This is a genomic window from Thermodesulfobacteriota bacterium (genome assembly GCA_040753795.1).
Taxonomy (GTDB): Bacteria; Desulfobacterota; Desulfobacteria; order Desulfobacterales; family Desulfosudaceae; genus JBFMDX01.
In genome coordinates this window covers 60445-118115 of sequence record JBFMDX010000012.1, presented here as the reverse complement: position 1 = coordinate 118115, position 57671 = coordinate 60445, and the positions used below count along the sequence as shown (strand labels likewise).

Annotated in this window: 46 protein-coding genes and 1 tRNA gene (2 of these 47 only partly in view); 21 read left to right on the top strand and 26 right to left on the bottom strand. The window is 54.8% G+C overall.

Going from position 1 to position 57671, the window contains the following annotated elements; genetic code table 11:
• The 3 genes from AB1724_14130 to AB1724_14120 form a co-directional block, all read right to left on the bottom strand.
• Positions 1-101, bottom strand: the 5' end (the start) of a protein-coding gene (locus tag AB1724_14130; GenBank protein ID MEW6078948.1) for a cation diffusion facilitator family transporter. 880 nt of this gene lie to the left of the window's left edge; 101 of the gene's 981 nt are visible here — the first part of the coding sequence; its start codon is at positions 99-101; its stop codon lies beyond the left edge, outside the window.
• A gap of 6 nt (positions 102-107) precedes the next feature.
• Entirely contained in the window at positions 108-575 is a 468-nt protein-coding gene (locus tag AB1724_14125) for a CBS domain-containing protein (protein MEW6078947.1), read from the bottom strand.
• Between the two features lie 123 nt (positions 576-698).
• A complete protein-coding gene (locus AB1724_14120; protein ID MEW6078946.1) occupies positions 699-1493 on the bottom strand; it encodes a sulfite exporter TauE/SafE family protein in 795 nt (264 codons plus the stop codon).
• Positions 1494-1764: 271 nt separating this feature from the next.
• Here AB1724_14120 and AB1724_14115 point away from each other — a divergent pair, with 271 nt between their 5' ends.
• On the top strand, positions 1765-3396 hold the full coding sequence (locus tag AB1724_14115) for an MBL fold metallo-hydrolase (protein ID MEW6078945.1): 1632 nt from the start codon (positions 1765-1767) through the stop codon (positions 3394-3396).
• Here AB1724_14115 and AB1724_14110 read toward each other — a convergent pair.
• Complete coding sequence (locus tag AB1724_14110; GenBank protein MEW6078944.1) at positions 3393-5687, bottom strand: PAS domain S-box protein; 2295 nt, start codon at positions 5685-5687, stop codon at positions 3393-3395. The two genes, AB1724_14115 and AB1724_14110, sit on opposite strands and share 4 nt — an antisense overlap.
• A 247-nt stretch (positions 5688-5934) precedes the next feature.
• Here AB1724_14110 and AB1724_14105 point away from each other — a divergent pair, with 247 nt between their 5' ends.
• The 4 genes from AB1724_14105 (at position 5935) to AB1724_14090 (ending at position 10051) form a co-directional block, all read left to right on the top strand.
• Positions 5935-6621 carry a hypothetical protein gene (locus tag AB1724_14105; protein ID MEW6078943.1) on the top strand — a complete coding sequence of 229 codons (687 nt, stop codon included), beginning with the start codon at positions 5935-5937 and terminating at the stop codon, positions 6619-6621.
• Positions 6622-6667: 46 nt separating this feature from the next.
• Positions 6668-7093, top strand: coding sequence for an NUDIX hydrolase (locus AB1724_14100; protein MEW6078942.1), 426 nt, complete (start codon positions 6668-6670; stop codon positions 7091-7093).
• A 177-nt stretch (positions 7094-7270) separates the two neighbouring features.
• Positions 7271-9352 carry an elongation factor G gene (gene fusA / locus AB1724_14095; GenBank protein MEW6078941.1) on the top strand — a complete coding sequence of 694 codons (2082 nt, stop codon included), beginning with the start codon at positions 7271-7273 and terminating at the stop codon, positions 9350-9352.
• On the top strand, positions 9353-10051 hold the full coding sequence (locus AB1724_14090) for a cytoplasmic protein (GenBank protein ID MEW6078940.1): 699 nt from the start codon (positions 9353-9355) through the stop codon (positions 10049-10051).
• 3 nt (positions 10052-10054) lie between these two features.
• Here the strand turns inward: AB1724_14090 and AB1724_14085 are convergent, their stop codons facing one another.
• Genes AB1724_14085 through AB1724_14075 form a run of 3 tightly spaced genes read right to left on the bottom strand, consistent with a single transcriptional unit; the run spans position 10055 to position 12408 of the window.
• The gene (locus AB1724_14085) at positions 10055-11338 is read right to left on the bottom strand and encodes a DUF190 domain-containing protein (GenBank protein MEW6078939.1); all 1284 of its coding nucleotides are present in this window, start codon (positions 11336-11338) and stop codon (positions 10055-10057) included.
• A gap of 5 nt (positions 11339-11343) precedes the next feature.
• Entirely contained in the window at positions 11344-11733 is a 390-nt protein-coding gene (gene crcB, locus AB1724_14080; GenBank protein ID MEW6078938.1) for a fluoride efflux transporter CrcB, read from the bottom strand.
• 30 nt (positions 11734-11763) lie between these two features.
• Positions 11764-12408 carry a poly-gamma-glutamate hydrolase family protein gene (locus tag AB1724_14075; protein ID MEW6078937.1) on the bottom strand — a complete coding sequence of 215 codons (645 nt, stop codon included), beginning with the start codon at positions 12406-12408 and terminating at the stop codon, positions 11764-11766.
• Positions 12409-12502: 94 nt separating this feature from the next.
• On the opposite strand from AB1724_14075, the gene AB1724_14070 reads away from it, so the two are divergent.
• On the top strand, positions 12503-12874 hold the full coding sequence (locus tag AB1724_14070) for a LysR family transcriptional regulator (protein ID MEW6078936.1): 372 nt from the start codon (positions 12503-12505) through the stop codon (positions 12872-12874).
• Here AB1724_14070 and AB1724_14065 read toward each other — a convergent pair whose 3' ends face one another.
• Positions 12875-15097 (bottom strand): AsmA family protein, encoded by a 2223-nt coding sequence (locus AB1724_14065; GenBank protein MEW6078935.1) that lies wholly within the window; start codon positions 15095-15097, stop codon positions 12875-12877.
• 51 nt (positions 15098-15148) lie between these two features.
• Entirely contained in the window at positions 15149-16840 is a 1692-nt protein-coding gene (locus AB1724_14060) for an FAD-dependent oxidoreductase (protein ID MEW6078934.1), read from the bottom strand.
• A 207-nt stretch (positions 16841-17047) separates the two neighbouring features.
• Between AB1724_14060 and AB1724_14055 the strand changes: the two genes are divergently transcribed.
• Together AB1724_14055 and AB1724_14050 are read left to right on the top strand one after the other, a co-directional pair.
• Entirely contained in the window at positions 17048-18406 is a 1359-nt protein-coding gene (locus AB1724_14055) for an NAD-dependent succinate-semialdehyde dehydrogenase (GenBank protein ID MEW6078933.1), read from the top strand.
• Between the two features lie 77 nt (positions 18407-18483).
• Complete coding sequence (locus tag AB1724_14050) at positions 18484-19479, top strand: class I SAM-dependent methyltransferase (GenBank protein ID MEW6078932.1); 996 nt, start codon at positions 18484-18486, stop codon at positions 19477-19479.
• 5 nt (positions 19480-19484) lie between these two features.
• On the opposite strand, the gene AB1724_14045 is transcribed toward AB1724_14050, so the two are convergent.
• The 4 genes from AB1724_14045 to AB1724_14030 all read right to left on the bottom strand — a co-directional run bounded on the left by AB1724_14045 (position 19485) and on the right by AB1724_14030 (position 25297).
• Positions 19485-21185 (bottom strand): HD domain-containing phosphohydrolase, encoded by a 1701-nt coding sequence (locus AB1724_14045; GenBank protein ID MEW6078931.1) that lies wholly within the window; start codon positions 21183-21185, stop codon positions 19485-19487.
• A gap of 82 nt (positions 21186-21267) precedes the next feature.
• Complete coding sequence (locus tag AB1724_14040; GenBank protein ID MEW6078930.1) at positions 21268-23094, bottom strand: LTA synthase family protein; 1827 nt, start codon at positions 23092-23094, stop codon at positions 21268-21270.
• Positions 23095-23172: 78 nt separating this feature from the next.
• Positions 23173-24579: a hypothetical protein gene (locus AB1724_14035; GenBank protein ID MEW6078929.1), complete on the bottom strand. Its 1407-nt coding sequence runs from the start codon at positions 24577-24579 to the stop codon at positions 23173-23175.
• 4 nt (positions 24580-24583) lie between these two features.
• Positions 24584-25297 (bottom strand): glycosyltransferase family 2 protein, encoded by a 714-nt coding sequence (locus tag AB1724_14030; GenBank protein MEW6078928.1) that lies wholly within the window; start codon positions 25295-25297, stop codon positions 24584-24586.
• Positions 25298-25460: 163 nt separating this feature from the next.
• Between AB1724_14030 and AB1724_14025 the strand changes: the two genes are divergently transcribed.
• Positions 25461-26762, top strand: a complete 1302-nt coding sequence (locus AB1724_14025) for a polysaccharide deacetylase family protein (protein MEW6078927.1) — start codon at positions 25461-25463, stop codon at positions 26760-26762.
• Here the strand turns inward: AB1724_14025 and AB1724_14020 are convergent.
• The 8 genes from AB1724_14020 to AB1724_13985 all read right to left on the bottom strand — a co-directional run bounded on the left by AB1724_14020 (position 26737) and on the right by AB1724_13985 (position 36319).
• Positions 26737-27717, bottom strand: a complete 981-nt coding sequence (locus AB1724_14020; GenBank protein MEW6078926.1) for a hypothetical protein — start codon at positions 27715-27717, stop codon at positions 26737-26739. The genes AB1724_14025 and AB1724_14020 overlap by 26 nt on opposite strands.
• A gap of 65 nt (positions 27718-27782) precedes the next feature.
• Positions 27783-29624 carry a U32 family peptidase gene (locus tag AB1724_14015; GenBank protein ID MEW6078925.1) on the bottom strand — a complete coding sequence of 614 codons (1842 nt, stop codon included), beginning with the start codon at positions 29622-29624 and terminating at the stop codon, positions 27783-27785.
• Positions 29625-29640: 16 nt separating this feature from the next.
• Positions 29641-31779 carry an adenylate/guanylate cyclase domain-containing protein gene (locus AB1724_14010; protein ID MEW6078924.1) on the bottom strand — a complete coding sequence of 713 codons (2139 nt, stop codon included), beginning with the start codon at positions 31777-31779 and terminating at the stop codon, positions 29641-29643.
• A complete protein-coding gene (locus AB1724_14005; GenBank protein ID MEW6078923.1) occupies positions 31780-32691 on the bottom strand; it encodes a M48 family metalloprotease in 912 nt (303 codons plus the stop codon).
• Positions 32688-33188 (bottom strand): SH3 domain-containing protein, encoded by a 501-nt coding sequence (locus AB1724_14000; protein ID MEW6078922.1) that lies wholly within the window; start codon positions 33186-33188, stop codon positions 32688-32690. The genes AB1724_14005 and AB1724_14000 overlap by 4 nt, the downstream gene beginning before the upstream one ends.
• 68 nt (positions 33189-33256) lie before the next feature.
• On the bottom strand, positions 33257-35434 hold the full coding sequence (locus tag AB1724_13995; protein ID MEW6078921.1) for an alpha/beta fold hydrolase: 2178 nt from the start codon (positions 35432-35434) through the stop codon (positions 33257-33259).
• A 307-nt stretch (positions 35435-35741) separates the two neighbouring features.
• Positions 35742-36017, bottom strand: coding sequence for an AAA family ATPase (locus tag AB1724_13990; protein ID MEW6078920.1), 276 nt, complete (start codon positions 36015-36017; stop codon positions 35742-35744).
• A gap of 226 nt (positions 36018-36243) precedes the next feature.
• Positions 36244-36319 (bottom strand) — tRNA-Thr (locus tag AB1724_13985).
• A gap of 55 nt (positions 36320-36374) precedes the next feature.
• On the opposite strand from AB1724_13985, the gene mfd reads away from it, so the two are divergent.
• From mfd to AB1724_13930, 11 genes are all read left to right on the top strand, one after another.
• On the top strand, positions 36375-39896 hold the full coding sequence (mfd, locus tag AB1724_13980; protein MEW6078919.1) for a transcription-repair coupling factor: 3522 nt from the start codon (positions 36375-36377) through the stop codon (positions 39894-39896).
• A 104-nt stretch (positions 39897-40000) separates the two neighbouring features.
• Positions 40001-40681 carry a SurA N-terminal domain-containing protein gene (locus tag AB1724_13975; GenBank protein MEW6078918.1) on the top strand — a complete coding sequence of 227 codons (681 nt, stop codon included), beginning with the start codon at positions 40001-40003 and terminating at the stop codon, positions 40679-40681.
• Between the two features lie 26 nt (positions 40682-40707).
• Positions 40708-41670, top strand: coding sequence for a peptidylprolyl isomerase (locus tag AB1724_13970; GenBank protein MEW6078917.1), 963 nt, complete (start codon positions 40708-40710; stop codon positions 41668-41670).
• A gap of 10 nt (positions 41671-41680) precedes the next feature.
• Positions 41681-42499, top strand: coding sequence for a RodZ domain-containing protein (locus AB1724_13965; GenBank protein ID MEW6078916.1), 819 nt, complete (start codon positions 41681-41683; stop codon positions 42497-42499).
• An 80-nt stretch (positions 42500-42579) separates the two neighbouring features.
• Positions 42580-43392 (top strand): DNA repair protein RecO, encoded by an 813-nt coding sequence (recO, locus tag AB1724_13960; GenBank protein ID MEW6078915.1) that lies wholly within the window; start codon positions 42580-42582, stop codon positions 43390-43392.
• The gene (locus tag AB1724_13955; GenBank protein ID MEW6078914.1) at positions 43364-44434 is read left to right on the top strand and encodes a galactokinase; all 1071 of its coding nucleotides are present in this window, start codon (positions 43364-43366) and stop codon (positions 44432-44434) included. The genes recO and AB1724_13955 overlap by 29 nt, the downstream gene beginning before the upstream one ends.
• Positions 44435-44457: 23 nt before the next feature.
• Positions 44458-45348, top strand: coding sequence for a glycine--tRNA ligase subunit alpha (gene glyQ, locus AB1724_13950; protein MEW6078913.1), 891 nt, complete (start codon positions 44458-44460; stop codon positions 45346-45348).
• Positions 45345-47450: a glycine--tRNA ligase subunit beta gene (gene glyS, locus AB1724_13945; protein ID MEW6078912.1), complete on the top strand. Its 2106-nt coding sequence runs from the start codon at positions 45345-45347 to the stop codon at positions 47448-47450. The genes glyQ and glyS overlap by 4 nt, the downstream gene beginning before the upstream one ends.
• Before the next feature lie 19 nt (positions 47451-47469).
• Positions 47470-47724: a hypothetical protein gene (locus AB1724_13940; protein ID MEW6078911.1), complete on the top strand. Its 255-nt coding sequence runs from the start codon at positions 47470-47472 to the stop codon at positions 47722-47724.
• Positions 47725-47736: 12 nt separating this feature from the next.
• Positions 47737-49845, top strand: a complete 2109-nt coding sequence (gene ligA, locus AB1724_13935; GenBank protein MEW6078910.1) for an NAD-dependent DNA ligase LigA — start codon at positions 47737-47739, stop codon at positions 49843-49845.
• Positions 49842-50123, top strand: a complete 282-nt coding sequence (locus AB1724_13930) for an acylphosphatase (GenBank protein ID MEW6078909.1) — start codon at positions 49842-49844, stop codon at positions 50121-50123. Before ligA ends, AB1724_13930 begins: the two co-directional genes overlap by 4 nt.
• A gap of 100 nt (positions 50124-50223) precedes the next feature.
• Here AB1724_13930 and AB1724_13925 read toward each other — a convergent pair whose 3' ends face one another.
• From AB1724_13925 to AB1724_13910, 4 genes are all read right to left on the bottom strand, one after another.
• Entirely contained in the window at positions 50224-50496 is a 273-nt protein-coding gene (locus AB1724_13925; protein MEW6078908.1) for an HU family DNA-binding protein, read from the bottom strand.
• A gap of 167 nt (positions 50497-50663) precedes the next feature.
• Positions 50664-51773 carry a signal recognition particle-docking protein FtsY gene (gene ftsY, locus AB1724_13920; GenBank protein ID MEW6078907.1) on the bottom strand — a complete coding sequence of 370 codons (1110 nt, stop codon included), beginning with the start codon at positions 51771-51773 and terminating at the stop codon, positions 50664-50666.
• A gap of 30 nt (positions 51774-51803) precedes the next feature.
• Positions 51804-55424 carry a chromosome segregation protein SMC gene (gene smc, locus AB1724_13915; protein MEW6078906.1) on the bottom strand — a complete coding sequence of 1207 codons (3621 nt, stop codon included), beginning with the start codon at positions 55422-55424 and terminating at the stop codon, positions 51804-51806.
• 351 nt (positions 55425-55775) lie between these two features.
• Positions 55776-56033, bottom strand: coding sequence for a hypothetical protein (locus AB1724_13910; GenBank protein ID MEW6078905.1), 258 nt, complete (start codon positions 56031-56033; stop codon positions 55776-55778).
• Between the two features lie 170 nt (positions 56034-56203).
• On the opposite strand from AB1724_13910, the gene AB1724_13905 reads away from it, so the two are divergent.
• The gene (locus tag AB1724_13905) at positions 56204-56929 is read left to right on the top strand and encodes a Bax inhibitor-1/YccA family protein (protein ID MEW6078904.1); all 726 of its coding nucleotides are present in this window, start codon (positions 56204-56206) and stop codon (positions 56927-56929) included.
• A gap of 108 nt (positions 56930-57037) precedes the next feature.
• Here AB1724_13905 and AB1724_13900 read toward each other — a convergent pair whose 3' ends face one another.
• A protein-coding gene (locus AB1724_13900; GenBank protein ID MEW6078903.1) for an MBL fold metallo-hydrolase crosses the window boundary here: on the bottom strand, positions 57038-57671 show its final stretch. It continues 944 nt past the right edge of the window; the window shows 634 of its 1578 coding nt (coding positions 945-1578); the start codon falls outside the window, past its right edge; it ends in the stop codon at positions 57038-57040.

Sequence of the window (57671 nt, the reverse complement as noted above, 5' to 3'; positions counted from 1 at the left end):
GAATGGGTGATATGGTAGGTGTAGAATTTCACCGCCAGCAGTATAACGCTGACCATCAGAGACAATGCGATCGACAGGAGGCGGGTCCGGAACGCCTTCATCACTATTTATCCCTGGGCAAACATCCGGTAATAGATATCCGAGATATAAACGACTCCGATGGGCCGGTCGTTAACCAGAACCGGAAGCCGGCGGTAACGGTTTTTTACCATGCGGTCGAGCACGGCCATCAGGTGCTCGTCGGGAGAGGTGCTGACAATATTATGGCTCATGATCTGATGCACTTTTTTGTTTTTCAAATCATGGATAAGTTTTTCGGTCTGACCTTCCCAGGAAACCTCGTCGCCGTTGATGCCGTAATTCAGATACGTCGGCCGGAGATGGTAGAGGATATCAAACATGGTAATGACGCCGGCCAGCCGCAGAAAATCGTCATGAACCATGAGACTGATGGTCTTATGTCCTGATTTTCTGATTTTTCCGTTCAGAATCATGTTGATGGCATCCTCCATGGGGGCGTTCACATGGATTTTGTCAAAATCCGTCACCATAATGTCTTTCGCGCAGAGTGTCATGGCCGTTTTCCCGTTCAAAAAGTTTTGTAAGTATAAGGGCAGAGACAACATACCAAAGTTAAAGCCGATATCTATAACAGGCCCGGGGCGGGTGTCAATCTTATTCCAGCGATTTTATGGTTTTCAGATCAGGGACCAGAGCATTTTCGTCCCGATAACGTACAGGAAAACCGCGAATATTTTTTTTAGCCGGTCCACCGGCAGGCTGTGGGCCAGTTTCGCGCCAAGGGGAGCGGTCAGGATGCTGGCGGCGGCAATGCCCAGGAGCGCTTCCACGTGGACAAAGCCCAGGGTATGGGACGGCAGCCCCGCGGCTTTCAGGCCGTTGACGACATAACCGATTCCCCCGGCCACGGCGATGGGAAAGCCGATGGCGGCGGAAGTTCCGATGGCGTGATGCACGGGAATGTTACACCAGGCCAGAAACGGCACGGACAGGGAGCCGCCGCCGATGCCCACCAGGCTGGAAAAAGCGCCGATGACACCGCCGGCGGCAATCATGCCCGGCGCCCGGGGCAGGGACCGGCCGGGTTTGGGCTTGAAGCCCAGAACCATCTGCGTGGCCACGTAGTAAAGGAAGAAACCGAAAAACCCCTTTAGGAAGCGGGTGGACAGCAGGGCGGCGATATACGACCCGCCGAAAGTGCCCAGCAGGATGCCCGGGGCGATAGCGATTACCGCCGGCCAGACCACGGCCCCGTGTTTGTGATGAGACCGGAAACTGGATACCGAGGTGAACATGATGCTGGCCAGGGATGTGCCCAGGGCCATGTGAAGGATGTGCGCGGGGGCAAAGCCCTGGGCCGTGAACAAAAAGGACAGCATCGGCACGATGATCAGTCCGCCGCCGACGCCCAGAAGACCGGCCAGCACGCCCACGGCCGCGCCCAGAACGATGTATGAGATGATCCATATCATGAGCATCAACTATCCTTAATTCACCCCGATAACCGTCGGGAACCCTATCCCTTTTTTCCGGATAATTCAACCACAATCCCTGGGCCCCTTGAATCCTCGACCCTTCCAATCCTGTTCCCCGGGCAGGCGGGTATGACAAAGACCATGCTTTTTCATCGGCCCACTCCTAAACGCCTTTCAGCAGAATATTCTTGTTTTCCGGCCCAAACGGATACAGAATGTCCTTTCCAAAAGCATGATATCAAACCGGACTAACGATAAGGAGAAGACGATGGAAAAGGATCAGGTAAACGAAAATCCGACTCCCCAGGGGGTGACCAGAAGAGAAGCATTGAAACTCTCGGGCATGGCCCTGGGCGGGGTCGTCCTCGGCAGCGGCATGATCGGTCAGACAACGGTCAAAGCGCTGGCGGCCGACAGCAATTGTCAGGAGCAATGCCCGCCGGCTCCCGCCTGTACCTGGGGAGACGCGGTCCAGGCCCAGCAGTACAGTTACTTTGACGGTCTGGACGAGTTCTACCCCATCGATCAGTCCACCTCGACGACCATCCCGCGTCTGGGCAGAAACGAAATGCGGATCACTTTCATGGGTTCATGCATTCCGCTGAACCTGCGCCGGGTCCAGCAGATGATGAGCATCTTTGTCGAGGTCGGCTGGGACGACGACAAACAGATGCCCGCCGACCAGTTTGTCTTCGACTGCGGTTCCGGGGTGTGCACCAATTATACCGCCATGAATGTCAACTACGGCCGGATGGACAAGATCTTTCTGACCCACCTGCATGGCGATCACATGAGCGATCTGGTCCACATTTACTGTTTCGGCCCTTCGTCGGACCGCAAGAGTCCCCTTTATGTGTGGAGCCACGGAAATTCAGGCGTGACTGCTCCCGGCGGCAAGCGCTATGATGACGGCGTCAAGTCCTTCTGCAGTCACTTGCGGAAAGCCTGCCGCTGGCATTCGGAGAGCTTCAGTTTTCAAACCACCCGGTATTACGGATATCCCAAGCCCGGTGAAGTTAAAAAGAAATGGGGACTGCCTTGCGATCCCCAGCCGGTGTCCGATGACCGTTACGATGATGCCTATGCCATGATCCCCATTGAGCTGGACTGGACCAAGTACGGAAAAAAAGCCGGTGATAATATCGCCTATCACAACCGGGATACCGGCGTTAAAATCACCCATTTCCCCGTGATCCATGCCCGCCAGGGCTCCATCGGCTACAAGCTCGAATGGCTGACCCCGGACGGTGATATCCTGTCCATGATTTTCACCGGTGACACCAAACCCGAATACCACAGCATCGAGCAGGCCAGGAACGGGGGCAAGGGAGTGGATGTTTTTATCCATGAAATGGGCTTGCCCGCGGAAGTCTGGGCTTTTATGAATCTCGGCCTTGACGCGCCTCCGCCGGACGGTACCCCGGGGTGGGATGCCGCCGTCAATGAAATAAAAATGGTTCAGAACAGCTCCCATTCGCCCCAGGGCGCCTTCGGATATGTTCTCAGCCAGATCACGCCCCGTCCGCGCCTGACCGTGGCCACCCACATGCCGGTGTCCGACGCCACGGTGGCCTGCGCCAAGAAAAGCGTCCAGGAACACTTTCCCAATGAGGTCGTTTATCAGGGCAACAACCCCGGCAACGGAGACGTGCGCATGACCTGGTCCTTTGACCGCATGGTCATCACCGTGTCAAGGGACGCGATCATCGAACAGAAGGCGAATGTTTCCGACTTCTGCAACCCCGCCGCCACCAATCTTCCCTCCGGCGATGCCTATCCGGCCAAGTACCATAACCCGGACGGCAGCGGCGATCCTTTCGCCCAGATCGAGCGGAAAACGGAGATTCCCTCCTGCAACCGGGAAACAGATGCCTGCAACTTCCGTGAGGATGGCTATTAACCCAGGATTTCCTTAACCTTGTTGGTCAGGACAGAAACGGAAAAAGGCTTCTGGAGAAAGTGGAGTCCCGGATCCAGGACGCCGTGGCGGGAAATGATGTCGGCGGTGTAGCCGGACATGAACAGGGTTTTAATCCCCGGCCGGAGAGGCGTGATCCGGTCCGCCAGAGCCCGGCCGTTCATTTCGGGCATGACGACGTCGGTAATCAGCAGGTGCACCGGCTCCTGATATGACAGGGCCGTTTCCAGCGCCTCGCCGGGTGACCTTGCCGCCAGCACCGTGTATCCGTGCATTTTCAGGACCGTTTCGGTAAAAGCCAGAACCGTTTCATTGTCTTCGACCAGCAGGATGGTTCCTGAACTCCGGGTCGGCGTTTCTATGACGGTCTGGTCTTTTGTCAGGGTTTCATTTGATCGGGGAAGATAAACGCGGACGACGGTCCCCTGGCCCGGCCGGCTGTCCACATCGATCAGGCCCTGGTTCTGTTTGATGATGCCGTATACCGTGGCCATTCCAAGCCCCGTTCCCCGGCCCATTTCCTTGGTGGTAAAAAAAGGCTCGAAAAGGTGTTCCAGTATTTCCTGGTCCATACCGTAGCCGCTGTCCCGCATCTCCAGGAGGACATATTCACCGGGTTTCCAGTCCGAATGTCGCTGACAGCAGTGATCGTCAAGCGAAACATTGCCGGTTTCAATGATCAGGTTTCCCTGGCCGGAAATGGCGTCCCGGGCGTTGACCGCCAGGTTGGTCAGGATCTGATCAATCTGGGCGGTATCCATTTTGACCGGCCACAGGTCAGTTCCGGGCTTCCAGGTCAGTTCGATATTTTCGCCGATAAGACGGCGGAGGAGATTCAGTATACCGGTTACGGCTTCGTTGAGGTCCAGCACCCGCGGATTGGCGGTCTGCCTGCGGGCGAACGCCAGGAGCTGCCCGGTCAGGTCGGCCGATCGCTCGGCGGTTTCTTTGATCAAGGTAAGGTTGTCATGCATGCGACCGGATGGATCGGACACGGCCAAGGCCAGTTCGGCGTAGCCGAGAATCGCCTGGAGCATATTGTTGAAATCATGGGCTACGCCCCCGGCCAGCCGCCCCAGGGCCTCCATCTTACGGGCCTGGAGCAGTTGCTCTTCCATTGCCTTTCGCTCGGAAATATCAAGACCGACGCCGATCAGATAATGCTTACCTTCAAACTGAATACGCAGGCCGGTGAAAAAGTATGGAATCTGTTTACCGTCTTTTACGACGAGATGGGCTTCCGCGGAAGACGACCCTTTTTCATACACTTCTTTTATCCGTTCCGCGACCAGATCTTTGTCGGTGCCTTCAAAAAAGTCCAATGGGGAGGCCTGTCCGATCTCTTCCGGGGATTTGCCGGTAACAATTTCCAGGTTCCGGTTCCAGCGCAGGTATCGGCCGTTTTCGTCAAAAAGGTAGAAAATACCCGGCAGGCTGTTGATCATGTGCTCTGAAAGAAGCTGTTCATTAAATAGATTTTCCTGCATTTTTTTACGTTCGGTGATATCGATTTCTATGCCATCCCAGCAGGTATCACCGTTTTCCAGCCGGCGAGGACTGGAAGCAAAATAGGACCAGCGGATGGTTCCGTCCGGATTTTTCATCCGGCATTCCGTGGAAAATGGGATAAAGTCCGCATTCGCCGTTTCCTCTTCGGCGTGTACCCTGGGAAAATCCTCCTCAAGAACACGGCTGTAAATTCTGCCGGCATCGGCCATGGCCTCTTCCGGCGAACATCCATAAAAGCGCCAGACCGCGTCACTCACATAGGTGAAATTCCGGTGACTGTCTTTGCTTCGGACAATCTGGTAGAGCATGCCGTTGGGCAGATGGTTGCCGATGGAGTGGACCAGAGCCTCGCTTTCCCGCAGCGCCTCTTCCGCTGTTTTCCGACGAGTGATATCTTCTACCAGGACAAGCTGATCATCAGGCGGGACATCGGGTTGCCACATGGGCAGAACGGTCAGATTGACCCAGGCCAGTGAACCGTCTTTACGGATATAACGCTTCTCCATGGTAAAGGCGCGGATGCTTCCTTCCCGCAGTTGTCGCAGATGGTCAAGGTTCTTCGGAAGATCGTCCGGGTGGGTGAAGGTGCGCCAATCCAGCTCTTTCATCTCCTCCCGGGTATAGCCGAGGATATCGCAGAAACGCTGGTTGATCCGGACGACTCGAAAGGTATCAATCTTGCTTTGAGCCACTCCGACAACATTCTGTTCGAATAGAGCCTGGACCAGGGCCTCGTTTTCCGTGAAGGATGACTGGGAAGACATATCGTTACTCCTTAACGGCCGGGAATCGATAAAACTTTTAAGGCAAAACCATAGATTCGTTAATTGTAATAGTTTGTTATTATAACTTTTGTTTATAATAGTTTAACGATCATGTCAATGTGATTTCCGGCATTGAACTTCTACCGTAATCATGGTATTCCTCCGGGAAAATCATTCGCGTCTTGAATTCGACCGGAAATTTTTAGTTTCAGGGCTTAGCTGAACAAAAATCTTAGTCGTTGCATCCATGAGCGATTTCAATAAAAAAAAAGCCGCTTATCATCATATCTGTAATGTTTACGATGAGCATATCGCCTCAATAAAGCGTGCCTGCGGTCCGGGTTGCGCCGAATGCTGCACCATCAATGTCACCCTGACTTCCCTGGAAGGATATCTGATCGCCGAAACGCTGGAGCGGTCAGGGCATGGCTACTTGTTCGAAACGCTGGCGGGTTATGCCGCCAGGCGGAGGTTCATACCGCAACAAACCCTGAATCAGGCGGCGGAAAAACTGTTCCGGGGAGATCCCATCGCCGATGAGACCAATGATCCGGACTGGGGGCATTGCCCCTTGCTGATTGACAATCAATGTCCGGTCTATGAAGTGCGTCCTTTTGCCTGCCGCTGCATGGTATCGGAGGAGAGATGCCGGCAGGGGGTATACGCGCTCATGCCGCCGCTCACCGTGTCCGTCAATCAAGTCATGATGCAATATATCGAACATGTGGATCAGGACGGGTTTAGCGGAAACATCATCGATGTTTTGAAATATATGCGGTCCCCGGACCATCGGCGGCAATACCGGGAAGGCGGCCGGCTGGATTACAACGGGTTTGAGTTGATCCGCAACCATCCCGCCAGGCATTTGCTGGCGGAGCCGGAACACAGGGAATCGATCGAGCCCCTTTTGGCAGAGTTGAACAGAGGGGGTTGAGAAGTACAGGGTTTAAGGTAAAAGGGACAAGGTTTAAGATTCTTTTATGACATCGCATCGCAACCCGCTGCTGACGGTTGATATTATCATTCAGTGCCGTTCCGGAATCGTTCTGATCGAAAGGAAAAACCCGCCCCACGGCTGGGCCCTGCCGGGCGGGTTTGTGGATTACGGTGAGCCGGTCGAAGTTGCCGCCGTCAGGGAAGCGGCCGAAGAGACCGGCCTGGTTGTCAATTTGATAGAACAGTTTCACGTTTATTCCGATCCGTCACGGGATCCCCGTCATCACACCGTGTCCGTGGTGTTCATCGCCGATGCCGAGGGCTTTCCTGAAGCCGCCGACGATGCCGCCCGGGCCGGAATATTTACTCATGATAGGCTGCCGCGGCCCCTGGCCTTTGACCACGGCCGCATCCTTTCCGACTACTTCCGGTATGTCCGGGGCGAAAAGAAAACCATCATTTTCCGTTAACCCCCACACCTTAAACCATGAACCTTAAACCTTACACCCTTTACCTTTTTACCTATTTTTTTCTTGCACCCCGGGAATCAGCCTGATATGTATAAAAAATTTTTCGGCAGGGTTCCCGGCATTGACCGGACAACATGAAGCAGGAAATCTTTTAGATTCAACAGGATAGTCGTCACAATGAAACACAGTTCACAGCCATTGAGGAACATCGGCATCAGCGCTCACATTGACTCGGGTAAAACCACGCTTACCGAGCGGATACTTTTCTATACCAAGCGGATTCACGCCATTCACGACGTCAAGGGCAAGGACGGCGTCGGCGCCACCATGGATTTCATGGAACTGGAAAAGGAACGGGGCATTACCATCGCTTCGGCCGCCACCTTCTGTGAATGGAAAAAATGCAGCATCAACATCATCGACACTCCGGGTCACGTTGATTTTACCATCGAAGTGGAGCGGTCGCTCCGCGTTCTGGACAGTGCCGTTCTGGTGCTGTGCGCCGTGGGCGGGGTCCAGTCCCAGTCCATCACCGTGGACCGGCAGATGAAACGGTATAATGTTCCCTGCCTGGCCTTTGTAAACAAGTGCGATCGCAGCGGGGCCGACCCCTATCGCGTGGCCCGGCAACTGAAGGAAAAACTCGGCCATAATGCCGTGCTCATGCAGATTCCCATCGGCCTGGAGGCCGACTTCGAAGGGGTGGTCGACCTGGTGACCATGAAGGCGTTCTATTTTGACGGAGAAAACGGGGAAACCATCCGGGTTTCGGAAGTCCCTGAATCCCTGAAAGAGAAAGCCCGGGAAATGCGTGAAGCGCTGATCGACGCGGCTTCCGCCTTTTCCGATGAACTGACCGATGCCATCCTGGAAGAGAAGGAGGTCAGCGAAGCCATGCTGGTTAAGGCCGTCCGGCAGGGCGCTTTTGCCCGCGGCTTAACACCGGTATTCATGGGATCGGCCTATAAGAACAAAGGGGTTCAACCGCTCCTGGACGCGGTAATCGAGTACATGCCCGCGCCGGAAGACGCTGAAAACACGGCCATTGATCTGGATAAAGACCAGGAGTTGATTACGCTGACGCATGATCCGGACAAACCGGTGATCGCCCTGGCTTTCAAGCTGGAGGACGGCCGGTTCGGTCAGCTGACTTATGTGCGCGTGTATCAGGGAACCCTGTCAAAAGGGGAAATCGTCGTCAACGTCAGAACCGGTAAAAAGGTCCGGATCGGCCGGCTGGTGCGCATGCATGCCGATCAGATGGAGGATATCGAGACAATTTCCGCCGGCGGCATCGGCGCCCTGTTCGGCGTTGATTGCGCCTCCGGCGACACCTTTACGAGCGACGGACTCCGGGTGACGATGACGTCCATATTCGTGCCCGACCCGGTTGTTTCGCTGGCGGTCAAGGCCAACGATAATAAATCGGAAATCGCCATGTCCAAGGCGATCAACCGGTTCACCAAGGAAGACCCGACCTTTAAGACCCACGTGGATAAAGAGACCAACGAAACGATCATCCAGGGCATGGGAGAATTGCACCTGGATGTTTATCTGGAGAGGATGCGGCGGGAGTATGATGCCGCCATCACCGTCGGCAGCCCCCAGGTGGCCTACCGGGAGACCATTACCCGGCGGGTGGAATTTAATTACACGCATAAAAAGCAGACCGGCGGCGCCGGCCAGTATGGACGGATCGCGGGATACATGGAACCGGCTCCGGGAGAGGGTTTTGTTTTTTCGAACAAGATTACCGGCGGAAGCATTCCGACACAATATATTCCGGCCTGTGAAAAAGGCTTTCAAAAGTGCATAGAAAAAGGGCCCTGGCTTGAATTTCCCGTGGTGGATGTAAAAGTGGAAATCAACGACGGCGCCTCCCACGCGGTGGATTCGTCGGAAATGGCATTTGAACAGGCGGCTCGCGGCGCCTTTGTCTCCGCCTACCGCCAGGCCGGACCGGTCATCCATGAGCCCATCATGAAAGTGACCGTTGAAACACCGCCCGAATTCCAGGGAGGAGCCATGAAACTGCTGAATCAACGGCGCGGCATCGTCGTCGGCACCCAGGACGAAGGCGTTTCCTGCTGCATTGAAGCGCAGGTTCCGCTGGCGGAAATGTTCGGCTTTTCCAACGTCCTGCGATCATCCAGCCAGGGGCAGGCCCAGTTTACCATGGAGTTCATGGCCTATCAGCAAGTACCGGCAGCCATTGCCGAAGAAATAGAAAAAAAGAGAACTCAAAAGCAGGAGAAATAGATGCAGCCTGAACTGTCAACCGCACCCGGACCCCTGGCCCCCGTGGCCGGTATCGTCAATGCCGCCGTGTCCCCCGGGAAACTGGGAGCCGTGGTGGCGCGCGCCGGAATGGGGAAAACCTCTTTTCTGGTCCAGACCGCCCTGTATGCCATGATGACCGGGAAAAACGTCTTGCACATCAATCTGTCCGATACCGTCAAGAAAACCGCTCTCTGGTACAATGAGGTGTTTAACCTGATGACGGCGCGCTGCGGCCGGACGGATAAAGGATTTTCTCTGCCGCCGCTGCTGGCCCGCCGGCTGATCATGACCATGAAAATCGCCGGTTTCTCCATTGACGCCGTCCGGGAGCGGCTGATGGATTTTATTGAGCAGGGCGTTTTTTCGCCGCAAATGGTGGTCCTGGATGGCGTGAAGTTTGATGGGTCGGCCAGGGAAACCGTGGCCGCCGTCAAAGAGCTGGGCCGGGAACTCTCCTTCGGCGTCTGGCTGTCCGTCCCGGCCCACCGCGAGGAAGCCCGTGATGAACGACAGCGGCCGGCGGGGTTCGCCGCCGTGGCCGATCTGTTCGATGTCGCCTGGGAACTGTTGCCGGAAGGGGACAGGATCCTGGTCCGGGCCCTGGCTGCCGGAACGTCCGCTCCCGTTGACCCGGGCCTGTATCTGAATCCGTCGACTCAGATGCTGGACGTGGCGTAATAATCAACCCGAAGATTTGAATCCGGTGCGAAGCAGCGAATCCCGGCTGATCATGCCTTTAAACCGACCCTCCGCATCTACCACGGGAAGTCGTTTTAACTGCCGATCGATCATCAGGCTGATGGCCTCTTCGATCAGCATTTCTTCCCCGGTCGTGGTCAGATCGGTCGTCATGACGGTTCCGGCGGTGGTGTTGGCCAGAACCGCTTCGGACGCTCCGCTCACTTCCTGCTGAATATGACGGGCCATCCGGGAAAGCCGCTGCCAGATACCGGTTGGCTCATGACGGAAAAATCGCAGCAGATCCCGGTCCGATATCAACCCCAGCAGCCTGCCGGCCTCATCCACAACGGCTACCCGCTGGATATCGTTGTCGTCGATGATGCGGATCACCTCCTCAAGAGGGGTGTCCGGAGAAACCGCGTGCGTGTCCCGCCTCAGAATATCGGCCACCCGCTTGAGCTGGGTGACGTCGATGTCCTGGGCGCTGAAGGCATTCCAGTCAGGTGCTTCCCGCATGACCGTCCGAAAGACGTCAACCCGCGACAGAACGCCGGAAATCCGCCCCAGCGAGTCGGTCACGGGCAATCGCTTGACGCTCTTGGCCAGCATCAGTTCCACGGCCGCGGACAGAGGCTGATCTTCGGCAATCATCACCGCCGGACTGGTCATGACCTCCGCGGCCCGGCGGGCGGCCATCTGATTCAATACCCCATCCAGCCGGTTCCGGTCCGTTTCAGCCAGCAAACCCAGCCGCAGAGGAAGACCGCCTTTACGGATCAAGTCCCCCTGGCTGATGACGCCGACCGGGCGCCGATCTTCATCGATTACCGGTACGCCCGTGAACACCGATGAAAGCAGCAGCCGGGCCACATCGACCAGCCGGGTATCGGGGGTTACACTTCGGGGATCGGCCGTCATCACATCACGCACCATCAGTTGCCTGGGGAAAAACGCGTTGCGGGCCCGGTGACGGATGACTTTCAGATCATGTAAAGCGATAATGCCGTCATTGATCTTGCTGTTCAAGCCGTCCAGAACCCGATCGCACTGACCGGCCGGGACAACGATGTAAATCCGAATGGGCATGTTGAAGGAGAGGATTTCGATCCGGCTGGTGGCGGTTTCGCCGCTTTCGTAACAACCGGCCACGCCCCGGGTGACAATGCAGCGGGCTCCGATTTTCAGGCCGCGCACGTAATCGATGACCGCCTCGGTCAGCGGTTTGCCCTGGTAGCGGGCCGACTCGCTGGTGAATATTTCAATGGCTTTATAATCGAGCATCATGGCCTCTATTTAAGGTTTCCCACCCACACACCGGCCAGTGTAAGGAAAAACCCGCCGATATTATTGACAAGAATGTTGACCAGGGGGAGTAGGACCAGGCCGGAACGGCCGGCATTAACCGTTTCCAGGGAAAAAGAAGAAAAAGTGGTCAGGGCTCCCAGATAGCCGGTGATCAGCAGCAGGCGCATTTCCGGCGTCACCAGCCGGCCGCGGTCGGCCAGAGCGAAGATCAGGCCGACCAGAAAGCATCCCGTCAGGTTGACGATAAGCGTGCCCCAGGGGAAGTGGGTGCCCCACAGACGGGCGGTCAGCAGGCCCACGCCGTAGCGGCTGATCGCGCCCAGGCTGCCGCCAAGCATTACCAGCATCAGTTTATTGAGTTCAGACGTCACCATCCATTTCCTTACATCCAATCGGTGGTTCTTTCAATCGGTATTTTCCAAAACATCAGGGAAAACGGCTGTTCGGGCAAAGGGCGCAATGGCCTTCCGGACCGCTCCGGTGAATTCGTAAAAAAGCGGGGTCCGGTGGCGTCTGCCGTCAGGGCTGAGGTCCCGGAACATCACGGCACGCAATCCCCGGCTGATTTCCATCTGGATTCCCATGCCGCGGCCGCACAGGTTGCAGACATTCTTATGGTCGGTGGCGCCCAGCCGCAGATCAGCGCGGTCATCCACGGGAAAACCCGCTTCGTGAAGACGCTTGATAATCAGTTGTTTTAACTCATCGTCCAGTCCGCCCATATACACAATCCGTTCCATGTCAGCGCAACCGTGAATGGATATAATGATCTTCGAATGGCAGGCCATCTCCATGGCGATCGGTTCATCAAAATGGGTGCTGGTAATATGCAGGGACAGGTTCCCTCCCGTTTTTATGCCTTCAAAGGAATAAAAGGAATGTTCCGGGCCGGCAATGGCATCGGCGATGCGGGTGGTCCCGGGCTCAATCTCACCTCCATGGATACTGATGACGGCAATGCCCGAATCGCCGATCCGCCAGCGAATGCGATAGTCGGCACCCAGGCGTTCGTGAACTTTAAGATCATCATAGTTTAAGTATTGGTCCATATCAGTCAAGAAATTCCCGCTTTTCATGTTTTAAAACGGTTTGCTGGTACTATTCCCTTGACATAACAGTTGTTTACTTTAACATATATCGGCCATGCAGATAAAACTGAAAATATCCATTCTCAACGACCAGGGTTATCAGGCCATCGGCCCCGGTCCTCTGCGCCTGCTGGAAAAAATCGGAGAGCACAAGTCGATCAACAAGGCGGCAAAGGCCATGAAGCTTTCTTATGTCAAGGCGTTAAAAATGCTTAGTTTTCTTGAAAAAGACATGGGCCGGGCCATGGTCATCCGCACCAGGGGCGGCAATGATCGCGGCGGCACCCGACTGACGCCGTTCGCTGAAAAATATATCCGTCACCTTCGTGAACTGGAGAAAAAAATCAATCAATACGCGGAACGTGAATTTTATCGATTCGAAACCCGGGTCAATGAATTCGATACGGATGAGAAGCAGTCCGGATGACTACTTGAATATCCGCTTCAGCAGTTGATCGGCTTTTTCACCCAGTTTGTCTTCCACTCCTTTCTGGACCTGATCTTCCACTGCCCTGGTCGCCGCGTTGCGCATCAGGCGGTTGAGGGTATCGCCGTCAGCCGTGACGCGGGGGTTGGACACGTCTCCTTTTATGGCACATGGGATCTCCATCTGCCGGTCTTTGTTAAGGAAATATCTTAAAGTTTTGTCGTTTTCAAAACGCCCGGAGGCGTCTCTGGACAGGAACAGAACCGTATCAAGATCCAATTTTTTATCCAGGCCGATGGTTCCGTTACCGGAGAGATTGAAATCAGCGGTGGCCATGGTCATTGTCTCCAGATGGATCAACTCCTCCCGGATATTGAATTTTCCGGCAAGCTGCGTGAACTCGGTTTCGTTCAGATGCTGGCCCGCCTTGGGTGATACGGCCAGGGCCAGGGCGGACAGTCCCTGGAACTTAAGCAGGCTTTCCCCCACGGCATCCAGCACATTCACCCCGACCAGTTTGCCGTTGACGATATCGGCCGATCCGCCGCCGGTCAGGCTCTTTGAAATCGCCGGCCAGTCGCCACCTTTGCCCTGAAGGGACAACCGACTGGAAACATCGCCGTAAAAAGTGTCTTTGACGCTGGTAAATTGATTGAGGGCGTCGTTGGCATTGATTTTACTGGTGGACAGGTTTGTGCTCCACCGGGGAGAGGCCATGTCCGTCAGATCGACGACGGCGTCGGCCGAAATGTTTCCCCCGAACGTATCCAGGCTTAGACGGTTCAGAGTCGTAACACCGTCGGCATAAAGGAACCGGGCGGCGATGTTTTCGATCACCATGTTGTCGTATTTGCATTTCTTGAGGGCGATATCACCTTCTATCCGCATGTCCGGAATTTTATCTCTTTTAGCGGGCCTGCGGCTGGATTCCGGTTCGTCCATGGGGGGCGGCTTTGGACCGGATTCCTTGGTTTCCGGCGTGGCCGGCGGGAGGAAAACACCCACGTCCAGGTAGGATGAAGCCACCTGAACCTTGATGTCCGGTTTGCCGGAATCGCTTACGGTGGCATCGATGGAAAGGTCTGATGGTTCGGCGCCGGCGATTGATTTTATGCTGATCTTCCTGTTTTTACCGTCCGTCATCAGGTCAAACGTCATGTTCAGCTGCGATCCGGCCGGTTTGTCGAACGCGTTTCCAAAACGGATGGCGCTTTTGTCCAAAATGATTTTTCCGGACAGGGCCGGCGTTTTCATGGACCCGGACAGGTCCGAGGTGATTTCCCAGGGGCCGTTTAAAACAATCCGTTCTCCGGGAGCGGCCGGTTTCCCCGTATCCCGCAAGGTTACTTCCAGCTTGTTCCAGTCGATGGTTGTCCGGCAGCGCAGTTGATCCTGGAGCCGGCCTTTAACCGTAACATCCGCTGTTACGGCGCCGGACGGTGTCTCCAGGCCTTTCACTACAGTGGCCAGATGCGCGAGGTTGAGGTCTTTAAGGGATAAAGACAAATCCAGGGGAATGATCTCCGGAACCAGGCTGGTGCCCACGGGGCCCAGGTTTCCGGAAAGCGACACATGTCCCGCCTTGGGACCGCTGTAAATATCAGTCCCGAGTTCAACATCGATTTTACGTGTTAATGAAACGCCTTTTAACGACAGGTTGAATTGGTCCAGTTTGATCTCAATGGGTGAACCGGCGCCGGACGCGTCGGAGAAGGCAAAAGTCCCGTCTTTAATCGAGATGCCGGATATCTGAATGTTTTTTAAAGCGGCCAGCGGATCTCCGGGAGTGGTTTCCGGTTCAGGCTTTTCCCCGGTTTTTTCCGCCGGAGGTCCGGCCGGGAACATATCCGCGAAATTGAACACCCCCCGGGCATTCTTTCCAATCCGGACGGACGGTTTATCGAGAAAAACCGACGAAATCATCACCTGCTTATGAAGAAGCGGCAGCAACCGGAGAGAGACATTGAACCGCTCGATGCTGACGAAATGGTCCTTACCGAAATCCGGGTGGTCGGAAACCGTGACGTTTCTGATTTCCGCGCCCAGCCCGGTCAATACGGACAGCCTGACATCACCGATGGATATATCTCTGTGGAGCTGTTTCTCCAGGGCGGGAATCTGCCCGGCCACGATGGAATCAATATCGATAAAAAAAGGCAGGGAGACCCCGGCCGCGACAACCAGCGCCAGGAAAATACCGGCGGCAATCAGAATTTTTTTCATCAGTCTGTGTCTCCATGATGCCGTTACAGGGGCAAGGCGCGCCGTGCCCTGCTACTTCGAATCCCAGAATTGCGCCCGGGGAGTCCCGGCCAGAATGTTCGACTTGGCGCCCATCATGGTTTTATAACCGCCGCTCAGGTTCCGGACATTGAATCCCTTCTGGGACAGGATGCGGTATCCCACGTATCCCCGCAAACCGATGGCGCAGAACATAATGTACTGTTTATTGGGATCAAGCTCTTTTGACCGGTCACGGAGCTCCGGCAGGGGGATATTCAGAGCGCATGAGATTTTACCGGCTTCTTTTAACTCCACGCTGTTCCTGAGGTCAATTAAAACGGTCGTTTCCGGATCAATATCAATTAATTCCCGCCACTGAATATTGCGCACATCGCCCTTGAGCACGTTGGCCGCCACAAAGCCGGCGATATTGACCGGGTCCTTGGCCGATGAATAGGGCGGGGCATAGGCCAGCTCCAGTTCCTCCAGGTCATAAACCGTCATGGCGCCGTGGATGGCGGTGGCGATTACGTCGATCCGCTTGTCCACGCCGTCTTTGCCGATAATCTGGGCGCCCAGGACTTTCCCGCTGCCGGGTGAAAATAACAGCTTGATGGCCATCATTTCCGCTCCCGGATAATAGGTGGCATGTGAATTCGAATGCGTATAGCTGACCAGGTGGGGGATCCGGCGGTCGATCAGGGTGCGTTCGCTGGCGCCGGTGGAGGCGACGGTCAGGTCAAACAGCTTGACCACCGACGTGCCCAGCACGCCCCGGAAGACACTGCCCCGGCCCATGACATTGTCGGCGGCGATACGGGCCTGCTTGTTGGCGGGCCCGGCCAGCGGCAGCATGGTCGGGAACCCGGACACAAAATCCCTGACTTCCACGGCGTCTCCTACCGCGTAGATATCCGGATCGGATGTCTGCATGGCGGCGTTGACCACGACCCCGCCGCGGGCGCCGATCTCAAGCCCGGCCTCTTTGGCCAGCCGGTTCTCCGGCCTTACGCCAATGGACAGAACCGCCAGGTCGCAGGGCAGTTTCAGGCCTTTTTCCGTGTGGACGGTCAGGCGGTCATCGTCTCTGGAAAAACCGCTGATGCCGTCTCCGAGAATACAGGTTACGCCTTTTTCTTTGAGATGAGCGGTCATGAAACTGGCCATCTCACCATCCAGGGGAGGCATGACCTGGTCAAGTTTTTCCACGATGGTGGTTTTCACCCCCCGGTGGATCAGATTTTCGGCCATTTCCAGGCCGATGAACCCGCCGCCGACGACCACGGCTTCTTTCGGATTCCGGGAATCGACAAAGGCCTTGATACGATCGGAATCGGGAATGTTGCGGAGGTTGAAAATATTTTCCAGTTCTATCCCTTTCAGGGGAGGCTTAATCGGCTCCGCCCCCGGTGACATGATGATTTTATCGTAATTTTCACGATACGTTTCACCGGTTTTCAGGTTTTTTACCTCAACCTGCTTTTTCTCGCGGTCAATGGCGGTCACTTCCGTAAAAGTCCGGACATCAACGGCATACCGTTTCATGAAATCGGCGACTGTTATCACCAGCAGGTTGTCTTTTTTCTTGATGACGCCGCCGATGTAGTACGGCAGCCCGCAGTTGGCAAAAGAAATAAATTCTCCGCGTTCAAATAGAATAATTTCGGCGTCTTCATTCAGCCTCCGGGCCCTGGCAGCGGCCGTGGCGCCGCCGGCGACGCCGCCGATAATCAGCAGTTTCATTTTCGTACCTCCCAATTTGATATTCCTTCGGGCATTGCGCCCGGCAATGTGGTCATGTCCATGGCTAAAAAATCTATAACAAGTGCCCTCAAAAAAATCAAACCGAGTCATGAGGCATAGAAAAATGAAATTGAAAGAACAGTTAAAAGACTGTAAAAAATCAATGACAGACGATTTACTGCTTATTAACCATTCAGGGGTAACGCCATGAGAAGCATCAATCCGGCCACGAACACGCTTGTCAGGGAATATGCGCCTCACGGACCGGCGGAGATCGATGATATCCTGAGGTCCGTTCATGGCGCCTGGACTGCCTGGAAAGAGACCGCTTTTAAGGAACGCGCCAGACTGTTGCGAAATGCCGCCGATCTTCTGCTGGCGGAACGGGACCTGTGTGCCGCTCTGATTACCGCGGAGATGGGAAAACCGATCACGGAGTCCAGGGGAGAGGTGGAAAAATGCGCCCTGGCCTGCCGGTATTTCGCCGATAACGCGGAGCGCTTTTTAAACGATGAACTGGTCAACACTGTTTTCCAGAAGAGTTTGGTGACGTTTCAGCCCCTGGGCGTGATTCTGGCCGTGATGCCCTGGAATTTTCCCTTCTGGCAGGTCTGGCGCTTCATCGCGCCGGCCCTGATGGCCGGCAACGCCGGTGTGTTAAAACACGCCTCCAATGTTTGCGGCTGCTCCCTGAAGATCGAAGAGATCGTCAGAAAGGCCGGGTTTCCGGCCGATCTATTCCGTTCATTATTAATACCGGCCGAAGCAGTTGCCGGCGTTATCGCCAGTCCCCTGGTCAGGGGCGTTACCCTGACCGGCAGCGAACCGGCCGGCAGGGCGGTGGCGGAACAGGCCGGAAAGGAATTGAAAAAGAGTGTTCTGGAACTGGGAGGATCCGACCCGTTTATCGTCCTGGAGGATGCCGATCTTGACGAATGCGTCCGGGCGGCAGTCAGGAGCCGTTGCCTGAACGCCGGCCAGGTTTGCATCTCGGCCAAACGGTTTATTGCCGTCGAATCCGTGGCCGGGCCGTTTTTAGACCGGATGGCGACTCAAATGGGTTCACTGATCGTCGGTGATCCGGCCGATGAGAAAACCCAGCTCGGACCCATGGCCCGTCCTGATCTGCTGGACGAGATCCATTCGCAGGTAGAGCGGTCCATTGGCCGGGGCGCGCGCCTGGTCACCGGCGGCCATCGGCTGGAACGGCCCGGCAATTACTACGCGCCGACGATTCTGACGGAGGTAACCCGTGACATGGCGGTGTTTCGGGAGGAGACATTCGGCCCGGTAGCGGCCGTTATTACCGTGAAGAATGAAGCCGAAGCCGTGGCAGCGGCCAATGACACGGATTACGGCCTGGGGGCCAGTGTCTGGACGCGGGATCTGGCCAGGGGAGAGCAGATCGCGCGGAAGATCGACGCCGGCATGGTGTTTGTCAATTCCATGACCGCGTCATATCCGGCGCTGCCCTTCGGCGGGGTCAAACGTTCCGGTTACGGACGGGAACTGTCCCATCACGGCCTTCGGGAATTTGTCAACATCAAAACCATCGGCCTGCGCTGACACGGCCGCATACAGCGGGTAAAATGATTGACGCCAGTAAGTCAGGGCCATTTGAAAATAAAGAAAAGTGTTCTGCCATGGAAGCGTCTGATACGGATATCCCGGGACCGGCATTGACGGAAAAATATCGCCGTCAGGGAGAAATGCTGGCCAACCGGGCAAAGAAACAGTACCGGCATTTGAAGAAGCGGTTTGCCCGGCAGAATATAGAGGTGTTCCGCCTCTATGACTGGGATATCCCCGAAATTCGCGCCGTGGTGGACTGGTACGGCGGCCACCTGGTGGTGGGGGAATACGCCCGGACACAGTCCAGACCGGAATGGCTGCCCATGATGGGTGAGGCCCTGGCCCGGACGCTGGAGGTTCCGCCGGCCAATATCCACCTGAAGGTGCGGCGAACCGGGACCCAGGCCGAGGAGGGTGAAAAACGGTATGAACGCCTGGCCCGGACCGAACAGAAGATCGCCATGTCCGAGCGGGACTTGAGCTTTTTCGTCAATCTCGATGATTTTGTGGATACCGGCCTTTTTGCCGACCACCGCGACACCCGGCAGATGGTCCGGGACATGGCCCCGGGGACGGACTTTTTAAACCTCTTCTGCTACACCGGCGCTTTTACCTGCTATGCCGCCAGAGGCGGCGCCAGGGCCACCGTGTCAGTGGACCGGTCCCGGTCGGCCATTCGCTGGGCCCGGGAAAATCTGACCTTGAACCGGATACCGGGCAAGAATCACACACTGATCCAGTCCCACGTGTTTGATTATCTGAAACGAGCGGCCGCCGACCGGCGGCGGTTCGATCTGGCCGTGGTGGACCCGCCTTCCTTTGCCACCAGCCGGGACGGAACCCATAACATGGATATCGCCCTTGACCATCCCCGGCTGCTGCAAATGACGCTGGCGCTGATGAAAAAAGGGGGAACGATTTTCTTTTCCACCAACCATCAGAATTTCACGCCCCGCATGGAAGGGTTGAAAGCAACCGATATACGGGAGATTACGGCGTCCACCATACCCGAGGACTATCGTAACCGGAAGACGCCTATCCACCGCTGCTGGCGCATTAAGGTTTAATACCACTATACTCTCTGTTCGGGGGTCAGTTCGTTCTCCGCGTAGGACTGATAAACTTTTTCTTCGATGAACATCTGGACGATTTCGGGATCGATATGGCCCGCCTTTTTCATCCCCTCAAGGATATCAAGCGCCTGCGAGATGGGCATGGGCTTTTTGTAAGGCCGGTCCGGGGCGGTCAGCGCTTCGAATACGTCGGCAATGGCGATAATACGGGCCTGCAGGGGTATCTGCGAACCTTTTAAACCCTGGGGGTAACCGGTTCCATCCAGCTTTTCATGGTGACTGCCGGCATATTCGGGTACGTGCGAAAAACGGTCGGGGAAGGGAAGCTCCCGGGTGATGTTGACGGTCATCTCCGCGTGCTGTTCAACCAGCCGGCGTTCTTCGTCCAGCAGATTGCCCTTGGGAATGCTCAGGCAGGCCTTCTCGTTTTCCGAAAGCCAGGGATAGGTATTGCCGCCGATGTGATAATTGCGGGTGGCGATCTGGGCAACCCGTTTGATGGCCTTTTCATCGACCATGCCTTTGTTGGCGTTAACACTTTTTAAAAATTCCAGGGCCTCCAGCGCTTCAATTTTTCTGGCCGTGAGTTCACGGTCCATGTGTGTAATTTTTTGAAGCACGGCCGGCGAGTTGTCGGTTTTGAGCAGGTCGATTTTCAACTTCAGGTACTCGTTTTCCATCAATTGCATGATCAGGAGAAACCGTGTTTCAATCAGCTGAATACGGTCAAAGACACTTTCCAGCTTGTTGGTTTTACTGACGATGTGCTCCGGCGTGGTGATTTTGCCGACGTCGTGCATCCAGGCGGCGATACGCAGTTCCTCTATCTGGTCATCGGTAAATCGAACATTCCTGAAAGCCTCTCTGCCGGTCCGGTGGATGGCTTCGGCGATATCCATGGTCAGGGTGACCACCCGGTTAATATGACCGCCGGTAAAGGGAGATTTGGCGTCAATGGCCGTGGCAATGCTTTTGATAAAGGCATAGAACAAGGCCTTGAGGTCTTCGATCAACTGGGTGTTGGTCAGGGCGATGGCCGCCTGGGAGGCCAGGGAGGCCACCACGTCCACGATGTCGGCCGCGAACCCGACGATTTCCCCTGTCTGGGGGTCCTTGGCGTTCAACAGCTGCAGCACCCCGATGATTTTATCCTCGTGGTTTTTCAGGGGCATGACCAGCATGGACTTGCAACGGTAGCCGGTGGCGGCGTCATATCGCTTGGTGCCGGCAAAGTCAAATTTCCCCGTCTCATACACGTCGGCAATATTGACGCTTTTTCCGGTCAGGGCCACATAAGAGGAAACATTGGTATGGTTGGGTTTTCCCTGGGCGTCAGCCAGCGGGACATTGGGCATTTCCGCGGAAAGATCGCCGCCGGTCCCGCCTTTGCGTATCTTCATGGAATCGTTCTGGAGAATGGCAAAACGGAGGGAGTGGGTCTTCTGCTCGACGATATAAAGCGTGCCGGCGTCGGCGCTGGAGAGCTTGCGGGCTTCGTCCACGATCATCTCCAGCAGGGTATTGATGTTTTTCTGCCCGGACAGGGCCAGTCCGATTTCCGCCAGTTTTTGAATATGTTCGATCTGACATTCGGCGTAAATCTTGACTTCCCGGACGACGTTTTCAAGCAGCCTGCCGAGCTTTTTGTCTTCGGACAGATGGCGGTTACCGTTCTGATTTTCAGGGTTCAGGGTGGCCATGATTTTTCCTTTCCCTATGGAGTTATGGATAAATAGTGCTCCATGATGACTGCGGGACAGTCGATGTCAACGGCGTTAGAACCTATATCTGTTCGGGGATAACCGGGGCAACAGGGTCGCAACTGAACCGGGAACCGAACAGAACGTCAAAATTCAAAATCTCCAGGCCTTTCAGGAAGGGGTCCCGCCGGCAGTCATCCAGTCGGATCAGACGACCTTGCGAATCCTGCACAAAACCGCGATGCACCACCGGATAGTCGGTCAGTCCCTGCTGCAGATAGAACATATACGAGGGCAGGGGGATTCCCATCTGATGAAGGACGACAGTGGGTAGATAAGCCGGGCTGAAACATTCCGGTATGTCGGCCGCATCCAGGATGTTGTCCTGATTGGCCCAGAGCAGGCCGGGAACCTCAAAAAGGAGCATTTCCGAGGCCATGTCTTCCGAAAGGATGCCGCATGCCTTGTAAAAAGCGAGGGAAAAGCTGGGCTGGTGGTCACCAAAGAAGAGACAGATCACCGGCTCGTCCCGTCTACTCAAATAGTCGATCAGCCGGGCCAGTTGTCTATCCGCGTCCCGCAGGCCCGTCAGATAAGTTCCCAGCTCATGGCGCAGCCAGTCGGGCAGGTTGTTCTGGACATTGACTCCGTCGTTGCCGTAACGGCCGGCCAGATAGGGACCGTGGTTTTGCATGGACACGGCGTGGATCAGATAAGGGCCGTGGGTGTATTCGACGGTTTCGATGATTTTATCCACCAGGGCTTCATCCGAAATATACATGCCCTTGGTGGCCTCCCCCGGGAAACTGTCAATGGAAAGATATTCCGAAAATCCCAGGTTGGGATACACCGCTTTGCGGTTCCAGAACCAGTCATGAAAAGGATGAACGGCCACGGTACGGTAGCCGCAATGCTTCAGAACCCAGGCCAGGGAAGGGGTCTTGCGGTTAAGATAGTGATCGAAGGGGATGCCGCCTTCCGGCAGAAACGCGTTGAAAAGGCCTGTCAGCACTTCAAATTCCATCAGGCTGGTGTTACCGGCAAAGGTCGGAGAAACCAGCCGGAAGCTGGGATAGTCGGCGGAAATCCGTTGCAGATTTTCAATCGGGCTGGTGTTGTCATCCGGCATTTGCGAGTGAACGGCCACCAGATCGGAAAACGATTCACTCATGAAAATAATCAGGCTGACCGGCCGGCCACTGATACCGGCCTGTTCGGCCATATCCTCGTTGTGGGAGAGCAGACGATCGACCAGGCCCCGGTCGTATTCTTCCGGCTGCCGGATCAGAACAGGAGAGACATTCATGGAAAACGCCAGCAGGAATCCGTTAGTACGGTAGTTCTCCGTCTGATCCCAGATAATATTGTTGACGGCAAGTGAGTGAGTCGGGGTCGTTGGTCCCCAGAAGAAGGCGCCGATTACGGCCGCGGCAAAAAGGAGCGCCGTCAAACGGGTCCGAAAGCGGCAAGGGCGGACATTTCGTTTGAGGCGATAAGACAAAAACGCGGCCAGCGTAATTGTCCCGACCATCAGGACGACGGTTATCCAGCCGGATACCACGGAATGTCCCAGGGCGCACAATTGCCACAGATAAGGCAGATCCCAGGCGAAAAAAGGAACCCGCAGAATGGAAATCTTGAGGGTATTGACCATGCCGAGCAGAAGAATGATCAAAAAACCAACGACAAGCCCGGGTCTCCAGCGACCGATAACGGCAAGGGTAAAGGATATAATCGCCAGGGCCAGTAAGGTGTTGAGAGAGAAAACAAGGGGGTTTTCCGGGATCCAGCGAAAAACCGGCGTTATGCCCTGGCGGGCAAGGGCTTCCACCAACATCACAGCCAGGATACCCGTCACAACAAATGAAATCAGACTACTGCCCGTGTCCCGGTACCTGCTACCTGTCATGAAACGTCCGCACCTTTCCCGCTGGATCATTATTACCAATAATTCTGGCGATATGTATACCAATGACGGGTCTGGCTGTCAATGAACTTCAGACTGGGCTTTGCCTTTAACTTCCTTCAGGCCCAGTCGGGCGCTGTCATAATCCGGCCGTTCAATCAGTTCCTGGAAGTTGTCCGGTTTTTCCAGTCTCAGAAGGACCGCCCAATAGGCCCGGGCCGTCATGCCGTCCCAGTGAATCAGGTGCAACCGGTATTGATGGGTCTGAAAGATATTCAACGCCAGAACAATGAACGCGGTCGTGAGGACGACAGCCTTGACGGCGGTGCGTTTTTTTAACGCCACGGCAAACAGAACCGCCAGGGGAATGGAAAGAATGCTGTAGGACTCGATAACCGGCCGCAGGCCGAAACCGCCGCCATACCACCAGGACCACCAGGAGAGGATGACATAGACATTCAAAACAGTGAAAATCAGGATCGGATAGAACCACTCCCGGAGATGTTTATACAAGAGGCCGATGCCTGCCAGCGCCAGGGCCATCATGGGCGTATACAGCAGCCATCCTTTTCGGAATCCGAAAAGGCCCTGGATGATGTGGGGACGGTCGAAGAAAAACCGTTCATTGCCATAGGAATAAAACCAGAAGGTCCCGGCAGTAAATTTCCAGTAAAGCATCTGGGGGATCCACACGGCAATGGCAGTCATGACAATGACCGTCAGCAGCGGCCAATTCTTTATCAGCAGCAAGGCCCGTTCCTTGAGCGATCGCAGGTCCGTCACGCCCCAGAGGACGAACAGGATGCCGACCAGGGCGTTGGTCGGCCGGATCAGGGAAATGAGCCCCGACAGAAGCCCGAGACCGATTGAGCTGGCCGAATCCGGCCGGTCGTGCCATTTTAAGCACAGATATAACCACATTGAAAACAAAGAAAAGCTATAGGAATGGGGCATGGTGGCTTCGTAGGTGGAATAGTGCAGCAGGTTGGTGCCCAGGGTGACGGAAACAAGGGCCAGGGCCACGACGGGGTCGGAAAAATACCGTTCCAGCACCTTTTTCAGGCACAACAACCCGGCGGCCAGATAGAACAAGGCACTGAACATCAGGATGAATCGGTACGGACCAGAAAACCCGTCGGCAGGATAGCCGAGCATCTGGGCGGCGGGATGAGCGACCCAGAAAAAAGGAGCGTATAGAAAGGCAAGCCCCATGGTGGTTTTAATGACATGCCGGCCGGTCGGGGTGTCATGGGGCCAGAATTGTTCCTTGCGGAGCGACGGATTTTCGTCCAGGAATCCAAGGGAAATGTCGTTATGTACGTATATGGCCGGCAGATAGGCGTAATAGTTGAGAACATCCCAGAAAATAATTTTATGGGGGTCTTTCCAGTAGTCAAACGTGATATCATGCGCGGCCATCGTCATCAGGATAACGATGACGGCCGCCCAGGAAAAGCCTGTTTTACGCGAGGAGTGAGAAGGAGTCATACGGTTAATCTTTCTTCAACAGGCCGTATCGGATGATGGCCCGGAAAATGACCAGTCCGTCGCTGGCTTTCAGCTTTTTCCCCTGCCGGTGGTTCCGGGGATAATAATGAACCGGTACTTCCACCAGGCCCTGGGGGTGAAGGCGCAACCCCTTGATGATTAATTCGGTTTCAAAGGCAAAACGGTCTTCTCTCAGGTTGAGCTTTTGGTAGAGCTCCCGGGTAAACAGCTTATAACCGCAGGCCATGTCGGTGATGGTCGAACGGGTCAGGCGGGCGGTAATCCAGGTAAAAAGCTTGTTGAAAAACATCCTGCCTCTGGCTGACGGCGGCCGCTCTATCCCAGGCAAATACCTGGAACCATTTACAAATGACGCGTTGCGATCCTTCAGTGTCCGAAGCATTACGGGAATGTCGCAGGGGGTGAGTTCCAGGTCAGCGTCCTGGATGATGAACAGGTCTCCGTCGGCGGCCTGGAGTCCGGTCCGGACCGCCGCGCCCTTTCCTTTGTTGACATCGTGACGCAATAGCTTTATATGAGAAATTCCGCGGATGCAGGTGAGGACCGTTTCATAGGAGTTATCGTCAGAGCAGTCGTCCACGATTAAAATTTCATGGGAATGGATGAATTCGGGATAATTGACCGTCATCAGCTTGGAGAGAACTTCAACAATGAGTCTTTCCTCATTATATAGAGGCACTACGATACTCAACTTCATAGACAGTCCTGTAGTAAATGGCAACTTCCGGCAACCGAAAAGGAACTTAACTTCCCATAGCGCGCGAGACTATCTCAGAACTCATCATCATTGTCAAGCCGGACACATAAACCACACACCAAAATGGAAAATATCGCCGTTCGGGACCGGGCGTTTATTGTAAATGTTTAAAAAAGCAGTCATATTATTTTTTTTGATCGGCGCGGGACTGGTTGTCCTGGTTGTTCTCACCTCCGGCGCATTCTCCGGCGACAACGTTCCTTATTCAATTCTTCCTCCCGGCGGGTTGAGTCCGGCCGACGTCCCCCAGTTTGTGGTTTTCGGTTTCGATGATAACGGTTATTCCGGTATTGATGGTTCCGGCGGTTCCGGCGGGATGAAATGGGCCTTGGATCTTTTCAATGACAGGATAAATCCCGGCAGTGATGCCGGCCGGGGGACATACGACAAAGAGCCCTGCCGGGCCAGTTTTTACCTGGTCGGATCCTATGGGGATTCCGCGGCACTCGAGGACATGGACCTGGTCCGGCAGATGTGGCGCCGGGCCCGGATGGAAGGTCATGAGATCGGGAGTCATAGTTACAGTCACGGGGACCGGCTGAAATTCGACGTCAGTGAAAAAGACTGGGCCGATGAAATTGAAAAATGCAATCAGATACTGAAAACGATCTTTGCTTCCGATCCGGATACGTCCTCCGGTGGATGGGATAATCACCCCGCGCCCGGCGGCGGGGATATTCACGGATTCCGCACCCCGTTCCTCGCCTATACCGACGCGACATTCAAGGCGCTCAAGGGAAAGGGGTTTCTTTATGATTGCAGCATCGAAGACGGTTGGCAGAAAGAGCAGAACGCATCCGGGTTCTGCTGGCCTTATACGCTTGATAACGGCAGCCCGGGAGATAAACTGATCATGCATTTGCCGGGCGTAAAAAGATACCAGCCCATCGGTTCATATCCCGGCCTGTGGGAACTTCCTCTGCATCCGGTCATGGTCCCGCCGGATGGCGAATGCGCCCGATACGGTATTCCACCAGGGTTGCGAAATAAGATCAATGGACAGTATACCTGGTTTGACGAATCTCAGAACAAGGTGCCGGGGGTTGACTACAATCTTTTTTTTCATTGCAAGCTGACTCGGGAGGAAGCCCTGGCGGTACTGGAGTATACCTTTGACCAGCATTACCAGGGCAACCGGGCGCCGTTCTGCCTGGGGGTTCATAGCGATATTTATTCCAGCAAATATCCGCTGAACCATGTGCCCACGGATTACCGGGACCGCCAGTGGGTCCTGGAGGAGTTCATCGATTATATACTCAACAGACCCGAGGTCCGGATCGTCCCCGCCGGCCGGGTCATTGACTGGTGCCGCAATCCCCGGCCGATTCATGCCACGGGCAAAACCGGAGCAACGGAAACAAGACGGAAAAACGACTCGTTCAGGCGTTCCGCTCCAGGGGCGTGAAAACCAGGCATAATTCCAGGGGAAGCTCTTTGTCGTTGTGCCGCTGTTCGACAATGACCCGGTATTGACCGGTTGTCCAGACGGCGGCCCAGTCGGCCCAGCGGTCCGCGGGGAAATCGGCATCGCCGGAAGCTCCGGCGAACAGGGGTGGTCCCAGGACCGTTTCCAGGAGGTTGACGGCATTGTGGAACAGGACTTCGTATTCGTTCTGTTTTTCAAAGAAGGTGATTTCATCCAGAAGGTGCGGGTCGGGCAGGGCGGACAGGACAAATTCCAGGGATTCGACAACATCGCCGGTCTTTTTCAGCCGGGCGGCGGTTTGAAACGACCCCGCAAAAAGCCAGTCCCCGTCTTCTTCGCCGGTAAATCGGTACCCCGCCATTTCCAGGTTCGTCCTGTCCACAGTCGCGTTCCATGACCAGGGATGAAGTCGCTGCATGACCAGAACATTTTCCATGGCCGGTTTGACGATGTCCCGGAATTCCATCAGATCAACGGTCGGGAGCCGGGTTGTGCCTGATGGGGCGGGCTCCGCCTTTTTTTCTTCAGGAGTCGATTCCGGCAGCACCGTCACCCGGAAGGAGGCTATGCATATCCCCGGCACGAATATTTTAACAAAAGGCTGGCCATCCTCAATATTGCCGGTCAGTCCGTCCAGGAATTCGGGGGCAACCGCCTGCGCCCAGTTCCCGGCTTGTGGCCAGAAAACCCCCCAGCCCCGGCCGATGCGATGAGCCCTGGACAGGCACTCCAGGGCGATCTCACCGGCCGTCGCTTCCACGGCGGGCGATACCATCAGGTGATCGCTCTGACCGTACTCACGGAAGATGTGACCGTAGTCATCCGGTTTCTCCACCCGCAGGATCGGTTCGAGCAGTGAACGAACCTGATCCAGCTCTTCATTTGTCGGAAGAGAAACAAAAGACAGACGCCAGGTTGTCGTAAATCTCCTCATGTATCGCCTCAAATACTGTTACGATGGTTTCTGTGACCCCTTGGAACCTTCAATTGTTCAGATTTTCATTTCAGACTATCAGCGCTTTCCAGATAGACATGCATGACGCAGCGCCGACAGTCAAAATCAAGACGGTAATGCCGGCGGCCGTCGGTCAGCCGCAGGGGTTCGGACCACGAGAAAGCCGGGCGGGCGAAACGCCGGCAGGCATCCAGCTGGTGAAGCAGGCAATATTTTGAAGTCATGAGAATTTTATCCGCCGGGTCGGTGCCGCCTTCCAGGGCCGGTTCGCTGACCGTGGTCCCGTGCCGGGCGTAAAACCGGGCGGCCAGACGGTTGAGGACATTGGCCCGGAAGTCCAGCACGTTTTCCGGATATGGAGTGGTGTTGGGCATGAAGGGTACCGGCCCGGGACGGTATCGATTCAGCCGCAGGTCGGTCAGCCGGCCCAGTGTTTCCCGGCGCAGGCGGTTGATGACGCTGACCGGCAGAAAACCCGGGGGGGCGGAATCGATCGCGATGCCGGTGATATTATAAATGGTATTGCCGCTGCTGGACAGTTGCTCATGGAGTTGCTTTTGAAAAATATCCGGCTCCCGCGCGATCTGGAATGGAAAATCGAGTTCGGTTTCCGCCCGGTTGCCGTCTTCGTCGATTGCCGTAAGCCGGATCCGGCTTTCCTGCTGAAAAAATCGAAAAGAGACGTCGACTTTCCGGACGGCGGAATCTTTCCCCAGGATCGTCTCAAAGTGGTGATCATGATTGCGGTAGAGGCGGAACCCCGCCGCCAGTTCCGGCATCCTGCCGAAGGGGTAAATCCGCTTCCCGTCGGCCCGGTTTACCCTGAATCCCCGTAATTCTCCGGACGGGGAGAAAAAGCAGAGCCCGTCACCGTTTTTAACCGGGTCACCTTTTATGACAAAACAATTTTTCTCCACCGCGGTGACCGTACCCACGGGTTTCCCGACCGACTTGGGCGTATCGATGGCGCCGATCTTCTCGTCCCGACCATGGATAAAATAGCGGGTGGTTCCCCGGTTGAATGTTTTTTCCAGGTCAGGCGTAAACGTCAGCGTTGCCTTCCCTGAACTGCTGCGATGATAGAGAGGGCTGACGGCAATAAACGCGTCGATCCGCCGGCGAAAAGCGGCCGTGACGTTTTTTACATACCCGATATCCTTGTACCGGCCTTCGATTTTAAAGGAGGTAATACCGGCTTCGACCAGGTCGGGGATGGCGTCGATCAGGTTGAGATCCTTTAAGGAAAGCAGGTGCTTGTCTTTTACGATAATCCGGCCGTTCCCATCGGAAAGCGTATAGCGGTGACGACAGGGCTGAGCGCAGACCCCGCGGTTGCCGCTTCTACCGGCCGTCGCCTGGCTCAGATAACATTGTCCGCTGTAAGAAACGCACAGGGCGCCGTAGACGAAAAATTCCAGTTCGATCCCGGTCTGGTCACGTATGGTCCGGATTTCCGGAAGCGACAACTCCCGAGCGAGAATGACGCGATGAAATCCCGCCGCCTCCAGAAAACGGACTTTTTCGGGAGTGGTGTTGTGCGTCTGGGTGGAAGCGATCAGGGGCAGGGGCGGAAGATCCAGTTCCAGCAGCCCCATATCCTGGATGATCAGGCCGTCGGCGTCGGATTCATGGATCATCCGGATCAGATCCAGGGCCCGCGGGATTTCCGCGTCGGACAGGATGGTGTTGAGCGCCACATACACCCGGACGGCGAACCGGTGGGCGTATTCGATCAGCCGGGCGATATCTTCGATCTGATTGCCGGCGGAGGCACGGGCGCTGAAAGCGGGCGCGCCGATGTAGACGGCATCGGCTCCGTGGTCAATAGCAGCCATGCCGATATCGGCATTGCCGGCCGGAGACAGAAGTTCCAGTGGGGTTGTCATGGGCGGATGCTCGCCATTATTTTTCCGTCAGTTCCCACACCCCGCTCCACGCCTCCGGCGGGTTTTCCATCAGCTCCCGGCAGCGCTGCAGGTAAGAACGGGCCGCCGCATCCTGTTCGGCGATTTTTGAAAATCCGTTCAGGGCGTCGCCGAACCGGCCTTCATAATAGGCCGACAGCGCCGCGGCGAAAACGTCCAGCGCCTCCCGGCGCCGCGCGAAGTCTTCCGGCAGCATCGGCTCGAACACACACACGGGTTTATTTTTGCCTTTCACCAGGATCCGGGAGAGTTCCCGGACGGGGAACTCGTCTCCGATCATGGCGCGGGTGAATTCAGAGATCATGATGAACGTTCCGAATTGCTTGTTGGCGCCTTCCAGGCGCGAAGCCAGGTTGCCGGCGTCACCGAGAAACGTATAATTGAATCGCTGATGGGACCCCATATTGCCGATGACGACCGTACCGGTATTGACACCGATACGGCAGAAAATTTCCTTTCCGAACCGGGCCTTCAGCGCCGGACGTAATTCGGTCATTTTTTTCTGGCACCGCAGCGCGGCCCGCACGGCGCACCGGGCATGTTCCGGCAGATCGACCGGCGCGTTCCAGAAGGCAATGACGGCGTCGCCTTCATACTTATCCACCGTGCCGCCTTCCTCCATGATAATGTCGGTCATGGCCGTCAGATATTCGTTGAGAAAGGCCGTAAGATCCTGGGGTGCCAGCGTTTCCGAAATGGTGGTGAATCCCTGGATGTCGGAGAAGTAGATGCTCAATTCCCGCGATTCACCGCCCAGCTTCAGATGGGACGGATCCTGGACCAGCCGTTCAATGAAGGCCGGACTGAGGTACTGGCTGAAGGCGCTTTTAATGAACCGACGCTGCTTTCCTTCGATGGTGTAGTTCAGAATGAGCGCACTAACCAGGGCCAGGGCCAGGGCCACGACCGGGGGGGCAATCGGGAACCAGTAGCCCAGATGATAACCGGCGAACCCGGGGATCAGGGGCAGGGGCGGAAGAATCACAAACGCCAGGACCGCCTGCCATCCTTTCTGGCAGGAGCGGCCGATCAGCGCCCCCAGCAGCGCGAAAACCAGCGTGCCGGCCATGACCAGGGCAAGGGGGGCGTCACGGATGAAATCATCCGAAAGCAGATTATCCAGAAAGGTAGCATGAATCTCCACTCCGGGCAGGGCCCGGCTGATGGGGGTAGCCCTTAGATCCATCAGCCCGGGAGCCGAGGAGCCGACCAGAACATAGCTGCCGCGGAAGTCGTCTGGATTAAGGACGGTGTCCGTGTTTCCTTCCTGGAGCCGGACCTCGGATTGAATGACGGCCTGGGCGCTGACGGTGGTGTATGCCTGCCGGGTATCCGGTCCGCGACGATAATGAAGGATAACCTGCCCACTGTCATCCAGGGGGATCGTCCGCGATCCGATACGCAGTTCATTCCTGGATAGTAAGACCGTCTCCGACGGGTTGGCGGCCAGATAACCGGCCAGTCCGAGGGATGGGACAAAGGTGGAATCAAATATCTGGAAGGGCAACAGACGTCTGATGACATTGTCTTTATCGGTCGTGCCAAAAACATTGCCGAGAAGGGAACAGGCGGTGGCGATTTCCGGGACGGGAAAGGTCGCCAGCGGCATGGACAGACTGACGTTCGGGTGTCCGGCCGCGTATTCGCTCAAGCCCGACGCTTCAACCCTGGGCAGCCCTTCCGGCCATTTCGTAACACTGCCCTGATTCCGGCTGAGCTCGAAGCCGACAACGGTATTGGGAGCGGCAGCCAGGGAAGCGCCGAAAGGCGCGTCGTCATCCCCGTAGATCCGGTTCCAGATGGACGGCTCGGTAAAGACCATGTCGAAGATGACGGCCCGGGCGCCGGCCCGGGCGCAGAAATCGGCTATGGCGCCATAGGCGATGCGCGGCCAGGGCCAGCTCCAGGACTGCTCTTTCTGACCCCAGTCAAGGCTGGTCTGGTCCAGAAGGATCAACCGGACTTTGCCGGTCTCCGGGCACGGGGCGGCAAAGGTATTGGCACGCCAGTCCCAGGCCGGAAACTCGATCCATCTGAGCCACCCCGTCCACCAGAGCATCCAGGCGACGGCGGCGGCGCCAAGACCGATAACCAGCCCCTGCGTCAGTTTTCGCACCTACACCCCGTTCATAGCCTTCTGAAACCGTTCCTGGCGGGACTTGGGAGCCTCAACCGGACCATATCCCTGGAGCAACGGAGCAATGTCCTTAATCCGGTCCTGGGGATCCGGATGGGTCTTGGCAAAACCGGATTTGTGATCCTTGATCCGGGATCCCATTTCGGTGAGCATGTCTTTCAGACCCGTCGGGTTGTAACCGACACGTTTCAGGATGGTGATGGCGTTGGCGTCCGCCTCGGTTTCGAACTTCCGGGCATAACCGCTGTTGACCAGTGTGGAAGTGATATCCGTGATGGATCCTTCCAGGGCCGTGGTGAGCTGGGCGACCTGCTCACCGGCCAGGTTCTTCCCGGTTTCCATGGCCAGGGTGGTAAAGACCGACGTCAGGCGGCTCTTTTTTATGGCGTTAATGGCGTGTTCCGCCTGGACATGACCGACTTCGTGGGCCAGCACGGCGGCCAGGGCGTCTTCATTCTTGCAGCACCGCAGCAAACCGCGGGAAACCAGGATCAGCCCGCCGGGGGCGGCAAAAGCGTTGATTTCATCGGTGTTCATGGCCAGGAAGTGATATCCCCCGAAGGTCTCCGGTTTGTCCGAGGCCGCGGCCAGGGTCTGGCCGAGCAGGTTGAGGTACTGATTCAGGGCCGCATTGTCATAGGGCTTATTGGTCTGGAGCAGGGTGGCCGCCACCGCCCGGCCGATGTAATATTCGTTCTCGGGGGTGAGTTTCTCCATGGCCTTGCCCGCGGCCGATGAGGTTTTATTGATCGAATCCGCCTGTTGCGACGAAATCGTTCCGGTCGCAACGCCGGCGGTGGTCCCCACCTTGGTAATGGTGTCCATTGCTTTACAGCCGGGGAAGATCAGTCCGAAGGAAAAAAGAGTTAGAAGGATTGTTAAATGTTTCATTGCGCGCCTCCTTTCCCGACCTGAACGTCGCCTGCTTCCAGAAAATCTTTCATCTCTTCCGTTGTGATTTTCATCTCGTTCATTTTGTCGACCCAGGTGAAATCAATATCCTTGTGCTGTTTTTTGAAATCAGATTCAACTTGAGAAGTAAACCCCTTGGTGGCCAGGGACATTTCATCACTGGAAGCGGCGACCTTGGCATCAGCTCCGCCGGCATTGACCTTTACCGTCCCTTTGATCAGGGATGATGAGGGTATCCAGCCGATAACACCGGACTCGGTTGAGACCTTTGTCCAGGCGCCTTTTTCCTCAAGAACCGTCATCCGGTCGCCCATCTTGACGGTGGCGACCACACTGCTCAAACCCGACGGCGAGGACCGCAGTTCACTGACTTTCATTTGAACGCTCATGATTTTAGCGGCCGCTGCCCAGACGCCTATCGCGGCAAAACAGATAAGGGCAGTGACCAGTATCACCACTCGGTATCGCTTTAACATGGCAGACTCCCTCCCTTAATTATTAACTGCTGGTTGGAATAATCATTTATCTTAAAACAATTCGTTTTTTAATCCACCATTATTTTCCGGACGAATTCGCCGATAGCCCGGAAAACGCGATCTGACCCCTCGCCGTTGATGATGCCGTGACGGTTGTAGTTAACCAGAAGATACTCTTTGTCCGTTGAGCTGAGTTTTTCGAAAATCATCCGGGATCCCTTGGAGTTGACCACCGGGTCCGCCTGTGACTGGAGAATCAGCGCCGGAACGGTAATGGCGGGAAGCCTGGACTCGAGCGTGTCCATCAGCCGTCCCATTTCGGAAATACCCGCCAGCGGGTTGCGCGAATAATTGATATGCGGGTTCTCCGGCGTGTTTTCAATAAATTCGACCCGGTTTTTGTCAACATTGATGCGTTTCAGCAGCCGGTTCCACAAATTGACCGCCGGCACGAAATTGCTGGAAAAATTCTGAAGTTTCAGGGGCGGCGCCACGGCGAAAATGCCGGCCAGGTCGTCATTGACCCGGGCGGCCAGATCAAGAACCAGCCCGGCCCCCATGGAAAAGCCGCCGGCGATGACGCGGTCGCAGCTGTTTTTGACGATGGCATATCCTTTTTCCACGGATTCGATCCATTCGGCATACAACCGCCGGGCCAGATCGACGGGGGAAGTGCCGTGACCTCTTAAGCGCGGGACATAGACCGTGATGTCAAGACTGTTTAAATAATCGGCCAGGGCCCGGACTTCCATCGGCGCGGCCATGTACCCGTGTACCAGGACAACACCGGTCCTTGGTGAGGGGCTTTTTAATAAAAAAGGGCGGCCGACGTTTTTATCTTTTGATTCTCCCGGAATGGCGTATTGCGCGTAATCATTTTCAAAATCGGACGTGTCCCCGGCGATCAGATGCGCGGTTACTTTCTTTTGAATGGTCTCGCACGTGGGCGCGGCCAGTTCGCGGACGGCTTCCTGAAAATCAGACAGGGGCTCGACCTCATTGGCGATGACGGTGATGGGATTGGTCACCCGGGCACTGTGAAAATCCGGCGGAAGGCTCATGTTTTCCGTTTTGGTCAGAAAACCGTCTGCCTTCTTAACGGCGCCCGTTTCTTCGGCGATAGCGATAAAATTGGCATATTTGTGATGCCGGTCATCCGTCAGAAGATGGGTCTGATCCTGCTGCAGGCTGGTATGTTTAAACGTACGCGTGGCCAGGGAGTCGATTTTGTCAATGGCCAGATAGGCTCTCCGCTTCAGATCGTCTTCCGGAATCCGCTCCTCCGGAATGTATTTCAACAGCGAAGCGAAAATATGATCATGGTTTACCGTCGTCATGTTGTAGATGGCCGACATGTACCGTTCCATGATCTGAACGGCCGTGTCCCGGAGCACCTGTTTGGCGGCAATAGAATCGTTAAAGTCGATTCTGGCCTGCAGTTCGATGTTTTCCCGGATGAGCGGTGAATCCAGATAGGGGGTCACATCGATCGGTTCCCCGAAACGGATATCGATGTCCGTGTCCGAGAGCAGCAGGGTCCCCTCGGTCTGCAACTCCTCCAGGGCGCGGGAGGAAAGGTTTTCAAACAGTCTGCCGGCCAGGTTGCTGACGATATTTTCTTTTGCCCGGATGGGATAGTAGGTGAGATTGACCGGAACGAGCAGCGTTTTCTTGCCCCGGATGGTTTCCGGCGTGTCGATCTCGAAAAGATCCAGCAGGCGCCTGGCTTCGTCCGGAAGGTTCTCCACCATCCGTTCAATACGGCTGCGGTAGAATTCGGTCCGCAGCGCCAGGGTTGCCGCGCCGGTATGCGGCGGATGCTTGCCCGCCGAAGAAGAAACGATGAACTGCCCTTTCTGGTCAACGACATCATATATCTTCTTGTTCTTCACCATCCGGCCTTCGGGAAAAATAACCCAGGACGCCTCGTTGGTCAGCAGGGTTTTGACGATCAGCTTGTCCCGGTCCGGGTCGCCGGTGGAAACCGCCCCCAGTTTCTCCAGAAACGAACCCAGGCCGCCTTTAAAAAGGTCCTGACTGGCTAGGGACCAGATGCTGCGGCCGGTGATTTTGTTGATGTAGTAGGGCACCAGCAGGGTTTCCGCCCGGGTGAAATGATTCACCACAAAAATAAGGGAATGATCCGCGGGTATCTTGTTCTGATCGTGAATTTTGACCTTCGGTTTAATTAATCCCGACAGGGTCTTGATCACCAGTCCGGTTGTCCGATAAGCGTAACGATTCATGAGCGGTTGTGTCTGCCGTTTTTAGGGTTGCCGATTGTCTGCTAATCGTTCATTATATAATCTTTTATTTTAAAGCACATTGGTGGATATGGCAACAAGATGTTGCAGAGAAAGCATTAAGCATGCTGCCTTATTCTATGACTTTTCAAGCAGAAAATCAGCCAGATGGTAACGGCGTATGCCGTCGATGTCCTCCCCGAAAGCCGTGTCCATGCTGATGACGCATTTCGGGTAGTTATCGGGGATGTCGCGCAATACGCCGAATTCTCGCTTAATGACCTGAGGCGTGGCCAGCAGGATGGTGTTATCAATGGAACTGACGTACTGATAGACGGTTTCCGTTTAGCAGCGATCGTTCCGCTTCCATCTGCAAATCACGATACGTGCGGACATGTTCAAAATCGAGGGACTCCATGTTCACGTAAAGGGTATTACCTGCCGCCACGCCATCCTCGCGCAGAAGATCGATAATCTCTCGCAGAAGGCAGCTTTTGCCCACGCGCCTCATGCCCGTAATGACCTTCACCACCGGCTTGCCCAGGAATTGCCGGATTCGGTCAAGATAGATGTTTCGTTTATACAAAAAACTCGCCCCAATTATTAGAAAGTTTTCGATATACAGAAAATAGCTTAGGCGTGCCCGGATTAACAAGCCATCCGGTGTGAAATTGCAAAAAACTTCAGTTACGGTTCTTTTTTTCCCGGCTTATTTTTGATACAAGGAAAAGGCGCTTGCCGGGAAACAGGTTACGTTTCGGGTCCGTAAGGTTTTGGGGAGAGGCAGAAGGTTTTGTAACTTATTGATTTTATGGAGCCACCGAGAGGAATCGAACCTCCGACCCACGCATTACGAATGCGTTGCTCTGCCGGCTGAGCTACGGTGGCCGGAACACTTTCAGATGTTCAGGTAAACCAAAACAGGCAAGAAAATAACGTGAGAATGGCTCAAAATCAAGAGAAAAAAATCAGCCGGCTGACGGAGGCCGTTCATTTATCCGATTGCCGGCTGGAATGTTCCGGAATTGACGGATCCGCCGGCGCCTATCTCGTTTCCGAGATAACGCGATCCGCCGGCGTACCGGTGGTCGTTCTCACGGCCGATTCCCGGGAAGCCGAACGGGTGCTGAATGATCTGGAATTTTACCGGGGTGAAACGCGGGAACCGGCGGCGGAACTGTTCCCGGCCTACCATATCCTGCCGTTTAAACCGCTGTCTTATCATAACCGGACGGCGGCCGCCCGCATCCGCCTGCTGTACCGGATGTCCCAGGGAGAAATGCCGGCGGTGATGGTTCTATCGCTGGAGGGATTGCTGCAGCGGCTGATCCCGAAAACCGTTTTATGCGATTTTGCTGAAATCATTATGGCCGGTGAAGCCATCGACCTCCCGGCGCTGACGGAAAAACTGATCGCCGGCGGTTATGCCCGTTCCGCCATCGTCGAGGAGCCGGGGGATTTCTGCCTGCGCGGCGGGATACTGGACGTGTTTTCACCCATGTATCCCGAACCTGTCCGCCTGGAACTGTTCGGCGACATGATCGATACGATGTGGTTCTTTTCGCCGGTTTCCCAGCGCCGGACCACCCCCGTCGATGAAGCCATCCTGCTGCCGGCCAGAGAAGCGATTTTGCCCCGGGGCAATACCGGCCGGTTTATCGCCGCCGTGCAGAAACAGGCGGCGGAACTGGATTTGCCCGTGTCCGTTTCCAGAGATCTGATCGACCGGGTGACGGAAGGGATCAACTGTGAAGGCATGGAAGGACTGATGCCGCTGCTTTATGAACAGCTGTCTTCCTTTTTTGATTATCTTCCCGCCAACGCCTGTTTCGTAATGGCCGCTCCGGACATTATCGCGGAAGCCGCGGTCGATCACCGCCGGATGATCAGCGACAATTACCTGTCCTCACGGGACGAAAAAAAAATGTGCGTCCCCCCCGAAACCTCTTTTCTGGACTGGGAAGAGGCCAGGCGGATCATGTACGGATACCGCCTGGTTATCTTCCGCATGCTGCCCGGGCAGGAAGACAGTATCTGCTCCGACCGGCCGGCCGATCATCTCCGGCTGGATATCCGGACGGTGACCGGTCTGCCGGTGTCCCTGAAATACAACCCGGACCGGGACCGGCCGCTGAAGCCCCTGGCGGAGTGGATTGCCGGCAACCGGGCGGAAGGGCAGACCACGGTTATCGTCTGCGGCAGCCGCTCCCGGGCCGATCGCCTTCAGGAGATGCTGTTTTCTTATGATATTCAACCGGTCCTGGCCGGCACCTTTTCCGACATGCTGACGGCCGATCCGGGCTCGATCGGACTGGTTACGGGGCAGGTATCGTCCGGTTTTATTTCTCCGGACTGCGGCTTGTCCCTCATCTGCGAATCCGATGTTTTTGCCGGCGGCCGCCGTCGCAGAAGCGTTCGCCATCCGGATGTCCGCTCGGAAATTCTGGAACTGGAAGAATTGAAGGAGGGGGACCTGGTCGTTCACGCGGACCATGGCATCGGACGCTACGAAGGCATACGGAAAATCCGGGTGGAAAAAGTCGAGGGCGATTTTCTGCTGATCCGTTATCGGGATGAAGACTGCCTTTATCTGTCCGTGGACCGGATGGATATGGCCCGAAAATACATCGGCGTGGATGATGCCGTTCCCGAGCTGGATAAAATGGGCGGAAAATCCTGGCAGAAGGCCAAAGCCAAAGCCAGAAAGGAAGCGGAAAAAATCGCCCGGGAACTGCTGGAATTATATGCCCGGCGCAAGGTCAACCCGGGTTTTTCTTTCAGTGCCGCCGACACTTATTTTGAAGACTTTGAGTCCCGCTTCCCCTACGAGGAAACCGAGGATCAGCTCAAGGTCATCGAAGAGGTCCTGACGGACATGGAATCCGGCAAACCCATGGATCGGCTGGTCTGTGGTGACGTGGGCTTCGGCAAGACCGAAATCGCCATGCGGGCCGCGTTCAAGGCGGTCTGCGACGGCAAACAGGTGGCCGTGCTGGTCCCTACCACGGTCCTGGCGGAACAGCACCGGGAGACGTTTTCCACCCGTTTTACCGACTATCCGGTACGGATCGCCTGCCTGAACCGGTTCCGGTCGGCCGCCGAACAAAAACAGATCGTACGGGAAATCAGTGAAGGAAAAATCGATATCGTTATCGGCACTCACCGGCTGTTGTCCAACGATGTCGTTTTCAGGGATATCGGCCTGGTCGTCCTGGATGAGGAGCAGCGGTTCGGCGTCAAGCACAAGGAAAAACTGAAAACCATGAGAAACACGGTGGACGTATTGTCCCTGACCGCCACCCCGATTCCCCGGACCCTGCACATGTCGCTTATCGGTGTAAGGGATATCAGCGTCATCAAGACGCCGCCCGAAGACCGGCTGGCGGTCAAAACCTATGTCTCCGAGTTCGACGACGGCATCATCAAGGCGGCCGTCAGGCGGGAATTGAAGCGCGGCGGTCAGATCTACTTCGTCCATAATAACATTAATAAATTAGTGTACATCGCGGACCACCTCCAGAAGCTGGTGCCGGAGGTGAGAATCGGCGTGGCCCACGGCCGCATGGCCAGCGACAAGCTGGAGAAGGAAATGCTGCGGTTTGTCAACCGGGAAATCGATATGCTCGTCTGCACCCGGATCATCGAGTCCGGGCTGGATATCCCGGCCGCCAACACGATTTTCGTCAACCGGGCCGACCGGTTCGGGCTGGCCCAGATTTACCAGCTTCGGGGAAGGGTGGGCCGGTCCGACGAACAGGCCTATGCCTACCTGTTTATCCCAAGAGACAGTGCCCTTAGCCGGGATGCCCGGAAGCGGCTCAAGGTGCTGATGGAGCACAGCGATCTCGGTTCCGGATTCCAGATTGCCTTGAGCGATCTTCAGATCCGCGGCGGCGGTTCGGTGCTGGGCGTGTCCCAGTCCGGGCACATCGCCGCCGTCGGGTATGACATGTTTCTGCAACTGATGGAAAACACCGTGGCGGAATTGAAAGGGGAGCCGGTCGCCGAAGCCGTCAACCCGGAAATCAACATCCCGCTGTCGGCTTATATCAGCGACGAATATATTCCGGATATTGACCAGCGGATGTCGATTTACCGGCGCCTGGCCAGGTCCCGGACAGCCGCTGATATCACCGAGGTCAAGGAGGAATTGATCGACCGGTACGGGAAACTGCCGGCGGAAACGGAAAATCTGCTGCTGAAAATCCTGCTCAAGGTTTTTGCCGTCAGCGCGAACGTCAGAAAACTGGACCTGACCGATACCCATCTGTGCCTGCAATTCGGGCCGGATCGACTCGAAGAACAGCAGAACGCCGAAGCGGTGCTTGCACAAAAGAAACTCCTCTTTGAGACGGTTTCCGGCCAGACCGTCCGGGTTGCGCTGTCGGAGAAGAGACCCCGCCAGGGGATCGTCTTTGCCAGAAATTTATTGAAAGACATAACTCTTCGTGTTAACAATAAATAATTTAGCACATGAAACCGGTGACGGGGAAAATCGGCCGGGTTCTTTGAATGGCAAAATACCTGTTTGAGGCTATTTCAGACAAAACGATTCGGGAAAGAAGGCCCATGACCATCAGGACTCCGCGGCACCAGACAGGCCTGGCCTGCCTGATTTTTTTTCTGGTGGTGGTCGGGTGCGGCAGTAGTCGTGATATACCGGATGACTATCTGCTGCGTATCGGCAATAATGAGGTAACCGTCCGGGATTATCTGGATGCCCTGGAGGTCATGAAAGCGTCCTATCCTTATGAAGCGCTGCAGAACAATCAAGTCATCACGACGTTGAAGGCCCGTCTACTGAAACAGTTGACTGAAGAACTGATTTTAAGCCGGCGGGCGAAAGAACTTGACCTGACGGTGACGCCGGATGAACTGGAAAAAGCATTCAATGAGATCAGGAAGGATTACCCGGAAGGCGCTTTTGAAACCACACTCCTGGAAAAAGCGATCCCTCTTCAGGCCTGGAAAAAACGGGTGGAAATGAGGCTGCTGACCGAAAAAGTGATCGACAAGGAACTGGTCGCCGGAATCAAATTAACCCCGGAGGAAGTCAGCCAGGCCTACCGGGGTTTCCGCGGAGGCGGGCGGGTAGCCCCGGTCGCTGACGGGGAGGCGCCCGACGCTACTTTTGTGAGATATCTGCGACGGGAAAAGGCGCAGGAGCAATATCCGCAATGGCTGGATACGTTACAGCAAAAATATACCATTGAATTCAACGAGGCGCGATGGAAATCAATTTTAGGATAAACGGCGGAACTCGGCGGGCGGTGTTGTTGACGATAGGTCTTGTGTTCGCGGCGATGGTGACGGTAGCTGCGCCGGCGGCGGCGGAAGTCGTCGTCGATCGGATCGCCGCCATTGTCAACAACGACATTATTCTGCAGTCAGAAGTAGATAAAGCCATGGCGCCTTATATTAAAAATATAAAAGAACGTGGACTTCCGGAACAGACGGAAGAGACGATGCTGAACCGTGCCCATGAGGACATCTTCAATAATTTAATCAGCGAAAAACTGGTCACCCAAAAAGCGGCTGAACTGGGAATCATTGCCGATGAGAAGGAGGTCAACGCGGCCCTGGAACAGATGAGAACGTCCAAACTCTATTCCGACGAAGCCTTTCAGTCTTTCTTGAAGGAATCCGGATATACCATGGATGAGTATCGTGATCAGATAAAAAGCCAGATACTTAAAACTAAATTATTGAGACTTGAGATTAAGTCAAAAACCGTCGTTACCCCCGAAGAGGTGGAAACGTATTTTCAAAACAGCCGGGATGAATTTACGGCCGGGACCCAGTATCATTTACGGCATATCATCATGCAAGCGCCCAAGGGGGCCAACCCCGAAGATAAAGCGGCCGTACGGGAAAAAATGGAAGAGGTTCATCGAAAAATAGAAGAGGGCGCGCCTTTTGAGTCCATGGCGGAACAATATTCCCAGTCTTCTTTTGCCAGTTCCGGAGGTGATATCGGCACGTTTGCCGAAAATGATCTTGCCGCCGACCTCAAGGAAACCATTATCCGCACGGGTGAAGGCAAAATAACCCCGGTTATGGAAACGGATGTGGGGTATCAGATTTTTTACGTGCAGTCCATTATTAAAAATGACGGCAGCCTCAACAATGAGGTAGCCGAAAAAATTCACGAAAAACTTTATAATGAAAAACTGGACGAAAAATTCAGCGCCTGGATCAAGGAACTACGCGATTCGGCCGATATTAAATCCTTTGAATAGCGAAGACTGAATGAGTGACCCTTCCGACGATAATGATCCGGCAGGCGCTGGAAAGACAGGACGCATGACCCTGACTGACGAGGAAATATCCCTTTCGTTTGGCCAGCATCTGCAGGAATGCCGAAAGACACGGAATCTGCAATTGGAGGCCATTGCCCATGAACTGAAAATCGGCGAGTCCGTTCTTCGCGCCATTGAAGCCGAGAATTTATCGAAACTGCCGCCCCCGGTCTTTGCCAAGGGATTTCTCCGCGGATTTGCGAGAATGGTCGGTGCCGATGAAAACAGGGTTATTGATGGTTACCTCCGGCGGATAGACCCGTCAGGAAAGTCCTCGTCCCGTAATATCGACAACCCTTTTCCCGGAAAGGACTTCCCGCTGGTCCGGATGACGCTGCTGGCGGTAGTGACGCTCGTTCTGGCCTGCCTGATATTTTACGGTTTTTCCGGGCAAAACGAGTCCCCCATCCAAAATCCGGTGACAAATCCTTCTGACACCCCAGCCCCGGCTGCCGAAGATGAATATGCCGACATACCGGAAGGGGAAGATGAACAGGAAGAGGCGGTGTCTCTCGCTCCAGCAGAAAAAGCGCCGGAAGCCATCCATTTGTCCGTGGTGACCATGGCGGAAACCTGGATAAAAATCATTATCGACAATGGAAAGACCGATGAGTATCTGCTCCGGCCGGGAGACAATCTGGAACTGGACGCCGCCAGAGGATATAATCTGCTGATCGGCAACGCCGCCGGCGTAAAACTATTCGCCAATACGGTTCCTGTTGATGTGCCCGGCGGAAAAGGCAAGGTCGTGAATATCCAGATCCCTTGATTCCGGGCAGGTTTTCCCCGGCTGATGAACGACGGGATCGCCGGCCTGTCGCAGTATTGTATTCATTCGGAAATAAGTCTATGTCGCTGGTTTCATCCTCCATTATCCTCCGACGCCTGGATTATTCCGAGTATGATTACATTCTGGATATTCTGACCCGGGATTTTGGAAAATTAACCGTTATTGCCAAAAACGCCAAAAAAAGCAAAAAGCGATTCGCCGGCGTCCTGGAACTGTTCGCCTGTATGGAAGCTGTTTTCGCGGTCTCAAAATCCGGAAGGGGAATGCCGCTGCTGAAGGAATCGCTTTTAACCCATCCGTTTGCCGGTATCCGTTGTGACGCGGAAAAAGTCGCGTATGCCAGTTACTGGTCGGAAATGATCAACCGCTGGGTCGTGCAGGGCGGGGTACAGTCGAATCTCTTCCCTCTGTTTTTCCATGCCCTGACCCTGCTGGATGCGGACCAGGCTTCCAATGAAGCCATCAGTCTGTTATTTCAGATCCGTTTCATGACACTGGCGGGAATGTCGCCCGAACTGTCCTGCTGCCGGGTCTGCCGCAAGCCGCTCGATGATATTGCCGGGACACGGATCCTGTTTGACGCTCCCACGGGCGGTCTGATATGTGACGCCTGTGCCCGGACGACTCGCGTGTCGGGGCCGGCAGCTATTTCAAAAAGCGCCGTCAAACAACTGCTGTGGCTGAAGGAAGGAAATCCGCGGAAGGCGGAAAGGATACAATTAACCGAGGCCGCCAAGCGGGAAGGGCTGGAAGCCATGGAGATGTTTGTCCCCTTCCACCTGGCAACGGAAATCAGGAGCCTGAAAATACTGCGCTGCATCAGAGAGTGGAGACAGAACAACAATGCCCGAAAACATCACACGCTTTCTTGAAAAATCCCCGCTGACGGCATCGGCGCCCTGCCGGGTGGATATGGGCGGAACGCTTGATATCAAAACGATCTATCTGCCCATGGGCCATCTGTCTCCGGCCACTTTCAATCTGGCCATTGACCTGCGGACGGAAGTCACGCTGCGGCCCCACACGGCCGGCGTCGTCAAGGTGTCTTCCCGGGGATTCGACAGCGTGGAATTCCCGGCGGCGGACGCGCCTTACGACCACCCCCTTGGTCTGATGTTTGCCATTGCCGCCCATTATAATGCCGCCGGACTGCATCTGGATATCCGTTCCGCGTCTCCTCCCAAAAGCGCTCTGGGCGGATCATCCGCCGCCGCGGTTGCCCTGGTCTGCGCCCTTGAATCCATTAATTCCGGTAAAAAGGAGGTGTCCCGGAAAGAAATCGCCCTGACCGCCCATGCCATCGAAGAGGGCGCCGCCCGGATCCCCTGTGGACTGCAGGATCAGCTGGCGGCGGTTTATGGCGGAGCCAATGCCTGGTTCTGGCGGTCGTTTGACGGACGCTCTGATTTCAGGCGGTCGATTATCATGGACGAAGCGCGATGCCTGGATTTCAATCAATGCTTCCTGGTCGCCTATTGCGGGGTTCAACACGAGTCCAGCAACATCAACGGCCGCTGGATGAGTCATTTTGTCCGGGCGGAAAACCGGGCCCTGTGGAGAAAAATTATTCATTACGCCGGTTCTTTTATTGAAGCGCTTTCGACCGGGCAGTTGGATGAGGCGATTCTGTCCATGAACCGGGAAAGTGACTTGAGAAAACAGATGACACCGGATGTGTTTGATGATATGGGAGATAGGCTGGTTTTAAGCGCCAGAGAGACGGAGTGCGGCGCCAGGTTTACCGGTGCCGGCGGCGGCGGCTGCGTCTGGGCCCTGGGTGATCCGGATAATATCTCACGATTAAAAGGAAAATGGGAAGCGATCCTGCGGGCCAGAGAAGACGCCCTGTTGCTGAACACGCGAATCGATACCCGGGGAGTAACCGCCCCCGACGGGATAATGTTAACCGATTAAATGAACATTTTTTGAGGATATGAATGAATTTTCAGAACATTATACTCACCCTGCAAAAATTCTGGATAGACCGGGGGTGCGTTCTGGCACAGCCTTATGACATGGAAGTCGGCGCCGGCACGTTTCATCCGGAAACGCTGCTCAGGGCCATCGGGCCGGAGCCCTGGCGGGTTGCCTATGTTCAGCCGTCCAGAAGACCGACCGACGGCCGTTATGGAGAAAATCCCAACCGGCTGCAGCACTACTACCAGTTTCAGGTGCTGCTCAAGCCGTCCCCGGCCGATGTCCAGAGCCTTTACATCAAGAGTCTCGGGGCCCTGGGAATCCGTCCGCAGGATCATGACATCCGTTTTGTCGAGGATGACTGGGAGTCCCCGACCCTGGGCGCGTCCGGCCTGGGCTGGGAGGTGTGGCTGGACGGAATGGAGGTCACCCAGTTCACTTATTTCCAGACGGCCGGCAGCATTGAACTGTCTCCCATTTCGGTGGAACTGACCTATGGCCTGGAGCGGATCGCCATGTACATGCAGCAGGTCGACAATGTTTACGACCTCCAGTGGACCGATGACGGCATCACCTATGGCGACCTGCATCACAAGCAGGAGGTGGAGCAGTCCGGGTATAATTTTGAACACGCCAGCGTGGACATCCTGCTGCAGTTGTTTGACCAGTACGAAACGGAAGCCTACCGGATCCTGGATCATTCTCTGGTGCTTCCGGCCTATGAGTACTGCCTGAAGTGTTCCCATACTTTCAATCTGCTGGACGCGCGGGGCGCCATCAGCGTCACGGAGCGGACCGGTTACATCAAACGCATCCGGGACATCGCCAGAAAATGCGCCCGGCAGTATCTGGACCAGAGAGAAAGCCTGGGGTTTCCCCTGCTGAACAGAAAAGGTGTTGTGACGACATGAAATCTGAGACTTTTTTATTTGAAATCGGAACCGAGGAGATACCGGCGGGATACATCGACCCCGCGCTTGATATGCTGTCTTCCCTGTGCCGGGAAAAATTAACCGCGGCCCGGATTGATCACGGCCAGGTTTCACTTTTTGGTACGCCCAGACGATTGACCGTTATGATTCGTGACGTGGCGGTGAAACAAACGGACGTTTCCGAAACGTTGACCGGTCCGCCGGTGAAAGCCGGCATCGACGCTTCCGGCAATTTCACGATACCGGCGCACAAGTTCGCCGAAAAAGCCGGTGTGCCCGTGACGGCGCTGAAAACGGTCAGTACCGATAAGGGAGAATATCTGGCGGCCCATCGTCTGGAGAAAGGCCGCAACACCCGGGACGTTTTAAAGGAAATCCTGCCGCAGATCCTGTCCGCCATGGTGTTTCCCAAAAACATGAAGTGGGGAAACCAGAAAGAACTGTTCGCGAGGCCGGTTCACTCCCTGCTGGCCCTGATGGGGAAAGGCCTGATCAAATTTTCCTGGGCGGGCGTCAACAGCGGCCGCTACAGTTCCGGCCATCCGTTCATGAGTTCCGGCAGGATTAAAATCGATCATCCGGATCAATACGCCGAAAAGCTGCTGCAAGACCATGTGGTGGCTGACCGGCAGGCCCGCAAAAACATCGTCCTCAATGAAATCAGCCGGATATCATCATCCCTGGGCGGACAGGTCCTGCCGGACAGCGACCTGGTCGACGTGGTCACCAACGTGGTCGAGTTCCCGGTGGCCGCATCCGGTCGTTTTGACAAGAAGTATCTGGCCCTTCCCCGTGAAGTTCTGGTTACCGCCATGCGGTCCCATCAGAAATATTTCGCCGTGGCCGACAGCCAGAATCGCCTGTTGCCGACCTTTATCGTGATCAACAACAACCAGGCATCGGACCTGACCCGGGTCACCAGGGGGCACGAGCGGGTCCTGCGGGCGCGCCTGGAAGATGCCATGTTCTTTTTTGAAAAAGACATGCGGACCCCCCTGACCGACCGGATCGACAGTCTGAAACGGGTTCTGTTTCAGGCCCGGCTGGGCTCTCTCCATGATAAGACGGAAAGGCTTAAGTCCCTAACGCAAGCCCTGACAGGAATGCTGATGATCACCGACGACGCCCTGCGGTCGGATCTTGGCCGGGCCGCCCAGCTTTGCAAGGCGGATCTGGTCACCCAGATGGTCATCGAATTTCCCAAACTTCAGGGAACCATGGGCCGGGTATACGCGCTGGCCGGGGGAGAGAATAAAATCGTTGCCCAGGCCATCGAGGAACATTATCAACCCGCTTTTTCAGGCGCGGCGCTTCCGGAATCCCCGTGCGGATCCCTGCTGGCCGTCGTCGATAAGGTCGATACCATCTGCGGCTGCTTCGCGGTCGGACTGATTCCCAGCGGCGCCTCCGATCCTTACGCGCTGCGGCGTCAGGGCATCGGCATGATTCAGATCCTCCTGAGCCGAAATATGCCGGTCTCCCTGAGCGAATTGATTACCGCCGCCATGCGTCCGTACGGCGCCGTGGAAGGCGCCCAGCCGTCGGAAGCCGCGGCCGAGGCCGTCATCGCTTTTCTTCGGGGCAGAATGTCTCAACTGCTTGTCGATGAAGGCGTTCCCCGGGATGTGGTCAATGCCGTACTGAACGCCTCGGCGGATCGTATCCCCGACGTCTGGAACAGGGCCAGAGCGCTTTTTGCCATGAAATCCAGTCCGGATTTCGAACCGCTGGCCGTCGCTTTCAAACGGGTTGCCAATATTATCAAGAAAACGGACGTGAAGCATGTCGGTCCGGTCAAGGAAGCCCTTTTCCAGCACGAAAGCGAGACCCGGTTGTATACCGCCTGCCGGGATACGGCCGGCAAGGTGTCAAGTCTGCTGTCCCAGGGACTTTACGATCAGGCCCTGCTGGAAATGGCGGCGGTAAGGCCGCCGGTCGATCGATTCTTTGATGATGTTCTGGTCATGGCTGAAGATCCCGGTCTGCGAAACAACCGGCTGGCGCTGCTGCTGCAGGTCGCCGGATTGTTCTCCGGTTTCGCGGATTTTTCGGTTATCGCCACGGACGTAAAAGACAAATAACTGGAAAAAGGAGGGGAAAATGCCGTTTGATCCCGAAAAAGACAAGGTTCTGGAAAAATGGGAATGTGAGGAAACCGGTTTGGTGGTTTCTATCAATCAGTATGCCAACGGGCAGCCCAAGGTGCAGATCGGCCCGCGGATGCTCAAGAAAAAGGACGGCAGCGACCGCGCTCCCGCCAAGGCCGGTCGATTGACCATGGAAGATATCCTCTGGCTTTATGATATCATCGATGAGGTCAAGGACAAGCTGTCTTCGCTGGCGGAACCGGAATAACAAGGAACGCTGATGGATGACGGCGTAAAAGATCCGGCCGACATCAAAAATCGCATCCAGGCCCTCCGCGAAGCCCTGCGCCATCATAATTATCGGTATTACGTTCAAGACGATCCGGAAATTTCCGACGCGGCCTATGACCGGATGTTCAGGGAGCTGCAGGAGCTTGAGACCGCCCATCCGGAGTTTGCCTCGGCCGATTCTCCGACCAGCCGGGTAGGCGCGCCTCCTGACGCGGCGCTGAAGACCGTCCGCCGTTCCGTGCCCATGCTCAGCATTAACAATGCGTTCACGGATGCGGACATTTATGATTTTGACAAACGCGTCAGGAAACATCTCCGCTCCGATGATCCCATCCGCTATACCATGGAGCTGAAGCTGGACGGCATCGCCGTCGAACTGGTCTACCAGGACGGTATGCTGATTCAAGGCACAACCCGGGGAGACGGGGTCACGGGTGAGGTCATCACGGCCAATCTTAAAACCATCAAAACGATTCCCGGCCTCCTGCGCCGTCAAGACAATTCGTTCCCGCCGCAGCGTCTAGAGGTCAGGGGAGAGGTTATCATGACCCGGGACGGCTTCTCCCGGCTGAACGACGACCGCCTCCGTAACAACGATCCTCCTTTTGCCAACGCCCGTAATGCCGCGGCGGGATCGCTCCGCCAACTGGATCCGGCCGTGACCGCAGCCCGCCCCCTGATGATGTTCGCCTACGGTATCGGTGATTTTTCCGGGATTGATCATTATGCCAGCCACTACGATCTTCTGTGCATGCTGGCCGACCTGGGTTTCACGATAAATGAATACACCCGCCCCGGAGTCACGATCAATGACGTCATCGATATATTCAGGCACACGGAGACGATTCGCGAATCCCTGCCCTATGATATTGACGGCATGGTCATCAAGGTCGACAGCCTGGAACAGCAGCGACTGCTCGGCGCTACTTCACGCAGTCCGCGCTGGGTGATCGCCTACAAGTTCGCGGCCGTCCAGGAAACCACCACCGTTGAATCCATTGAAATCCAGGTCGGACGGACCGGGACCATGACTCCCGTGGCCAATCTCCGGCCGGTGAGAATCGGCGGGGTCATGGTTTCCCGGGCAACGCTCCATAATGAAGACGAAATCAGCCGGAAAGACATCCGCGTAGGCGATACCGTTCTGGTGCAGCGTGCCGGTGACGTAATACCGGAAATCGTAAAAGTGATCACCGCCGGCAGAACCGGCCGTGAGACGATATTCCGGATGAGAGACACCTGCCCGGCCTGCGGTTCCCGGGCGATCCGGATCCAGGGAGAAGCGGCGACGCGCTGCGTGAATCCCTTCTGCCCGGCTCAGATCAAGGAACGGATCAAACATTTTTCTTCCAAGGGCGCCTTTGATATAGACGGTTTCGGCGACAAACTGGTGGAGCAGCTGGTGGACAGGGACATCGTCCGGTCCTTTGCGGATATTTTCCGCCTGGACCGGTCGGTCCTGATGAACCTGGATAGAATGGGGGAAAAATCGGCCGATAACATCATCGCCGCCATCGAAAAAAGCAAACAAATCGATTTTAACGCCTTTCTGTATTCCCTGGGCATCCGTCATGTCGGTGAACATGCCGCCCGGCTGCTGGCGGACGCGTTTAATGACGTGGAACAGCTTATGGCCGCCGGTACGGATCAACTGGATGAGGCCTTGAGAAGAACGGAAAAATCAGCCGGGAAAAAAGAGGAACGCCTGGTGGTTTCAGACAGTGTCAAACGGTTTTTTGAAGATCCGCACAATCAGGAACTGGTCCGCCAGCTCATCGACAGCGGTGTCAGCATCAGCTACCGTCGTTCCCTCACCAGCCGGGAGAACCGCGACGTCAGCGGTAAAACGTTTGTTTTCACCGGAACGCTGAAAAACTTCAGCCGGGATGAAGCCCGTGCCCTGGTGGAACAGGCCGGCGGACGGATTTCCGGTTCGGTCAGTTCACGAACCGATTACGTGGTGGCCGGCGCCGATCCGGGCTCCAAGCTTGAGAAAGCGGAGACACTCGGTGTTCCGATCATGGATGAGGAGACGTTTGCAAGAATAATCCGATCGGGTACCGGCGAGGCGCCGTTTCCGGGAGGTGATCCGCAATGAACGAAAAAATTCGCGTCCATGTCATTATTTCCGGTCGCGTTCAGGGAGTATGTTTCCGCATGGAAACCAAGAGAGAAGCCGATTCCTGCGGTGTATCCGGCTGGGTCAGAAACCTGCCGGACGGCAACGTCGAGGCCGTTCTGGAAGGAGAGCGATCTCTGGTGGAAGCGGTTGTCGCCTGGTGCCGGCAGGGGCCTCCCGCGTCCCGAGTCAGCAGGGTAATCGTTACGGAACAACCGGCCGGCGGCGATCAGCAGGGTTTTCGAATCGTTCGATAAGCGGAAGAGGGGGGGGGGCATAAAAAAAACAGGCGGCGGTTGATTACGCTCATGATAGCGATCAACCGCCGCCGGCTTGTTTAAAAAAACGTCAGGGATATTACACGGCGTCCTGCAGCGCTTTACCGGCCTTGAACTTGACGACGTTGCGCGCTTTGATTTTAATCGTTTCGCCGGTTTGAGGATTGCGACCCTTGCGGGCTTTGCGCTGAACTTTAGAGAAGGTGCCGAATCCGACCAGTGTCACCTTGCCGTCCTTCTTTTTCAGCGTTTTGGCAACCGAAGCCATCAATGAATTTAAAGCCGCGCCGGCGGCAACTTTGGAAATGCCGGCATCTTTTGCCATCGCGTCGATCAATTCGGATTTTGTCATTACTTTCCCCCATTGTTTTTTGTTAATAACAGTTCGTCTCAAACCCTCTTCATTGCGACATTTGCACAGGTCAATCGTTGATGTCAATAGATTTCTCAATGCCTGGCGTTTTTTTAAACCGGCAATCCGGCGCCGGTTCTGGCCTGGCGGGCGGCCTACCGGGAGGATCAGAGCAACGCCTCTGTAAATTTCTCCGCGTCAAAGGGCTGAAGGTCGCTGACCTGCTCACCGATACCGATAAACCGCAAGGGAACATGAAAGGTGCGGCAAAGATTTACCGCTATCCCGCCTTTGGCGGTACCGTCAAGTTTGGTTAAGGCGATGCCGGTGACGTCGGCCGCCCGGATGAACATCTCCGCCTGGGACAAGGCGTTCTGCCCGGTCGTGGCGTCAAGCACCAGCAGCACTTCGTGGGGCGCGTCCGGCATTTTTTTGGTTATCGTCCGTTTTATTTTTTTTAACTCTTCCATCAGATTGGTCTTGGTGTGCAAGCGGCCGGCCGTGTCAATCAGCACGATATCGACACCTCTTGCCTGGGCGGCTTCCAGCCCGTCAAAAACAACCGCGGCCGGATCGGAATTTTCCCGGTGTTTGACAAAATCCGCTCCCGTGCGCTGCGCCCAGATTTCCAGCTGTTCTATCGCCGCGGCCCGGAACGTATCTCCCGCCACCAGCATCACCTTTTTCCCGGATTGAATGTATTGAGCGGCAAGTTTTCCGATGGTTGTCGTTTTGCCGACGCCGTTGACGCCGACCACCAGTATGATCCACGGCCTGAAATTCATTTCCGAAGACACGGGCGGATGGTCATTGTCCATTAGGTAGGAGCGCAGAATATCCTTCAGACTGTTTTTTAAATCATCGCTACTGGAAATCTTCAGGCCGGACAGCTGTTCAATAATTTCCATGGCTGTCTTAACGCCGATGTCGGCCGTGATCAGCCGTTCTTCCAGATTATCCAGCGTGTCCGGAGAAACCGGTTTTCCGGATTTAAAAAGCTGGTCGATGTCCGTGGTCAGGATTTGTCGTGTTTTGGACAGCCCTTTTCTTAATCGCTGGTAAAAACCGCTGGAAGAGGGCGCCCGGCTGTCTTTTTCCTGATCATCATCGTGGGACGAAACGGAAGCGCTCTCCGCCGGTGGAGACGGTGGATTTTCCTGTACGATGATGTCGGATCCTTCCTCAGGCGCCGCTGTCGTGCTGCCGGAAGACGGATCATCCCCGGCCTTATTGTCCGCGGACGGCGAGGATTTTTTTTTGAAAAAACTAAATGCCATTTTTTAGAGATACCCTCGATAAGGATGATATTAGTTCAACATCGCCTGTTGATGTTTTTGTCCGTTTCCGTTGGAAAGACTGACCGATACGATTTTGGAAATCCCTTTTTTCTCCATGGTAACACCAAGCAGCTGGTCGGCAAACTCCATGGTCTTCTTGTTGTGGGTAATCATAATGATCTGGGATTTTTCCCCGATAATTTTCAGCAGTTCGTTAAACCGGTAAACATTGGCCTCGTCCAGCGGCGCGTCAATTTCATCCATCAGGCAGAAAGAGGTCGGTTTTAACAGAAATATTGAAAAAATAAAAGCGATGGCCGACAAGGCTTTTTCTCCGCCGGAAAGAAGGGAAAGACGGGTCAGTTTCTTCCCGGGAAGATGGATCATCAATTCCACACCGCTTTCCAGGGGCTGGTTGGGATCAGCCAGCACCAGTTCCGCTGTTCCGCCATCAAACAGACGGGGGAACACCTCGTTCATTTTCTGATTGATGGCGTTGAAGGTGTCAAGAAAAAGCTGCTGGGAAACACGGTTGATCTTTTTAATCACCTGGTGGAGATCTTCGATGGCCGCGACCAAATCATCATGCTGGCTGGTAAGAAATTCGAGACGGTTTTTATGCTCTTCATACTCAGTGATGGCGCCGAGGTTGACGTCTCCGATGCGGGCCAGCTTTTCCCGGAGGGTGGTCAGTTCGTTTTCCATGTCCGGAATGGTTTTGTCCGTTTCAGACAATCGCTGTTCATATTCCTGGCGAATGGTCGCAAACGCGGCATGATAAAGGTCTTCCAGTTTATGAACCAGACCTTCCTGTTTAACGGCGCGGTCCAACTGCTCTCTATCCAGAAACCGGATATTTTCGGCATTTTTTTCCCGCTGACTGCGTATGTCGGCAAATTTACGGTCGGTCTCGGAAATGCGTTCGGAAATAGTCGTGTACATGGATTCATGCTCGGATAACTTTCCTTCCAGGCTTTCCAGATTTCCGTAGCCCGCGGCCAGCTGTTGTTCGCATTGCCCGATGGATGCCGTGACGGTTTCCATTTTCGCCTGTTTGGAAGCGATTTCGGAGGCAATCTGATCCCGCCGCTGGACGGCTTCCACCTGAAATGACCGGAGCCGTTCCATGGTTTTCCGGTTGCTTTCCAGTTCGGCCTGTGAGGCCGATAATTTCAGGCGCAGCTCCATGGTCGCCTGATTGAACTCTTCATATTGCGTCGCCGCGCGGTTGACCGCTTCATGGGACTGCTTGATCAGGGTTTCCGTTTCCTGCATCTGCTGCTGAATCGAGGCAAGGGTCTGCCGGACCTTGTTGATCTCGTCATCCAGATCGCTTTCTTCTCCGTCCAGGTGCTGTTCTTCCAGTTCCAGGATCTCCAGCCGCTGGACGGCGGCATCCAGATCCGTCGATATCCGGTAACTCTCCTTTTCCAGTTCCATCTGCCGGGCAACGGCCTGGTTCCGGCTGTTTTTCAGTTGCTGGAGATCCTCTTCCAGTTCCCGGACATCTTTTTCAATGGCGGACTGGGTCTGTCGGGCCTGGTCCAGCTTCATGGCCAGGTCTTCGATCTGCCGGGCCAGATCCTTTATTTCCTGCTTTTTGGACAGGATACCGTCCATCCTGTCTTTACTGCCGCCGACAATAATTCCCAGGGGAGAGACCAGGTCGCCTTCACGCGTGACGACGGTTTTCCGGGTCGATCCGTTGGGCTGATGCCAGAGCTTCAGCGCTTCATGGAGGTCCGGAGTGACAAATACCCGGCCGATAAGGGTGGTGATGAGGGGCTTATATTCCTGGCTGACGGTGATATGATTAATCAGAAGGTCGGGTGAGGTTGACGATACCGGTTCCGGCGCGGCTCCCGTCAACTCATTAAATTCGGCAACCGGGATAAAACCGCTTCTTCCGGAATGGTTGGCTTTCAAACCATCAATCCACTGTACGCCGGTCTGCTGGCTGTCCACCAGAATATATTGGAGGGATTCCCCCAGGGCGGCTTCAGTCGCGGTTTCAAAACCCGGTTCCGGCTTGACGATATCGGCGATGACACCCATAACGGGGGAACAGCCGTCGGCTGTCTTTTCATCGGCCGCCTGCTGCAAGATACTTTTTACGCCGTCCTTGTACCATTCAAAATTTTCGTCAAGCTTCTTGATTTCCGTATATTTGGACCGTATCCGGTTTTTCTCCATGTCGGTGGACTGCACCAGCTTGACCTGGTTGGACAGGGCTTTATGCTTTTCATCCAGTCGGTTTCCCGTTACGGATATCTGTTCGTTCATTTCAGCGATCTGCTGAACAACGGTTTCGATTTCCGTCTTTATCCTTTCCTGATCATGTTTTAACCGGGTGGTATTTCTGGCCGCGGTAATTCTGTCCGTGCGGATTTCCTGCTTGCGTTTTAAAAGCGACTCCTTGCTTTCGGAGACATGCTGACAAATATTATGGTACTTGGCCTCATCAGCCGTCAGCCGCATCAGATCGCTTTTCCGGGTTTCCAGGATCTTTTTTAGGGCTGTCACTTCCTGGAGAATCTGCTGGGAAGCCTCCTGCCTTTCCTCCAAAGCCGCCCTGATCTGCTGATTGCTTTCCCGGACGCGGGCATCGGCCGCCTCAACTTCCGCGATCTCCGACGTCATCCGGGCGTTTTTCTCGCTGATGATCTTCTCTTCTTCCTTCAGCCTGAAGGTATCCGTTTCTATGCGGTCCCGATCCTGCCGGAAATAATCCAGATCCTTTTCGGCCTTGTCGATGGTTCGCTGACACTCATATCTCTTTTCTTTCAGGTCGGCGATTTCCCTGTCTTTGATGTCTTTTTCATGTTTGATGGCCTCGATCGCGGCATCCAGTTTTCCTATCTCCGCCGCGTGCGTGTTGTCGATATCCCGCAGCGACTGAAGCAGGGCGTCGGTTTCGGATATTTTCCGGCCATATTCGTTATAGGCATTGAGGGAAATGAGAATGTCCAGGACTTTGATGGCTTCCCGGTAGTCTTTGTATCGTTGAGCGGTTTTGGCCTGACGGTTCAGACTGTTCATCCGCTGCTGAACCTCTGCCATAATGTCCTTGACGCGAAGCAGGTCCTGGTCGGTTGCTTTGATTTTCCGGAGCGTTTCCTCTTTCCGGGTTTTGTAACGGGTAACCCCGGCCGCCTCTTCAATAAACGTGCGGCGTTCTTCCGGCGTGGCCTCGGTAATGGCCCCGATATTTCCCTGCTGAATAATTGAATAGGAGCGGGCGCCCATGCCGCTTCCCATGAAAATGTTATAAATGTCCTTCAACCGGCAGGGTTGTCTGTTGATGAAATAGGCGCGCTCCCCGGAGCGGTACATCCGCCTTGTAATCATAATTTCCGACAGGTGTTTTAATTCTTCAGGAGCCGAGCCATTATCATTGACCAGCGTCAGGGAAACTTCAGCCATATTGACCGGGGATTTTCCATCGCTTCCGGCAAAAATGACATCTTCCATGGATTTCCCGCGCAACTGAAGGGCGCTCTGCTCACCCATGACCCATTTCAAGGCGTCAATAATATTGCTTTTGCCACAACCATTCGGGCCGACAATCGAAAAAATACCGGGAGGGAAATGGATCACGGAACTTTCCGGAAATGATTTGAAGCCGCTCAATTCAAGTTGTTTAAGCCTCATGGTCAACTCCTCCTGCCGAACAAAAAAGGCAGATAACATCAGGTTTATAAAATCAGATAGATTTAAGAAGAATCTCTTGGATTATTTTCTGTGAATGATCTATCAGGTCGAATCCGGTTTGTAAAGAAAAAAACACAATAAGAAGTGGAAAATAATCGGCAAAGACACTATATATAGTATCTGGCTCATTTTACAGCCAAACCGGACCGGGCGAAGACAACCAGACATATAACGTCTGATAAGATATATTATGTAAACTTTTAGAATAAAATAAAAAGGAGACGGTATCGGCCTGAAAACAAATGGAATGGCATGGCCGGCTGGTCATGCCCTGTTGAGTCAAAAACAAAACTATTTTTTGAGAAGTTCTCTTATGGCGGGAACGATGTAAACCGATTCAAGGTTCATCTCTCTTAAGCACTCGGCCAGCGTGTCGATTTTTTCCCGAATCGTCAACCGCTTATCCATGATAAAAAACTGGTGGTCCCTTATTTTGCACAACCCGCTGGACACATGGATCCCGGCGTTACGGAAGTTATGCTCTTTGACCGTTATGCCGATTTTTTCCGCTGATTCTTTCAGGTTATGGTATAATTGATCAGGCTTCATATTAAAGTCTTCTTATCTGAATTCGTAGCGATTATGACCGGTTTTAGTTGAAAACTTTATTATTTGCACTATAATATAAAATACAAAAAGTTTAAACCAAAAATGCATGAGAGTCTGCTTAGAGTTAATAATCATATAATAACAGTAACTTGTAAATTTGGAGGAGTGTTATGAAGGATCCCGTTTTGGTCAGAGAAACCGGACAAGCCCGGACTGTAGTGAACAGTTTTATCCAGAGCGTATATAACTGGATGGCCATCGGTTTGGCCCTGACCGGTTTTATGTCCTATTATGTGGCCGGAATCATAGAGAACATGATTGTCTCCAACCCTGCCGCTCTTCAGTCCATCCAACCGGTCTTTTTCATCCTTATCATAGCGGAACTGGGCCTGGTCTTTTATCTTTCCGCCCGGATCCAGAAAATAGAGTCCGGTACAGCCACAGCACTCTTTATAATTTACGCCATTCTAAACGGCGTGACGCTGTCATTTATATTTATGGCTTACACGCTCTCTTCTATTGCCTCGACGTTTTTTATCTGCGCCGCGACGTTTGGCGCCTGCAGCGTTTATGGCATGGTCACCAAAAAAGACCTGACGGGCGTTGGACAGTTCATGTTCATGGGGTTGATTGGCATTATCATCGCTTCTCTTGTCAATATCTTCCTGAAAAGCGCCGGAATGTCCATGATCATCAGCTATATCGGCGTCTTTGTCTTTGTGGGCCTTACCGCTTACGACACCCAGAAGCTGAAAATCATGGCCCTGTCCCAGCCGGATGGACTGGACGCGGCCGTGGTTCGAAAAGGGGCCATCATGGGTGCCCTGTCCCTTTACCTTGATTTCATCAATATGTTTTTATTCCTGCTGCGAATTTTCGGAACCAGCAGGGACTAAAGCAAACAACTATATTTTACATAGTATTATCAGTAAAATAAAATAAAACCCCTGATCCAATGGGTCAGGGGTTTTATTGTTGTTATTATTTGTCTTCAACCGAACAGATCAAATGATAATGGTTTCCCCCATGGCCGGGATTGTTGTTTCTATTCCCATCCGCTGCAGTTCTTCCGAAAACGGCCGGGCCTGTTCCATCTCACCGTGAACAATAGCGGCTTTTTTAATATTCAGATTGGACTCCCGGATAAATCGCGTCAGTTCATGCTTGTCCGCATGCGCGCTGAAGCCGTCAATCTCGGTAACGTGGGCCTTCAGGGGATATTCTTTCCCGAAAATCTTCATAATCGGCGGGTCCGTCTTTTTACCTGACCGTTGGTACTTTTCACCTTCGACCAGTATCCGCCGCCCGAGGGTGTTTTCCGCCATATAGCCGACGATTAAAATGGTATTGGCCGGGTTATGAATCTTGTATCGCAGATGATGAAGGATGCGCCCGAATTCGCACATTCCCGACGCGGAAATAACAATATGAGGAATTTTTTCTTTCATCACTTCCATGGATTCTTCCACGGACTCCACAAAATGGACCATATCAAAGTCAAACGGGTTGTCCCCCCGCTTCAAAAAGGTTTCATGCGTTTCGCAGTCATACACCTCGGGGTGTTCGCTGAAAACCCGTGTCAGCTTACTGGCCAGGGGGCTGTCCACATATACGGCCACCGGCTTGACATCCCCCCTG

Excerpts from the sequence above, each read along its gene's own strand:
- AB1724_14030 (MEW6078928.1), bottom strand. The coding sequence starts at position 25,297 with ATGAAGTTGAGTATCGTAGTGCCTCTATATAATGAGGAAAGACTCATT.
- AB1724_14075 (MEW6078937.1), bottom strand. The coding sequence starts at position 12,408 with ATGGACCAATACTTAAACTATGATGATCTTAAAGTTCACGAACGCCTG.
- AB1724_14025 (MEW6078927.1), top strand. The coding sequence starts at position 25,461 with ATGTTTAAAAAAGCAGTCATATTATTTTTTTTGATCGGCGCGGGACTG.
- mfd (MEW6078919.1), top strand. The coding sequence starts at position 36,375 with ATGGCTCAAAATCAAGAGAAAAAAATCAGCCGGCTGACGGAGGCCGTT.
- AB1724_14060 (MEW6078934.1), bottom strand. The coding sequence starts at position 16,840 with ATGAAACTGCTGATTATCGGCGGCGTCGCCGGCGGCGCCACGGCCGCT.
- AB1724_13940 (MEW6078911.1), top strand. The coding sequence starts at position 47,470 with ATGCCGTTTGATCCCGAAAAAGACAAGGTTCTGGAAAAATGGGAATGT.
- AB1724_13910 (MEW6078905.1), bottom strand. The coding sequence starts at position 56,033 with ATGAAGCCTGATCAATTATACCATAACCTGAAAGAATCAGCGGAAAAA.
- AB1724_14015 (MEW6078925.1), bottom strand. The coding sequence starts at position 29,624 with ATGACAACCCCACTGGAACTTCTGTCTCCGGCCGGCAATGCCGATATC.
- AB1724_13905 (MEW6078904.1), top strand. The coding sequence starts at position 56,204 with ATGAAGGATCCCGTTTTGGTCAGAGAAACCGGACAAGCCCGGACTGTA.
- crcB (MEW6078938.1), bottom strand. The coding sequence starts at position 11,733 with ATGGTGACGTCTGAACTCAATAAACTGATGCTGGTAATGCTTGGCGGC.
- AB1724_14100 (MEW6078942.1), top strand. The coding sequence starts at position 6,668 with ATGACATCGCATCGCAACCCGCTGCTGACGGTTGATATTATCATTCAG.
- AB1724_14110 (MEW6078944.1), bottom strand. The coding sequence starts at position 5,687 with ATGTCTTCCCAGTCATCCTTCACGGAAAACGAGGCCCTGGTCCAGGCT.
- ligA (MEW6078910.1), top strand. The coding sequence starts at position 47,737 with ATGGATGACGGCGTAAAAGATCCGGCCGACATCAAAAATCGCATCCAG.
- AB1724_14000 (MEW6078922.1), bottom strand. The coding sequence starts at position 33,188 with ATGTTAAAGCGATACCGAGTGGTGATACTGGTCACTGCCCTTATCTGT.
- AB1724_13965 (MEW6078916.1), top strand. The coding sequence starts at position 41,681 with ATGAGTGACCCTTCCGACGATAATGATCCGGCAGGCGCTGGAAAGACA.
- AB1724_14040 (MEW6078930.1), bottom strand. The coding sequence starts at position 23,094 with ATGACAGGTAGCAGGTACCGGGACACGGGCAGTAGTCTGATTTCATTT.
- AB1724_14125 (MEW6078947.1), bottom strand. The coding sequence starts at position 575 with ATGACACTCTGCGCGAAAGACATTATGGTGACGGATTTTGACAAAATC.
- ftsY (MEW6078907.1), bottom strand. The coding sequence starts at position 51,773 with ATGGCATTTAGTTTTTTCAAAAAAAAATCCTCGCCGTCCGCGGACAAT.
- AB1724_14050 (MEW6078932.1), top strand. The coding sequence starts at position 18,484 with ATGGAAGCGTCTGATACGGATATCCCGGGACCGGCATTGACGGAAAAA.
- smc (MEW6078906.1), bottom strand. The coding sequence starts at position 55,424 with ATGAGGCTTAAACAACTTGAATTGAGCGGCTTCAAATCATTTCCGGAA.
- AB1724_14065 (MEW6078935.1), bottom strand. The coding sequence starts at position 15,097 with ATGAAAAAAATTCTGATTGCCGCCGGTATTTTCCTGGCGCTGGTTGTC.
- AB1724_14085 (MEW6078939.1), bottom strand. The coding sequence starts at position 11,338 with ATGATGCTCGATTATAAAGCCATTGAAATATTCACCAGCGAGTCGGCC.
- AB1724_13975 (MEW6078918.1), top strand. The coding sequence starts at position 40,001 with ATGACCATCAGGACTCCGCGGCACCAGACAGGCCTGGCCTGCCTGATT.
- AB1724_13955 (MEW6078914.1), top strand. The coding sequence starts at position 43,364 with ATGCCCGAAAACATCACACGCTTTCTTGAAAAATCCCCGCTGACGGCA.
- glyS (MEW6078912.1), top strand. The coding sequence starts at position 45,345 with ATGAAATCTGAGACTTTTTTATTTGAAATCGGAACCGAGGAGATACCG.
- fusA (MEW6078941.1), top strand. The coding sequence starts at position 7,271 with ATGAAACACAGTTCACAGCCATTGAGGAACATCGGCATCAGCGCTCAC.
- AB1724_14105 (MEW6078943.1), top strand. The coding sequence starts at position 5,935 with ATGAGCGATTTCAATAAAAAAAAAGCCGCTTATCATCATATCTGTAAT.
- AB1724_14055 (MEW6078933.1), top strand. The coding sequence starts at position 17,048 with ATGAGAAGCATCAATCCGGCCACGAACACGCTTGTCAGGGAATATGCG.
- AB1724_14120 (MEW6078946.1), bottom strand. The coding sequence starts at position 1,493 with ATGATATGGATCATCTCATACATCGTTCTGGGCGCGGCCGTGGGCGTG.
- AB1724_13930 (MEW6078909.1), top strand. The coding sequence starts at position 49,842 with ATGAACGAAAAAATTCGCGTCCATGTCATTATTTCCGGTCGCGTTCAG.
- AB1724_14035 (MEW6078929.1), bottom strand. The coding sequence starts at position 24,579 with ATGACTCCTTCTCACTCCTCGCGTAAAACAGGCTTTTCCTGGGCGGCC.
- recO (MEW6078915.1), top strand. The coding sequence starts at position 42,580 with ATGTCGCTGGTTTCATCCTCCATTATCCTCCGACGCCTGGATTATTCC.
- AB1724_14115 (MEW6078945.1), top strand. The coding sequence starts at position 1,765 with ATGGAAAAGGATCAGGTAAACGAAAATCCGACTCCCCAGGGGGTGACC.
- AB1724_13925 (MEW6078908.1), bottom strand. The coding sequence starts at position 50,496 with ATGACAAAATCCGAATTGATCGACGCGATGGCAAAAGATGCCGGCATT.
- AB1724_14090 (MEW6078940.1), top strand. The coding sequence starts at position 9,353 with ATGCAGCCTGAACTGTCAACCGCACCCGGACCCCTGGCCCCCGTGGCC.
- AB1724_14070 (MEW6078936.1), top strand. The coding sequence starts at position 12,503 with ATGCAGATAAAACTGAAAATATCCATTCTCAACGACCAGGGTTATCAG.
- AB1724_13995 (MEW6078921.1), bottom strand. The coding sequence starts at position 35,434 with ATGAATCGTTACGCTTATCGGACAACCGGACTGGTGATCAAGACCCTG.
- AB1724_14020 (MEW6078926.1), bottom strand. The coding sequence starts at position 27,717 with ATGAGGAGATTTACGACAACCTGGCGTCTGTCTTTTGTTTCTCTTCCG.
- glyQ (MEW6078913.1), top strand. The coding sequence starts at position 44,458 with ATGAATTTTCAGAACATTATACTCACCCTGCAAAAATTCTGGATAGAC.
- AB1724_14005 (MEW6078923.1), bottom strand. The coding sequence starts at position 32,691 with ATGAAACATTTAACAATCCTTCTAACTCTTTTTTCCTTCGGACTGATC.
- AB1724_14045 (MEW6078931.1), bottom strand. The coding sequence starts at position 21,185 with ATGGCCACCCTGAACCCTGAAAATCAGAACGGTAACCGCCATCTGTCC.